This window comes from Leptospira brenneri, assembly GCF_002812125.1.
Taxonomy (GTDB): Bacteria; Spirochaetota; Leptospiria; order Leptospirales; family Leptospiraceae; genus Leptospira_A; species Leptospira_A brenneri.
Genome location: NZ_NPDQ01000002.1, coordinates 1 through 57,671, shown reverse-complemented (window position 1 = coordinate 57,671; position 57,671 = coordinate 1). Strand labels below are relative to the sequence as shown.

Annotated in this window: 56 protein-coding genes and 1 pseudogene (1 of these 57 running past the window's edge); 38 read left to right on the top strand and 19 right to left on the bottom strand. The window is 38.1% G+C overall.

What is annotated here, in order from left to right:
- On the top strand, positions 1 to 121 hold the end of the coding sequence (locus tag CH361_RS03660; RefSeq protein WP_100789497.1) for a hypothetical protein. Its footprint begins 389 nt before the window's first position; 121 of the gene's 510 nt are visible here — the last part of the coding sequence; its start codon lies beyond the left edge, outside the window; its stop codon occupies positions 119 to 121.
- Between the two features lie 3 nt (positions 122 to 124).
- On the opposite strand, the gene CH361_RS03655 is transcribed toward CH361_RS03660, so the two are convergent.
- Positions 125 to 1,060: an acyl-CoA desaturase gene (locus CH361_RS03655; RefSeq protein WP_100789496.1), complete on the bottom strand. Its 936-nt coding sequence runs from the start codon at positions 1,058 to 1,060 to the stop codon at positions 125 to 127.
- A 101-nt stretch (positions 1,061 to 1,161) separates the two neighbouring features.
- On the opposite strand from CH361_RS03655, the gene CH361_RS03650 reads away from it, so the two are divergent.
- Genes CH361_RS03650 through CH361_RS03630 form a run of 5 tightly spaced genes read left to right on the top strand, consistent with a single transcriptional unit; the run spans position 1,162 to position 7,579 of the window.
- Complete coding sequence (locus CH361_RS03650; protein WP_100789495.1) at positions 1,162 to 2,376, top strand: aspartate kinase; 1,215 nt, start codon at positions 1,162 to 1,164, stop codon at positions 2,374 to 2,376.
- A gap of 30 nt (positions 2,377 to 2,406) precedes the next feature.
- Entirely contained in the window at positions 2,407 to 3,441 is a 1,035-nt protein-coding gene (locus CH361_RS03645) for a putative peptidyl-prolyl cis-trans isomerase (RefSeq protein ID WP_244279546.1), read from the top strand.
- On the top strand, positions 3,441 to 4,991 hold the full coding sequence (locus CH361_RS03640) for a spiro-SPASM protein (RefSeq protein WP_100789493.1): 1,551 nt from the start codon (positions 3,441 to 3,443) through the stop codon (positions 4,989 to 4,991). The genes CH361_RS03645 and CH361_RS03640 overlap by 1 nt, the downstream gene beginning before the upstream one ends.
- Complete coding sequence (locus tag CH361_RS03635; RefSeq protein WP_100789492.1) at positions 4,966 to 6,576, top strand: cytidylyltransferase domain-containing protein; 1,611 nt, start codon at positions 4,966 to 4,968, stop codon at positions 6,574 to 6,576. Before CH361_RS03640 ends, CH361_RS03635 begins: the two co-directional genes overlap by 26 nt.
- The gene (locus CH361_RS03630; protein WP_100789491.1) at positions 6,566 to 7,579 is read left to right on the top strand and encodes a tetratricopeptide repeat protein; all 1,014 of its coding nucleotides are present in this window, start codon (positions 6,566 to 6,568) and stop codon (positions 7,577 to 7,579) included. Before CH361_RS03635 ends, CH361_RS03630 begins: the two co-directional genes overlap by 11 nt.
- Before the next feature lie 75 nt (positions 7,580 to 7,654).
- Here the strand turns inward: CH361_RS03630 and CH361_RS03625 are convergent, their stop codons facing one another.
- The 3 genes from CH361_RS03625 to CH361_RS03615 are packed head-to-tail and all read right to left on the bottom strand — an operon-like array spanning position 7,655 to position 10,025.
- Complete coding sequence (locus CH361_RS03625; protein ID WP_100789490.1) at positions 7,655 to 8,326, bottom strand: response regulator transcription factor; 672 nt, start codon at positions 8,324 to 8,326, stop codon at positions 7,655 to 7,657.
- Positions 8,327 to 8,337: 11 nt separating this feature from the next.
- Positions 8,338 to 9,735, bottom strand: coding sequence for an NAD(P)(+) transhydrogenase (Re/Si-specific) subunit beta (locus CH361_RS03620; RefSeq protein ID WP_100789489.1), 1,398 nt, complete (start codon positions 9,733 to 9,735; stop codon positions 8,338 to 8,340).
- A complete protein-coding gene (locus tag CH361_RS03615; protein WP_039937055.1) occupies positions 9,735 to 10,025 on the bottom strand; it encodes an NAD(P) transhydrogenase subunit alpha part 2 in 291 nt (96 codons plus the stop codon). Before CH361_RS03615 ends, CH361_RS03620 begins: the two co-directional genes overlap by 1 nt.
- Positions 10,026 to 10,475: 450 nt before the next feature.
- Between CH361_RS03615 and CH361_RS03610 the strand changes: the two genes are divergently transcribed.
- From CH361_RS03610 to CH361_RS03600, 3 genes are all read left to right on the top strand, one after another.
- Positions 10,476 to 12,188, top strand: coding sequence for a hypothetical protein (locus tag CH361_RS03610; RefSeq protein WP_100789488.1), 1,713 nt, complete (start codon positions 10,476 to 10,478; stop codon positions 12,186 to 12,188).
- A gap of 55 nt (positions 12,189 to 12,243) precedes the next feature.
- On the top strand, positions 12,244 to 12,693 hold the full coding sequence (locus CH361_RS03605; RefSeq protein ID WP_100789487.1) for an Rrf2 family transcriptional regulator: 450 nt from the start codon (positions 12,244 to 12,246) through the stop codon (positions 12,691 to 12,693).
- 67 nt (positions 12,694 to 12,760) lie between these two features.
- Positions 12,761 to 13,408, top strand: a complete 648-nt coding sequence (locus CH361_RS03600) for an NAD(P)-dependent oxidoreductase (protein WP_100789486.1) — start codon at positions 12,761 to 12,763, stop codon at positions 13,406 to 13,408.
- An 80-nt stretch (positions 13,409 to 13,488) separates the two neighbouring features.
- Here CH361_RS03600 and CH361_RS03595 read toward each other — a convergent pair whose 3' ends face one another.
- The 5 genes from CH361_RS03595 to purF all read right to left on the bottom strand — a co-directional run bounded on the left by CH361_RS03595 (position 13,489) and on the right by purF (position 19,072).
- Positions 13,489 to 14,892, bottom strand: a complete 1,404-nt coding sequence (locus CH361_RS03595; protein WP_100789485.1) for an SBBP repeat-containing protein — start codon at positions 14,890 to 14,892, stop codon at positions 13,489 to 13,491.
- A 192-nt stretch (positions 14,893 to 15,084) separates the two neighbouring features.
- Positions 15,085 to 16,389 (bottom strand): SBBP repeat-containing protein, encoded by a 1,305-nt coding sequence (locus CH361_RS03590; protein WP_244279544.1) that lies wholly within the window; start codon positions 16,387 to 16,389, stop codon positions 15,085 to 15,087.
- Positions 16,390 to 16,529: 140 nt separating this feature from the next.
- The gene (gene queC, locus CH361_RS03585) at positions 16,530 to 17,270 is read right to left on the bottom strand and encodes a 7-cyano-7-deazaguanine synthase QueC (RefSeq protein ID WP_100789483.1); all 741 of its coding nucleotides are present in this window, start codon (positions 17,268 to 17,270) and stop codon (positions 16,530 to 16,532) included.
- On the bottom strand, positions 17,271 to 17,645 hold the full coding sequence (queD, locus tag CH361_RS03580) for a 6-carboxytetrahydropterin synthase QueD (protein ID WP_100789482.1): 375 nt from the start codon (positions 17,643 to 17,645) through the stop codon (positions 17,271 to 17,273). It abuts the gene before it with no gap.
- Positions 17,645 to 19,072: an amidophosphoribosyltransferase gene (purF, locus tag CH361_RS03575; protein ID WP_100789481.1), complete on the bottom strand. Its 1,428-nt coding sequence runs from the start codon at positions 19,070 to 19,072 to the stop codon at positions 17,645 to 17,647. The genes queD and purF overlap by 1 nt, the downstream gene beginning before the upstream one ends.
- A gap of 41 nt (positions 19,073 to 19,113) precedes the next feature.
- Between purF and CH361_RS03570 the strand changes: the two genes are divergently transcribed.
- The 7 genes and pseudogenes from CH361_RS03570 to CH361_RS03540 all read left to right on the top strand — a co-directional run.
- The gene (locus CH361_RS03570) at positions 19,114 to 20,334 is read left to right on the top strand and encodes a ribonuclease D (protein WP_100789480.1); all 1,221 of its coding nucleotides are present in this window, start codon (positions 19,114 to 19,116) and stop codon (positions 20,332 to 20,334) included.
- The gene (locus CH361_RS03565) at positions 20,334 to 20,954 is read left to right on the top strand and encodes an NUDIX hydrolase (protein ID WP_100789479.1); all 621 of its coding nucleotides are present in this window, start codon (positions 20,334 to 20,336) and stop codon (positions 20,952 to 20,954) included. The genes CH361_RS03570 and CH361_RS03565 overlap by 1 nt, the downstream gene beginning before the upstream one ends.
- 32 nt (positions 20,955 to 20,986) lie before the next feature.
- Positions 20,987 to 22,075, top strand: coding sequence for a vWA domain-containing protein (locus CH361_RS03560; RefSeq protein ID WP_100789478.1), 1,089 nt, complete (start codon positions 20,987 to 20,989; stop codon positions 22,073 to 22,075).
- 5 nt (positions 22,076 to 22,080) lie between these two features.
- Positions 22,081 to 22,611: a tetratricopeptide repeat protein gene (locus tag CH361_RS03555; protein WP_165782223.1), complete on the top strand. Its 531-nt coding sequence runs from the start codon at positions 22,081 to 22,083 to the stop codon at positions 22,609 to 22,611.
- A gap of 78 nt (positions 22,612 to 22,689) precedes the next feature.
- On the top strand, positions 22,690 to 23,901 hold the full coding sequence (locus CH361_RS03550; protein WP_100789477.1) for a Crp/Fnr family transcriptional regulator: 1,212 nt from the start codon (positions 22,690 to 22,692) through the stop codon (positions 23,899 to 23,901).
- 47 nt (positions 23,902 to 23,948) lie between these two features.
- Positions 23,949 to 24,254, top strand: coding sequence for an STAS domain-containing protein (locus CH361_RS03545; RefSeq protein WP_004785107.1), 306 nt, complete (start codon positions 23,949 to 23,951; stop codon positions 24,252 to 24,254).
- A gap of 157 nt (positions 24,255 to 24,411) precedes the next feature.
- Positions 24,412 to 24,675 (top strand): annotated as a pseudogene (locus CH361_RS03540) (adenylate/guanylate cyclase domain-containing protein); the annotation flags it as partial.
- Between the two features lie 30 nt (positions 24,676 to 24,705).
- Here CH361_RS03540 and gmd read toward each other — a convergent pair.
- On the bottom strand, positions 24,706 to 25,722 hold the full coding sequence (gmd, locus tag CH361_RS03535; protein ID WP_100789476.1) for a GDP-mannose 4,6-dehydratase: 1,017 nt from the start codon (positions 25,720 to 25,722) through the stop codon (positions 24,706 to 24,708).
- A gap of 147 nt (positions 25,723 to 25,869) precedes the next feature.
- Here gmd and CH361_RS03530 point away from each other — a divergent pair, with 147 nt between their 5' ends.
- Positions 25,870 to 27,168, top strand: coding sequence for a porin (locus tag CH361_RS03530; protein WP_100789475.1), 1,299 nt, complete (start codon positions 25,870 to 25,872; stop codon positions 27,166 to 27,168).
- A 1-nt stretch (position 27,169) separates the two neighbouring features.
- Positions 27,170 to 27,700, top strand: coding sequence for a hypothetical protein (locus CH361_RS03525; protein ID WP_244279542.1), 531 nt, complete (start codon positions 27,170 to 27,172; stop codon positions 27,698 to 27,700).
- Here the strand turns inward: CH361_RS03525 and CH361_RS03520 are convergent.
- Both CH361_RS03520 and CH361_RS03515 read right to left on the bottom strand, forming a co-directional pair.
- A complete protein-coding gene (locus CH361_RS03520; protein WP_100789474.1) occupies positions 27,697 to 28,983 on the bottom strand; it encodes a DUF1501 domain-containing protein in 1,287 nt (428 codons plus the stop codon). The genes CH361_RS03525 and CH361_RS03520 overlap by 4 nt on opposite strands.
- A 9-nt stretch (positions 28,984 to 28,992) precedes the next feature.
- Positions 28,993 to 30,831, bottom strand: a complete 1,839-nt coding sequence (locus tag CH361_RS03515; RefSeq protein ID WP_100789473.1) for a DUF1553 domain-containing protein — start codon at positions 30,829 to 30,831, stop codon at positions 28,993 to 28,995.
- A gap of 76 nt (positions 30,832 to 30,907) precedes the next feature.
- Here CH361_RS03515 and CH361_RS03510 point away from each other — a divergent pair, with 76 nt between their 5' ends.
- Genes CH361_RS03510 through CH361_RS03500 form a run of 3 tightly spaced genes read left to right on the top strand, consistent with a single transcriptional unit; the run spans position 30,908 to position 33,523 of the window.
- Positions 30,908 to 31,978 carry a zinc ribbon domain-containing protein gene (locus tag CH361_RS03510; protein ID WP_100789472.1) on the top strand — a complete coding sequence of 357 codons (1,071 nt, stop codon included), beginning with the start codon at positions 30,908 to 30,910 and terminating at the stop codon, positions 31,976 to 31,978.
- Position 31,979: 1 nt separating this feature from the next.
- The gene (locus CH361_RS03505) at positions 31,980 to 32,507 is read left to right on the top strand and encodes an LIMLP_15305 family protein (RefSeq protein WP_100789471.1); all 528 of its coding nucleotides are present in this window, start codon (positions 31,980 to 31,982) and stop codon (positions 32,505 to 32,507) included.
- Between the two features lie 20 nt (positions 32,508 to 32,527).
- Positions 32,528 to 33,523, top strand: coding sequence for an SPFH domain-containing protein (locus CH361_RS03500; RefSeq protein ID WP_100789470.1), 996 nt, complete (start codon positions 32,528 to 32,530; stop codon positions 33,521 to 33,523).
- Between the two features lie 198 nt (positions 33,524 to 33,721).
- On the opposite strand, the gene CH361_RS03495 is transcribed toward CH361_RS03500, so the two are convergent.
- The gene (locus CH361_RS03495; protein WP_100789469.1) at positions 33,722 to 35,479 is read right to left on the bottom strand and encodes a patatin-like phospholipase family protein; all 1,758 of its coding nucleotides are present in this window, start codon (positions 35,477 to 35,479) and stop codon (positions 33,722 to 33,724) included.
- A 15-nt stretch (positions 35,480 to 35,494) separates the two neighbouring features.
- Positions 35,495 to 36,811, bottom strand: coding sequence for an MATE family efflux transporter (locus CH361_RS03490; RefSeq protein WP_244279538.1), 1,317 nt, complete (start codon positions 36,809 to 36,811; stop codon positions 35,495 to 35,497).
- 56 nt (positions 36,812 to 36,867) lie between these two features.
- Here CH361_RS03490 and CH361_RS03485 point away from each other — a divergent pair, with 56 nt between their 5' ends.
- The 9 genes from CH361_RS03485 to CH361_RS03445 all read left to right on the top strand — a co-directional run bounded on the left by CH361_RS03485 (position 36,868) and on the right by CH361_RS03445 (position 44,579).
- Positions 36,868 to 38,178, top strand: a complete 1,311-nt coding sequence (locus CH361_RS03485) for an amidohydrolase family protein (RefSeq protein ID WP_100789467.1) — start codon at positions 36,868 to 36,870, stop codon at positions 38,176 to 38,178.
- A 30-nt stretch (positions 38,179 to 38,208) separates the two neighbouring features.
- The gene (locus CH361_RS03480) at positions 38,209 to 38,895 is read left to right on the top strand and encodes a hypothetical protein (RefSeq protein ID WP_100789466.1); all 687 of its coding nucleotides are present in this window, start codon (positions 38,209 to 38,211) and stop codon (positions 38,893 to 38,895) included.
- On the top strand, positions 38,892 to 40,709 hold the full coding sequence (locus CH361_RS03475; protein WP_100789465.1) for a TrkH family potassium uptake protein: 1,818 nt from the start codon (positions 38,892 to 38,894) through the stop codon (positions 40,707 to 40,709). Before CH361_RS03480 ends, CH361_RS03475 begins: the two co-directional genes overlap by 4 nt.
- 8 nt (positions 40,710 to 40,717) lie before the next feature.
- A complete protein-coding gene (locus CH361_RS03470) occupies positions 40,718 to 41,413 on the top strand; it encodes a potassium channel family protein (RefSeq protein WP_100789464.1) in 696 nt (231 codons plus the stop codon).
- Entirely contained in the window at positions 41,413 to 42,192 is a 780-nt protein-coding gene (locus tag CH361_RS03465) for a cobalamin-binding protein (RefSeq protein WP_208861392.1), read from the top strand. The genes CH361_RS03470 and CH361_RS03465 overlap by 1 nt, the downstream gene beginning before the upstream one ends.
- 85 nt (positions 42,193 to 42,277) lie before the next feature.
- A complete protein-coding gene (locus CH361_RS03460) occupies positions 42,278 to 43,117 on the top strand; it encodes a MotA/TolQ/ExbB proton channel family protein (protein ID WP_100789462.1) in 840 nt (279 codons plus the stop codon).
- Positions 43,118 to 43,137: 20 nt separating this feature from the next.
- On the top strand, positions 43,138 to 43,557 hold the full coding sequence (locus tag CH361_RS03455; RefSeq protein ID WP_100743556.1) for an ExbD/TolR family protein: 420 nt from the start codon (positions 43,138 to 43,140) through the stop codon (positions 43,555 to 43,557).
- Position 43,558: 1 nt separating this feature from the next.
- Positions 43,559 to 43,981, top strand: coding sequence for an ExbD/TolR family protein (locus tag CH361_RS03450; RefSeq protein WP_002972391.1), 423 nt, complete (start codon positions 43,559 to 43,561; stop codon positions 43,979 to 43,981).
- Position 43,982: 1 nt separating this feature from the next.
- Entirely contained in the window at positions 43,983 to 44,579 is a 597-nt protein-coding gene (locus CH361_RS03445; RefSeq protein ID WP_100789461.1) for an energy transducer TonB, read from the top strand.
- Between the two features lie 218 nt (positions 44,580 to 44,797).
- On the opposite strand, the gene CH361_RS03440 is transcribed toward CH361_RS03445, so the two are convergent.
- The 4 genes from CH361_RS03440 to CH361_RS03425 form a co-directional block, all read right to left on the bottom strand.
- Positions 44,798 to 45,190, bottom strand: coding sequence for a type II toxin-antitoxin system death-on-curing family toxin (locus tag CH361_RS03440; RefSeq protein ID WP_100789460.1), 393 nt, complete (start codon positions 45,188 to 45,190; stop codon positions 44,798 to 44,800).
- Complete coding sequence (locus CH361_RS03435) at positions 45,187 to 45,426, bottom strand: AbrB/MazE/SpoVT family DNA-binding domain-containing protein (RefSeq protein WP_100790002.1); 240 nt, start codon at positions 45,424 to 45,426, stop codon at positions 45,187 to 45,189. Before CH361_RS03435 ends, CH361_RS03440 begins: the two co-directional genes overlap by 4 nt.
- Positions 45,427 to 45,550: 124 nt before the next feature.
- On the bottom strand, positions 45,551 to 46,387 hold the full coding sequence (locus CH361_RS03430; RefSeq protein ID WP_100789459.1) for an LBF_0142 family lipoprotein: 837 nt from the start codon (positions 46,385 to 46,387) through the stop codon (positions 45,551 to 45,553).
- A 175-nt stretch (positions 46,388 to 46,562) separates the two neighbouring features.
- Positions 46,563 to 46,934 carry a phasin-related domain-containing protein gene (locus CH361_RS03425; RefSeq protein WP_100789458.1) on the bottom strand — a complete coding sequence of 124 codons (372 nt, stop codon included), beginning with the start codon at positions 46,932 to 46,934 and terminating at the stop codon, positions 46,563 to 46,565.
- 266 nt (positions 46,935 to 47,200) lie between these two features.
- Here CH361_RS03425 and CH361_RS03420 point away from each other — a divergent pair, with 266 nt between their 5' ends.
- Both CH361_RS03420 and CH361_RS03415 read left to right on the top strand, forming a co-directional pair.
- A complete protein-coding gene (locus CH361_RS03420) occupies positions 47,201 to 48,076 on the top strand; it encodes an AraC family transcriptional regulator (protein WP_244279536.1) in 876 nt (291 codons plus the stop codon).
- Positions 48,077 to 48,147: 71 nt separating this feature from the next.
- Positions 48,148 to 48,597 (top strand): DoxX family protein, encoded by a 450-nt coding sequence (locus tag CH361_RS03415; protein WP_100789456.1) that lies wholly within the window; start codon positions 48,148 to 48,150, stop codon positions 48,595 to 48,597.
- Positions 48,598 to 48,779: 182 nt separating this feature from the next.
- On the opposite strand, the gene CH361_RS03410 is transcribed toward CH361_RS03415, so the two are convergent.
- Positions 48,780 to 50,081 carry a malic enzyme-like NAD(P)-binding protein gene (locus CH361_RS03410; RefSeq protein ID WP_100789455.1) on the bottom strand — a complete coding sequence of 434 codons (1,302 nt, stop codon included), beginning with the start codon at positions 50,079 to 50,081 and terminating at the stop codon, positions 48,780 to 48,782.
- A 134-nt stretch (positions 50,082 to 50,215) separates the two neighbouring features.
- Here CH361_RS03410 and CH361_RS03405 point away from each other — a divergent pair, with 134 nt between their 5' ends.
- The 6 genes from CH361_RS03405 (at position 50,216) to CH361_RS03380 (ending at position 57,616) form a co-directional block, all read left to right on the top strand.
- Entirely contained in the window at positions 50,216 to 50,932 is a 717-nt protein-coding gene (locus CH361_RS03405; RefSeq protein ID WP_100790001.1) for an MIP/aquaporin family protein, read from the top strand.
- A 142-nt stretch (positions 50,933 to 51,074) separates the two neighbouring features.
- Positions 51,075 to 52,502 (top strand): hypothetical protein, encoded by a 1,428-nt coding sequence (locus CH361_RS03400; RefSeq protein WP_100789454.1) that lies wholly within the window; start codon positions 51,075 to 51,077, stop codon positions 52,500 to 52,502.
- A 9-nt stretch (positions 52,503 to 52,511) separates the two neighbouring features.
- Positions 52,512 to 54,845 (top strand): Eco57I restriction-modification methylase domain-containing protein, encoded by a 2,334-nt coding sequence (locus tag CH361_RS03395; protein WP_100789453.1) that lies wholly within the window; start codon positions 52,512 to 52,514, stop codon positions 54,843 to 54,845.
- Positions 54,845 to 55,186 (top strand): hypothetical protein, encoded by a 342-nt coding sequence (locus tag CH361_RS03390; protein ID WP_100789452.1) that lies wholly within the window; start codon positions 54,845 to 54,847, stop codon positions 55,184 to 55,186. The genes CH361_RS03395 and CH361_RS03390 overlap by 1 nt, the downstream gene beginning before the upstream one ends.
- A gap of 106 nt (positions 55,187 to 55,292) precedes the next feature.
- Complete coding sequence (locus CH361_RS03385; RefSeq protein WP_100789451.1) at positions 55,293 to 56,279, top strand: AAA family ATPase; 987 nt, start codon at positions 55,293 to 55,295, stop codon at positions 56,277 to 56,279.
- A gap of 11 nt (positions 56,280 to 56,290) precedes the next feature.
- Positions 56,291 to 57,616, top strand: coding sequence for a S8 family peptidase (locus CH361_RS03380; RefSeq protein ID WP_100789450.1), 1,326 nt, complete (start codon positions 56,291 to 56,293; stop codon positions 57,614 to 57,616).
- Positions 57,617 to 57,671: the final 55 nt, after the last annotated feature.

Genomic DNA, 57,671 nt, shown 5'->3' with positions numbered 1-57,671 from the left:
AGATTATTTTTTAGAAATGATCAATGGATTCTATTATGTGTCACTACCGGGTGGAAAGAAAAAAAAATACGATTCCATCCAAAGTATCCCGGCTGACATTCGAAAACGATTAGGTGTTTGAGTTTTAAGTAGAAAGAATCTCTACTTTGTTTTTTACCTTCACTTTAGGTTTGTTTTGTTCTAAATTACGTTTTCTTTCTTTTTCTTCCCGATCACGAAGAAGACCTTCCTCCAAAACTTTTTTAGGAGGTTTTTTTAGATCCCAAACAATCCCAAACCAACTCAGAACTTTCAAAATATAGTAAGATATATCAACCTCATACCAATAGAAACCTTGGTTTGCCGATGAGCAGTAATAATGGTGATTGTTATGCCAACCTTCTCCCATAGTAAGAAGGGCAAGCCATAAATTGTTTTTACTTGTATCGCGTGAATCAAACCGGACAGACCCATAAACATGGGAAAGAGAATTGATCGTCCAAGTAGCATGCCCTAAAAAGAAAGTGGAAACAGCATAACCATACACAAGCCAACCCCAACCGCCAATGGCATAAAGTAAAACCGCATAACTCAAAGGAGCAATCCAATGGTAACGATCGAGGATACGTAGCTCTGGATATTTATAAAAATCAGGGATTAGTTTGGATTCATAATCATTGTAATCGTTTCGTAAAAACCAAAACATATGGGAATACCAAAACCCTTTTCGGCTAGGGGAATGAATGTCCTTTTCTGTATCAGAATACTTGTGGTGGTTTCTATGATGAGCCGCCCACCAAAGAGGTCCTTTTTGCATAGCCATCGCACCAATCCATGCCAAAACAAATTGAAAAACCCGTGAAGTTTTGAATGAGGCATGAGAAAAGTAACGGTGGTAAGCAGCCGTAATTCCAAACATACGAAGGAAATAGGAACCGACAGCCACCCAAACCAAAGATAAGGAAAATGGAACCGTAAAGACAGTAAGAACCGTGGCTTGGACTAAAAAGAACAAAATCAGGAAAAGAAATGGTGCTTGTTCTTTGACAACAGGTGTGACAGTAGAGGGAGAAGAATTCATCAGATAAACCTACTTGTTTGTGTCCCCCAAAGCTCTTTGGTTGCAAAAAAATTCATTCTACTTGATTCCCGATTTGCCTGTAGCACCCTGTCCATATACCCATGTCATCGAAAATCGTTGTCCAAAAATACGGTGGAACCTCCGTGGGAGACACCACTAAAATCCAAAATGTGGCCAAACGTATCAAACGTTACCACGACGAAGGCCAGAAAGTTGCCGTTGTTGTTTCTGCAATGGGACATACTACTGACGAACTTGTCGATTTGGCTGACCAGATTTCTAAGAACCCTCCCAAACGAGAAATGGATATGTTGCTTTCGACGGGTGAACAAGTGTCGATTGCTCTTCTCGCCATCGCTCTCAATGAACTGGGAGTTCCTGCTCAATCCTTTACTGGTTCTCAATTAAAAATATTAACCGATGGAAATTTCTCCAACGGGAAAATCGAAATGATTGATCGCTCTAGGATCGATGAAGCATTTAACAAAGGGAAGGTGGTAATTGTTGCCGGTTTCCAAGGAATCGATAAAGACGAAAACATTGTGACCCTTGGTCGCGGAGGAAGTGATACTTCTGCAGTGGCTCTTGCCGCCGCTCTCGGTGCTGATGAATGTGAAATTTATACAGATGTTGATGGTGTTTACACTGCCGACCCAAGAAAAATCGCAACAGCAAAGATGCACAAACAAATCACTTATGAAGAAATGTTGGAACTCGCAAGCCTCGGTGCAGGAGTACTTCATTCTAGAAGTGTTGAGTTAGGTATGAATTATAACGTGGTCATTCACGTTCGATCCAGTTTCCACGACAAACCGGGAACTTTAGTGATGAGTGAGGATAAAATTATGGAAAAGATGAAAGTGAGTGGAGTTACCGCAAAAGGTGACCAAGCCCGAGTGACCATTGCTGACGTAAAAGACAAACCGGGAATTGCAGCAGAATTATTTACTCAATTAGCAAATAAAGATGTGATTGTTGACGTGATTGTTCAGTCATCACCAAGAGATGGAATCAATACCATTTCCTTCACGATTGCCAGAAAAGACATTGCTGCCGCAAAACCGATCATTGATGCCTATGCAAAAGATCATGGAAACGGTAAAGCCGAGATCGATGAAAATATCTCTATTGTTTCAGCAGTTGGTGTGGGAATGAAATCCCATGTGGGTGTTGCTGCAAAGATGTTCCAATCACTTGCAGAAAAAAACATCAATATTGAAATGATTTCCACATCCGAGATCAAAATTTCCTGCGTCATCAAACAAAACCAAGCAGAAGATGCAGTAAAGGCTTTACATACAACCTTCATCGGGTAAATTTACGACCGTATGCAAAAAGGATCACGAATGTCTCGATTTTTCGTTTTGTTTTTTGCATCGGTTCTTGCCGTTAGCTTTCTTTTTTTCCCTCTCGTAAGTTTAAATTCTTACGAATCTTTAAATGCGGTTCTTGCCATCGTTGGACCCAAATCCATTTCCACTTTGGACTATGAAGAAGGAATTGAACGTTATAAAAACCTTTCTCGTTTTTTCCCCAGCTACCGTAAAAAAGGATCTCTCCATTCCCAGGTCATCGACTTTTTAATCGATAGGGCTGTGGTCGACAATGCCGCCGATGAAGAATCCATCCAGGTGAATGAAAAACGAATCGAAGCTGAAATCCAAAAGAGGATGGAAGCCCAAGGGATCACCGATCTAGAACAATTTAAAAAATCGGTTCAAAGCCAATTCAATTTACCTTATGATGTCTGGTTAGAGGATTTACCTTACCAAATCAAAAAAGGCCAACTCCTTCAAATTAAGGTGAGTCCACCACTACCTTCCGAACAAGAAGTCCAAGCATGGTATAACAAAAACAAGGCGAAAGTAGGATCAGAGTTTAAATTTCGAGAAATTACACTTTCTCCTACCAATGCCTCCATTGACGAAGAAACAAGGGTTTTCAACGAACTCACTGAAATTAGAAATAAATCGCTAAAAGATCCTTCTTTCTTTAAACTAGTGGCCTCAGGCCCAAGAAATGAATCTCGTTATCGTCTGAATGGAGGTTTGGTTAATTGGGTTCCAACCTTTGAATTGTACAAAACCCAACCCATCACAGCATCTGTATTAACACAAGTTGGTGGGCCAGGAAAAATTTCAGAAGTTTTTAGAGATGATCGCAAACGTTATTGTATTGTTTTGATTGAAGGGATGAGACCCACTCCACTAGATGCGGTCAGAAAAGGAATTCAAGGATTTCTATTTCGAGAAAAAGAACAAACTTCATTCGAAGATTGGGTTTCTACAACTCGTAAAAATACGACCATTTCTATCTTTGATCCTATTTATATCAAAGAACATAACATAAGTAATCCTGAAGAAAAATACAATACAGACTAATGATGAGCCGGAAAGACTATAACCCAAGTTTTGCGGTAGTTTATTTAGACTCCCTTTCCATTCAATTTCTAAATCAAAACTTTAAAGTTGAGTTATGGGAAGAATTTATCAATCGTTTGATCAAAGTTTTTCCAGGAATCCAGATCCATATCAATTCTGACTCCTCTCTTTCTGAAAAACTAAACTCATCTGCTCTTAAAAACCAGTTTCAAATACATACGAATGTTTCCAAAGAATATGAGTTTTTACTCAAACTTGGTTCTTTGTTGCCAGAATCAAAATTCAAAGATCCAGAATGGGATGAAGTCTGTTTCCTATACTTTACTGGAATCTCTCCACTGCTTGACCTTGAACTCACAGAAAAAGCTTGGGTTCGACACAAAAACTTTTTTAGCCAATATTCTTATTCGGAAAATTTACCACCGGGACTTTCTCCCACAATCATCACACGGGAATTTTTAACCTCTTTACCCGATACATTAACAACAGATATCCATTCCTTTTTTTTAAAAAACATCAACCAATATGATGTAGATATATTTTACCAAGCACCGGACCTCCGCCAATTACGTTTGGACTTTCGTTTGGCATCTTATCGTTCCTTAACTCTGATCCAAGGTTTGTTATCTCTCGGAAACGAGTTAACTTACGAAAACTTACTTCCGAAATTAAAAGAAAATCCAGAGTTATTTCGCAGTGCCCCTTCCTACTTTGAATGGGAAATTTATAAGGGATGTGAACTTAAGTGTACATTTTGTCCGCGCGAGTTTGCAGACTTAACCAATGATGGAAGTTTTGTTTCTTTAGAAGATGTAAAAAAAACAATTTCCAAACTCAATGCAGAACTCACTTCTCCAATTACCATCAGTCTTACAGGGAATGGAGAACCTCTCCTCCATCCAGAATTTCAGTCGATTGTCATTGAAATTTTAAAATTAAACTCTTTAACAGAACTCATTATTGAAACAGCACTCTACACAAATGTAGAATCATTACGCTCACTCATTGATCATTTAGATTCCTCACAAAAGGAGAAACTTTGTATCATTGTTAATGTAACCACTTTAAAACCAGAAGTTTACAGATATTTATATGGAAAACAAGAACTAGATAAAGTTCTCACCACAATTGATGTACTTTCAGAAAAACTTCCGAAACAATCCTTACATGTTCAAATGATCAAAATGAAAGAAGTAGAAGAGGAAATAGATCCATACTTCACTTTCTTTGAGAAAAAAGGAATTAACATCATTTTACAAAAGTACAATACCTTTGCAAAAAAACTCCCAGAACGAAGGGTGAGTGATCTCACTCCTATTCACAGAGATTTTTGTTGGCATTTAGTTCGAGATTTATCTATTTCTGTAGATGGCAGCGTATCTATTTGTAAACAAAACCAAACAGAAGTGATTGGAAATTTATATTCAGAATCTTTAAAGGAAGTTTGGCGAAAGGGACTCGACTTTTTTAAATTCAGTTTTGATGGAAACCATGAAAAAATCCCTGCTCCTTGTTTGAACTGCGATGAATGGTATACTTTCAACGCGTGATTGTTTTGCCTTCATCCAGGCAAGACTCGGATCCACAAGATTTCCCCAAAAAATCCTAAAATCAATACCAGAAACTTCTAATACTTCTGTTTTGGATCATATTCACAACAGGCTCTCTACTATTTTTCCAAAAGAACAAATCGTATTTTTAATTCCAGAATCTGATTTTGATCTCATTACTTTTTTAAACAAAAGAAATTATCAATATTTTGCAGGATCCGAATCCGATGTAAGAGATCGCTATCGAAAGGCTAGCATTCATTATAAAGCCAAACATATCTTTCGCTTAACGGGCGATAACCCTTTCATTGATCTCGAATCGATTCGATATTTGTTGGAAGCAATGACAATAATCCCTGATACTTATTACAGTCTTTCAATGGTTGGACTGCCTTTGGGTATGGGGGTAGAGTGTTTTTCGACAGAATCTCTTCTTTATGAAACAGGGGAACCCATTCCAGAAAGATATACAGAACATGTTTCTTTACATATCAAAGAGTTTCCAGACATTCACAAACAATATAGACTTCATCCTCCCCACCTATCTCCATTCACTGAAGTAGATCTTGGACCTCTTCGCATCACGGTAGATGACCCTAAAGATTATGAGATGATTTGTAAACTATGGGCGGAGTTAGGAGAGAAAGACCCTTTTTTTAGTGCAAAGGATGTGATTCTTTTCGCAAAAAAAAATCCTAAAATTTTTGCGATCAATGCATCTGTAGAACAAGTCACCTTCCAACTACCGAAAGTGAATCGAGAATCAAAAAAAGTGAGGATCGTCTATGCAGATCCTAGTATATTTGGAACAGGACATTGGGAACGTTGTAAATCTTTATCTGTATTTTTGGAAATCAATGGATACGATGTTGCACTTTCTTTAGAACCCGATTCTCTTTCTCCAAATCTTCCCCACATCTTAGATCTCAGGGAAAATGAATTCCCGTTAACAAATCAGTTTTATATTGATAATACAAACCATTTACCTACAGAACCCAATTCCAGTTTCTTTTTACCGAACCCTGTTGCACCAATGTTTGAAACTGATTCGATATCTTATTTTAGTTCCCCACTTTCTACCATGGATTGGAACCAAGTTACCCTTCCGGGAAAAGTCCTTGTTTATGCTGGTAATCTAAATTCGGAAGACTCAAAACAAATTGATAACTTTTTATTACAATTTTTGAATCAAAAATCGAAAAATGATTCGCATAACATAAACTCAGTGACACGTATCGGAGGAAGTCCACCACTTGATGCAAAAATTGAATATCTTTCTCGGGTTTCTTATACCCAGTTTCTAAGAGAAATTCAATCAGCAGAATTTGTTCTGACTTATTTTGGTCAAACCATGATGGAATCCGCTGCCAAAGGAAAAAATGTTTGTTTAGTCGGAATTACACCCATACACGAATCTCTCGGAAAATTTGCAGAACAAAAGATGGGAATTCCTTACTTAGGATCTTTAACTTCTTTAAATCAAATCACAAAATTTCCTGACGTTTTTCCAAGTCCAAATATAAAATTAGTTCGCGATGCTCACTTAAAAATTTTGAAATGGTTAGAAACAATTTATGAAAGCTAAAATTCAAATTTTAATAATCTGTTTTCTTCTCTTTGGTTCTTTACACTCTATCTTTTCACAAACAGAGGATAAAGAAACGATCGAAATCAATACAAAGATTGAATTAGAAAAAGTAAGCCGTAACATTATCAACGCACTTCGTTATGGAAGATTTGTTTTAGCTGATACTGAATGGAAAAAAATCCAATCTGATTTATACAAATCCTATCCTGAATATGACTACTTAAACGGCAGTCTTTTATACTCTCGGATGGAATGGCAAGAAGCAAAGGAAAGTTTAAACAAAGCTCTAAAAAAAGAACCCAACCATGAAGCAGCCAGTTTCCTACTAGGAATGATTTATGCACAAGAAGACAGTTGGTCCGAGGCAAAAGATACATGGATGGAAACCAATCAAATTTCACCTTATAATCCTTTTTATCATTATAATTTAGGCCTTGCCTATTTTATATTAAAAGATTATAACAACGCAATTTTATCTTTAAACAAGTCTTTAGAATATAAAGCAAACTATAACGAAGCTAAACTCATTTTGGCAAAAACTTATTTAGAACTCAATGAAACAGAAAAAGCTAAAATAGAACTCACTACTATTTTAGAACAAGATCCAAAACATATACAGGCTTCTCATTTAATGGGTCGTGTGGTTTATTCTACAGAAAAAGATCCTAAAAAATCCCTAACCTATTTAAAAAACCCAAGGTTTCTTGGATGGAGAGAAAAAAAAGTATTCGCAAGATGTTATTTTGAAATTCGCAAATGGAGAGATGCCGAAAACTTACTTAGGCCAATCGCCTACTCTCCGTTTGCTGATGAATACGACCAAAGTTTTTATTTGAATTTACTTTTGAATTTAGGCTACGATGAAAGAGCAAACGACTTCTTTCATTTCATTCAAAAACAATCACAAAACGAATCCAAAATAGCAGAAGCATATAGAATGTTACTCTCTTCCCGTGAAGGAAAAGATTTACTCTATCATTATTTCAAACTTCGATACTAGTTTGTTTAAATACGATTTAGTCACAAATGAGAATCTAAATGATAGATTCTCATTCTTAACACTAATTTATTTAACTTAAGAAACGACGATATCGGTTTTGGCTTGGGTGTATTTCCACTCTACAGCCACACGAATGAGTTTTTCGTTTTCCGTAATGCTGAGTTTGGATTTGATCCGTGATCGCAAGGTCTCAATGGTAGAAGGTGCAAGCCCCATATTGGCTGCAATTTCTTTTACCGGCATACCTTCTCCAATCATTAGAAACACTTCTAATTCACGATTAGACAATCTGTCGATAGGATCTTTTTCGTCTTTTTGAGAAGCTCTGTACAAATGCCCCAATAGACGGGTAGCTTGTGAAGAACTTACAAAATAATCACCTTTGAGAACTGTATGAATGGCTTCAACGATTTGAGTGGTTGTGTCTTCTTTGAAAACATACCCCATCGCACCTAATTTAAAAGCACGATCAACAAAAGTATCATCCGTCAACATACTAATGATGATGACGGCGATATTAGGAAAAGTTGTTCTAAGGCGTTTGAGTAACTGCAAGCCGTTTTGATTTTGTTTGAGTTGGATATCAATCAATACCAAAGTTGGTTGCAGTTGTTCTATATCGTTAAATGCTTTTTCAATATTATCCGCGCTCCCAATGCACTCTAAATCTTCCGACTTAGCAATTAAGTTTTGTAGTGCATCTACTACAAGAGGGTGGTCATCAACGATATAGACTTGTTTCTTCATATTTTCCGGCTCTAAGATTCTTTTAAAGCTGTGATCATCTCTTGAGTTGCTTTTTTACCATCGCCAAACAACATCAAACAGTTGTCAGCAATGAAGAGTGGGTTAGGCACTCCAGCAAATCCTGGACTGAGGGAACGTTTGATGACAACTACCGTTTTTGCATTTCCTACATCCAAAATCGGCATACCAGCAATTGGTGATTTTGGATCTGTTTTTGCAAGTGGGTTCGTTACGTCATTTGCACCATTAACGATCACAACATCAACATTTTCGAAAGTACTATTGATCTCGTCCATCTCTTTCAATCGATCATAAGGAATATCTGCTTCAGCAAGTAATACGTTCATGTGACCAGGCATACGACCTGCAACAGGATGAATTGCAAATGTTACATCAATACCACGAGCTGTTAACAATTGGTATAAATCTCTTACAGTATGTTGGGCTTGTGCTACAGCCATACCATAACCAGGGACAATCACTACACTTCTTGCTACATCTAATAGCATCGCCACTTCTTCTGCACTGGTTGATTTGACTTTACCTGAGTAAAAATCGCCATCATCTTTCATTTCTGTAGCGACAGCCCCGAATCCACCGAATAAAACATTCGTCAAACTACGATTCATCGCTTTACACATGATTTGTGTTAGAATGATTCCAGAAGCACCTACAAGGGAACCTGCGATAATTAGAACATTATTATTAAGAACAAATCCTGTTGCCGATGCTGCAATCCCTGAATAGGAGTTAAGAAGTGAAATCACAACCGGCATATCTGCCCCACCGATCGGGATCACAAGGAAAACCCCAAGAAGTAAACTCACACCACTTAAAATCCAATAGATTGATTCATCTGTTGGTTCTAAACATCCATAAACAGCAAGTCCAACGGAAGTAAGACCAACCAAAATTTTTACAAGTTGATCACCTGGATAACGAACTGCTTTTTCTGTAATGAAACCTTGTAACTTACCAAAAGCAATAAAACTTCCTGAGAAAGTAATCCCACCAACAATCGCTGAGAAAACTATGGAAACAATTTCTTGGTAATTCACGGAAGTTGCGTAAGCAGGAATGGCAAGTTGTAAGGCAGCACCTGCTACAAAAACAGAAGCAATCCCACCAAATCCATTGAGGACAGCAACAAGCTGTGGCATGGCAGTCATTTGGATTTTGATCGCAAGGATCACACCAATAAGAGAGCCAACGAGAACTCCTACGAGGATCCAATCATAAGTTAAGATGGCTTGGTCAAATAAAGTGGCAACTACTGCAATGAGCATACCCAAAGCACCGAGTAAATTTCCTCTGGTTGCCGTTTTTGGGTGTGCGAGTTGTTTGATTCCAACAATAAAAAGTATGGAAGCTACAAGATAAGATAGGTTAAGAATACTGAGTAAATCCATTATTTCGGTGTATCCTTCTTCTTAAACATTCCGAGCATTCTATGAGTGACGAGAAACCCACCCACTACGTTGATTGTAGCGAAAATAACAGAGAGGAGACCCAAAATTTTGGTGATGTTACTCTCTTGGATTCCGGCCGCATAGAGGGCACCGATTAAGGTAATGCCGGAAATGGCGTTCGAACCCGACATAAGTGGGGTGTGGAGGATGGGAGGGATTTTTGTGATGATTTCAAATCCCACGAAGATCGCTAGAACGAAAATCGTGACGGCTGTAACAAATATTTCCATAAACTAGTAGTAGTTATGGAAAAAATGGCCATTTTGGAAACAATATTTTCAGGAAATTTACCCAAACTGAGGCCCTATCTCAATACAGACAGGTTCCTTAAGGGCCAATTTCGCTAAAATTCTTAAAGAAATTGAGGGGGTTACAATCAGAAAAGATCCGCAATCGGTAACTTTTCTTTTTGAACCAACAAATGTTGGCCTTGGCTGATTTGGATCATTCATTGCAGTCCTCTACCTTAGGGCGTGGAGATCTGAAACTTCCTATAACATTAGTTTGATGAATTTGTCACAAATTTACATCAAATAGAAACCAATCATCAAAAAACTAATGAACGTTTACGAATATCGCTTTTTTTCTGGAAATGATTACTCCCTAAACACCAAGGATTTGTTAGCTTTTTGTTTTGACAAATTATCCAGAACTAATACAAATTTTTATTGGTTCTGGTTATGCGATTTTATTTATTTCTCATTGTTTTTCTCTGCAATTGCCAAGTGAGTTGGTATCACACTCGTGTTTCGCCTGGTTCTGATACGGAACTTCCCATTTCTCAAGGACCGAATCTTCTAAACGAACCCGGAACCTCTTGTTTTTTTTCCATAATGAAGTTTCAAGAATCAGGTTCCATAAATGAATCTGGACAAGGAAATGTATCCTTTATCGATTCTCAGTTTATAGAAAATATCCGAACCAATTTAAAACTTAAAAATACGAATGTAAGGCATATCAAACAAATCCATAACATTCCCAAATCTTGGCCCTACATCAAAGAATTAGAATCCTTCCGGACAAATAAATCCTTCGAAAGATTTAAAGAAATTCAAAACATGAATGCAGACCCCCAAGATAAAAAAACCTTACTTAAGTATGCGGAAATTATAGATGCAGATACTTTTTTATATACCGATGATCTTTCACTTTTATTTCATCAAATAGAAAACTGTGACACATATTATAACTTATATTATACAAAAAGAGAAAAAGACCATCATAACCTTGTTTTGTTTTTAGTATCTCTCGGAATCATTCCGACTGTGAATTATGAAAACCATTATTTCGCTGTATTTAAAAGAAAGTCCCTCGAAATAAAACCAACAATCACTACATATAAATTTGGATATAGAAGGCTTCTTTCCTGGCTTCTTCTACCAACATTTAATTTTTTCAATGAAGTCGAAAATTACAACAAGGATTACCGATTTGTTGATCATACAAAAGATCAATTTTTAGCAGCACTGGAAAACAAAAATAGCCAACCTTTGCCGATCAAACGATTGAATCCAGTGTATGGTGATGTTTTGGGAGGATCTTATACATCAGATTCCGACTTATTCAAAACACAAATCCCTGTGGATAAACGTTATGCGGTAATTCGTGACGGGAAAAAAAATGTAAGTTTCTTTGATCCCATCCATGGACTTTTTAAAATCCAAGCCATCAATGTGAATGAAAAAATACATTCAGACATCATCACCGATGGGATTGAAAAAACTCTAAGAACTTTTATCACAACCAATCTCATTGATAAAATCAAAAAAACCTATCCTAGGTCCGGAATCATCCATGAAATTTACACACCCGAGTATCGGGATGGAACTTATACCTTTACTTTGGAAATTGCAAAACCGGAACCAGGAAAAGACGAGTTCAAAAAAGAATACTTTGTGTTCTCTTGTTTTAAATCTCAAAGCCAGATTTATATTCTATCGAGAAGTTTGCCAAATGAAACAGGTTTGGACGTATTACCAAAGTTAGCAGAAACGAGTATTTTAGATTTTTACCCCCAAGTTCAGTTCCAATCCAAATACATAGAACCAAAACCACTCGATTTAGATGTCGCGACAAACGACGGAAAGAAAAGAAATACAAACGACAATGACGATGAGGATGAGGATGATGACGACGAAGAAGAGGAAGGAGAAGAACTTGCCGGAGGCGGTGGTGGTGGAGGGGGGGCCGGTGCAGAAATTGACCTCGGCGGACTATTTTCCCTCTTAAAAGAAAGGGCCTACATCCCTAGAGGGAAAATGGATATCAAACCAGGACGGTTTAAGTTTAATAATGCCCGTTTCAATGCACCAAAGTTCAATACAGGATCTAAGTTTCATATCAAACCAGGAAGAACCAAAAACTTTTCGAGCCCCGCCAAGTGGCGAAAATAAAATGATTACTGGTTGCCAGAAAACCTACTTGTAATATTAATGGTTACAAGTAGCCATGGCCATTCCCAGTCGGTATTCTGTTGCGATTCACATTCTGACCATTTTAGAAATGGATGGAGAGGCATCTTCAGAAGAAATTGCAGGTTCTGTTGGAACCAATCCAGCCATCATACGGCTACTCATTGGAAAGTTAAAAAAGGCTGGGATCATCAACGTACGCCAAGGGGTAAAAGGATCCTCTTTATCTAAGCCAGCAAAAGAAATCAATTTACTCAGTGTTTACAGAGCGATCGAAAATGAAAATGCTTTGTTTCTTTTACACGAATACCCCAATCCCCAATGCCCTATCGGGAAAAACATCCAGGCCTCCCTTTCTGGAATTTTAGAAGAAGCACAAAAGTCGATGGAAAACAAATTATCTGAATACAACCTAACGGATGTAAGTTCAGAAATTCGACATCGGATGGAATCAGACAAAAGGCAATTGAAGAAAAAAAATGCATAAACTTTTAAAATTTACCCAAGATGTAATCATGTAAGTTACAACAAAACAATTAATAGGAGATAAAAAAATGAAAATTACATTAATCGGAGCCACAGGTTTTATTGGAAGTAAAACCTTAGAAGACAGTTTGAATAGAGGACATCAAGTAACAGCAGTTTTACGTGACCCTAACAAACTAAAATTAGAACATCCAAACTTAAAAAAAGTGCAAGGTGATATCTTTGATACAGATGGTTTGTCTAAAATCATAGCAGGTTCAGATGCTGTTTTAGATTCTTACAATCCAGGTTGGACCGATCCAAAAATTCGAGAAAACATGATCAATGGATCTTTATCCATTCTCAATGCAACAAAAAAGGCCGGAGTGAAACGAGTGATTGTTATGGGTGGGGCTGGATCTTTGGAAGTAGAACCCGGCGTTCAACTCATTGACACACCTCATTTTCCAAAAGAATACTTTGAAGGAGCTGATGGTGCTAGACAGATACTAAACCACCTTCGATCTGAAAAAGATTTGGATTGGACCTTTCTTTCTCCTTCTGCCATCATCGAACCAGAAGGCGCAAAAACGGGAAACTACCGTGTATCGAAAGAATCGCTTCTTGTGGATACAAATGGACAAAGCCATATCTCACTCGCTGATTTGGTAAAAGCTTTTGTGGATGAACTAGAAGATAACAAACATATCAAAGGTAGATTTACTGTAGGTTATTAAATCGATTGATTTGAAATGCATTCCTGATATTGAGCATAAGGTTTTTGCGAATGCATTTCAAATTTAATTTGTCAGATCCCTTACTTATACTTCATGAGGAAAGCATCGGTAGTTCCTTGTTTAATTTGGTTATCAATATTTCCATCGGTGAAACCAGAAAAATATAAAGTTCCATATCGATCGGCAGATATCCCTCTACCGTATAGTGTGGAACCACTACTACCTGAATTACGAGTCCAAATTAAATTTCCATCTCCATCATATTTAGATAAGTAAGTATCTTGAACACCGATCCGAGAGACACCATTGAGATTTCCTGTTGTGTACCCAGTCGTGTAAATATGAAACGCGTTGTCTGCGAAAACTTGACTGCCACTTGTCATCGAAGTTCCTCCCCCACCCAAAAGACGAGTCCAAAGTTTATCGCCCGTTATACTATATTTAACAAGAACTTGCACAGTAGTTCCTTCTTTAGTTTGACCATCTAAATTACCGTTGGTTTCTCCCGTGACATAAACCGATCCTTTTTTATCAACAGACAGTGCGCTGATGTTTGTAGAGGCTGCTCCACCGGGCACTCCGAGTAGACGAACCCATTGACTGGCACCACTGGTATTAAAAGCAATTAGATAGGAATCAGTAAGGCCACCCGGTAATCCATTTCCGAAAAAAGTTCCCGCTCCATAAATTTGCCCAACAAGAAGAATCTGCCTAGAATAAGAATCATACTGAACTTGTAATCCATTTGAACTTGGACCACCATTATCGACTAGTCTCGTCCAAACATAGTCCCCATTACGATTGTACTTGAATAAGAATGTATTTCTTCCACCAGTAGCCGTTTCACCGTTAATCACTTGTTCTTCGGTATTTCCGGTGATATAGACGTTTCCTTCTGGATCAGTGGTAATGCCAGATCCTAAGGTTTCACTTCCAGTCGGAAAGATTCTCGTCCATAAGACAGCTCCAGAAGGGTTGAGCTTGATGAGTAAACTTCCCGCACCGATAGCTGGAAGTTCGTTGAAAGGACCTCCTGAGGAACCTATAATATAGAGATCACCAAAAACATCTATATGGACAAGTTCCGCATAGGTTGTTGCTGCTCCCAGACTTCCCATCTGCTTGAGCCAAACCACATTTCCCGCACGATCATATTTTGCTATAAAGAGATCAGTAGAAGAGGATATTTTAGTTTGCCCTAACAAAGAAGCACCGGTAGTACCTACGGAGTAAATATAACCATTTCTTTCGGTGATGGTTGATTGTGAATAGGTTTGGGTACCACCGGTTTGTCCGAGTAATCTTGTCCATTCTTTAATACCTTGGTTGTCTTGTGGGATTTCAATGCATTCCTTATCTTCTAAAAAACAACGAAGGATTTGCATTTCCCAAAAGTCTTTCGAACGAAAATCGGAAGGGTTATTAAATGGTAAGGCTTTACATTGCCAGAAAAAAAAAAGAAGTAAAATGATAACAGATCGCATTCGTTTACAGAATCCTATTATCTTAGGATTCAAATTTTGATTCTATACACAGAAAAACATCATCTATCAAGATCTGTCATTCTTAATTCAAGATCCTTGGTTTTGAAAAGATGAGTATACATGTGATTGAAAGCTGTGTATAGAATCGAAATATAGGGATTTATCTAATTTAAGAGAATTCATTTATAAGGTTTATTTGTATTTAATGACAAAAGCATCTTTGATGCCTGTTTTTGTTTGTGCATCTAGATTTCCGGTGGTTCCACCAGTCAGGTAAAGGACTCCATAACGATCTGACGACAAGGCAGTGCCATCTAACGTTACCAAGGTGCTGCCAGACAACCTAGTCCATTCCAGATTTCCATTAAAATGATACTTAGATAAATACATATCTTGCGTTCCGCTCAAACTCAAACCAGATAGATTACCTGTTGTCCATCCCATTGTATATACATTACCTGCATTGTCTGCGTAAACTCCGCGAGAAGTAGTGGTTGTTCCGACACCAGCACCTCGAAGGCGAACCCATTCCCGATTTCCACTTTTGTCAAATTTTACCAGTAATTCACCCGAAGTCCCTGAAAAATTTTCTCCACCGAAACTAGCAGTCACATCACCTGAAATATAAAAATTTCCCCTTTTATCTGCGGAAACCCCTCGAATCCAAACACTGGTTCCCGTTTGACCCAAATTTTTTGCCCAGGTATAATAACCATCGGGATGAAAGGCTAAAATAAAACTTTCTTGGTTGATACCAAGGGTCAGACCAACAAAATTACCCGGTCCTAAAGCATGCCCAACAATGTAGATTTGATTGGAAGACGAATCATATGTCGCCCGTAATCCATAAACTAAAGTCCCCGAAGGTCCACCCAACAATCGTGTCCATATCGGCGTACCATCACGATCATATTTGAAAACAAATACATTGTAATCACCAGAAACAATTTCTCCATTAATGTTTGTTAGTTCCGTATGCCCAGTGATATAAATATTCCCCTGCAAGTCGGTGGTGACTCCAATTCCAGCTATGTCTAAACTACTATTTGCATAAAATATCCTTGTCCAAAGTCTATCTCCGTCTTTAGAAAATTTAATCAAAGTCGAGCCAAACTGTGCGGTTGTAAATCCATCAAAAAAACCAAAGGTAGCTCCGGTTAGAATGATATCGCCAAAGGAATCTACGTGGATCGATTGTATATCGGAAGGGTAACTACTGGTAGATCCCATTTGCCGAACCCATAGGCGAACACCGGTAGAATCGTATTTAGCGAGAAAAATATCTGTATTGGTACCGCCAGATACTTTTGTTTGGCCAGCAAGAGATCCATCCACTTTACCAGCAATGTAAGTATTCCCTTCAAAATCCGTCGCCGATGCTAAAGAAGTAGTTGTGACTGCGGTAGTCCCACCTAACAACCTCGTCCATTGTTTGTTTCCTTTATTTTGTTGGGTAATTTCATAACAGGGAACAGATTGGATTAAACAATTCCACAAAGCAGTTTCAAAATAAGCTTTAGAATGGGAGTCTGAAGGATTATTGAGATTACTTTGCGTGCATTGAAAGAGGAAGGGAAGACTAAGGCAAAACGCGGATAGCCAAATTCTAAAAGAAAAATTTCTAAAATTTATCGAGTCTAGGTGGCCGGATCTAAAAGTCCTGCTTCTAAAAATCCTTTGGCTCTTAAGATACAAGAATCGCATTTTCCGCATGGTTTTCCTTTGATAGGATCGTAACAAGAATGAGTTAGGTGAAGTGGTGCGTCTACTTGTATTCCTAGTTCAATAATTTCTTTTTTGCCCAAATGCAGAAGTGGAGTTTTGATTTGGATGGAATCACCCTTTCCACTCACACCTTTTTTGGTTCCAAGGTTTGCCATTTTTTGGAATGATTCGATAAACTCTGGCCGGCAATCCGGGTATCCGGAATAGTCCAGTGCATTGACTCCAATATAGATAGAGTCGTACCCATGCCCTTCCGCTAACGACAAAGCAAAAGATAAAAATAAAATATTCCTTCCTGGAACGTAAGTATTCGGAATTTCCTCTTCTTTACCACTGAGCAAAAACTTAGCATTCTTTCTCACTTTGATTTTTTTTTCGGTAAGAGAACTTCCCAGAAAAAAACCAGGATCTAATTTTTGAGTCACATGTTTGATTCCGAGAAGTTTTGCAATTTTTTTACTTTTGATCAGTTCTATTTTATGTTTTTGGGAATAATCAAATGAGAGGGCAAGTAGTGGTAACTTTTTATTTTTGGGATAACCATAATCCCTAGCAGCAATGTACAAACAAGTAGTGGAATCAAGACCACCTGACAGAAGTACCACGGCTCCCTTCGAATTAGACTTCGGGGAGGAATCCATAACGGATACCATTTACTTTTTCGGGCCTCTGTACACACAAGAACTGGTACAAGTTTCGTGCAGAGTGATTTTATCAAGTAAAGGAAGTTTCGGTTTCAATTGGTTCCAAAGCCAAACAGCGATGTTTTCGCTCGTTGGATTTTCAAGCCCCGGAACATCATTTAAAACAAAGTGATCCAAATGTTCGTCTAAGATTGGTTTTACGATGGATTTTAGTTCCCCAAAGTCCATAATCCAACCCGTATGAGGATCAATTTCGCCCTTGAGATAAACGGCAAAACGAAAACTATGTCCATGCATTCTTTTACATTTATGTCCTTCCGGAACATTAGGTAAAAAATGGGCGGCTTCAAAACCAAAGGTTTTGGAAAGTTCAAGCTCTTCCATTACTCTTCCGTTGCATATTCCGTAAACAGTGACTTTTGATTTCCCGCATGGTCTTGGAATTCCACAGGGTAGTTGGATGTGAAACAAGCATCACAAAATCCACCACCTTTATGTCCTTCCACTGCTTTGTGCATTGTATCCAATGTTAAATAAGCTAAGGAATCCACACGAAGATACTTTTGGATTTCTTCAATGCTATGAGTCGAAGCAATGAGTTCCTTATGTGTCGGAATATCAATTCCATAATAACAAGGAGAAACCGTTGGTGGCGCCGAAACTCTAAAATGGATTTCTTTGGCACCAGCATTACGAATCATTTTGATGATTTTACGGCTTGTGGTTCCACGCATCACCGAGTCATCAATGATCACTACGCGTTTTCCATTCACTACTTCTTTCACAACATTGTATTTGATTTTGGCTCCAAAGTCCCGAATCTTTTGGTCCGGTTCAATGAAGGTTCTACCAATATAATGAGAACGCACAAGTCCACTTTGGTAAGGAATCCCCGACTCTTCACTGTATCCAAGAGCAGCAATATTTGCTGAATCAGGAACAGGAATGATAACATCGGCTTCTACCGGCATCACACGTGCTAGTTGGCGACCGAGAGACTTTCTTACTTTGTAAACCGATTCTTCAAAAATATAGGAATCGGGTCTTGCAAAGTAGATGTATTCAAAAATACAAAGACTTGGTTTTGCTTTTGGGAACGGATAAAGGGAACGCATTCCCGTATGATCGATGACAATCATCTCTCCTGGTTCCACATCACGAACGTATTCTGTTTCCGTAATGTCAAAAGCGCAAGTTTCGGAAGCGAACACAATGGCCCCGTCCGAACGTTTTCCCATCACCAGTGGTCGGAAACCATTAGGATCCCGAACGGCAATGAGATATCTAGGAGTTAAAACTAACAAAGAGTAGGCACCACGAACTTGGGCGAGAGACTCACAAAGTGCCTCAAGCAAATCCGTTTTATGGCTTTTGGCCATCAGGTGGACAATGACTTCCGAATCGATGGTGGTTTGGAAAATAGATCCGTCTCTTTCGAGGCGATTTCTGATATCCCAAGAGTTCACCAGGTTTCCGTTATGGGCTAGAGCCACAGGACCTAAGTGAGATTCCACGCGGATGGGCTGAGCATTCCGAAGAAAACTGGCTCCCGTTGTGGAATACCGGTTGTGACCAATGGCCGCATCCCCTATGAGCTCTTTGATCTTCGGTTGGGTGAAGATATTTGCCACAAGACCCATATTGGCATACCGGTATAAGTGAGATCCATCGGTAGTGACGATCCCACTGGACTCCTGACCTCGGTGTTGCATCGAGTACAAACCTAGGTAGGTAAAATTAGCAGCTTCCTTGCTATTGTAGATGCCGAAAATGGCACATTCTTCTTTTGGTTTGTCAGATTGGAGAATCATTGTTAGAATGACAATTGCAGTATTTCCAAAATCCCAATTAGATGCAAATCAATTCCAACTATATTCTCGTTGATACAGCAAAAGCTTTGGATTTAGCTCTGATCAATCTCAGACAGTCCAAAATCATGTCGATCGACACCGAGTCCTCCGGTTATTACACGTACTATCCCAAAGTTTGCCTCATTCAGATCAATTCCAATGGCAAAAATTACCTGATTGACCCCTTAAAAATCACAAATTTGTCAGCTTTGGGTCCTTTGTTTGCAGATGAGAACATTCTCAAAATCTTCCACTCTGCACAAGATGACATCAAAGCCTTAAAAAGAGATTTTGGGTTCAAATTTGTGAACACGGCAGATACGATGATCAGTTCTCGTTTGTTGTCATTAGAACAAAGTTCTTTATCACATGTTGTAGAACATTACCATAAAGTTACGCTTTCTAAAGTAGAACAGAAGTCTAACTGGGAAATTCGTCCTCTCCAAAAACAACAACTGAAGTATGCTGCATTAGATACTGCTTATTTAGAATCCATTTGGTTAAAGATGGAAGAAGAACTCAAACGCAGAACACTATTTGATGAAGCAAAATCTGAGTTTGAATTCATTGCATCCGAAGAGTATGTAGCCAAAGAAGGAGAAGGATTCTCTCTTGGAAAATTTCCTGACATTCTCAATTTCACTCCACTCGAAAGAAGAAAGATTTTAGAACTACTTCGTTACCGTGACGAAAAAGCAAAACGAATCAACAAAGCAAGTTTTCGCGTTTTTAATAACGATAGATTGTCACAAGCAGTCAAAGGTCATCCGAACGAAGAAAAATGTGTGGAATGGTTTGGTAAAAAAGACGGAACTGAAATTTTCAAACTTTTGACTGCGGAATACAATGATCCGATTGATACTTCTGAACTTTCAAAACGTCACGGGGAAGATTTAAACGAAGACGAAAATCATAAATTCGAAAACGCTAAAAAATGGCGCCTTCGTATTATGCGCGCTAGACGAATGGAGCATTCCCTTCTTCCTTCCAACAAACAACTGATTGTTATATTGCGAGCGGCACCAAAAACTTTAGAAGAACTAAAAGCCTTACATGTATTTTCCGATTGGAAGGTACAAAACTATGGTCCCAGTTTACTTGCCGCCATCCAAGGACTTCCTTTTGACTCGATGATCAACCGTTTGGTGGCCATACGATCCAAAGAAGCATTTGTTGCCAAACGAAGGAAAAAACAAAACCAAAACGCGAAAGACGAGGGTTGATGTTACCTTACCGGTCTTTTGTCGAAAAACTTTCACGGGACTTCGACGAAATTCCGGACACAACTGAAATTAAGTCCGGTGTCATCTTTCCTCTATTTGGATCCAAAGAAGTAGCCGAAGGGATCATCCTCACCGAACGTTCCAAACATCTAAAATCCCATCCGGGCCAAATTTCCTTTCCTGGTGGAGTGAAAGAAGAAGAAGATCCCAATTTACTTTTTACGGCTCTACGGGAATGGGAAGAAGAGATGGGAGTCAAACGTTCCACACTGAATGTTCTGGGAAAACTCGAAGGTCTACATACAAGGACTGGTTTTCATATCACCCCGTTTTTAGCCACTTACGAAGGTGACTTTTCCTTTCATCCCAATCACGATGAAGTCGATCGGATCCTCCTTGTCCCTTTTTCCGATCTTTGGACGAGTCCATTCTATTCCATCCCAATCCCGGGCAGAGATCATTTTGCTTATTATTTTGATTTGCCAGACGGCCTACTTTGGGGAGCCACTTGCGAAATGGTTTTGCGATTTTTAAAAGAACATTCTTCTTTTGACAGGATTCCTCTCCTCGTAAAACCAAACCTTCTCAAACCACCTTTTTTAGATCCCAAATCCCTCTAAGGTCAAATTCAGATTTCGCCGATGTTGTACAGGTGCGGGAAAAAAATAAAAATCTGGGACTACGATTCGCAAAATTATATGTCATCGTAAGTTGTATTTTATTTTTACCTTCCTACTTTCCGCTTTCCACACAAGCACAACCTAACAAAAGATATGTGTTTATTCTTGATGCCAGTGGTTCCATGTCAGAAAAATGGGATGGTAAAACTCGGATGGCCGTTGCCAAAGAAAAACTATTACAAGTACTTGGTGGACTACCAAAGGATGTCAGTGTCGGTCTTGTTGCTTACGGAAACCGAATCGCCGGTTGTAACTCGGCAAGGTTATACCATCCCATCCAACGAGGTGCTGCCTCCATCGTGAGCCAAAAGATTTCCAATATTGTTCCTGCCGGATCCACACCCATTGCACAAACCTTAACTGTGGTTGGTGAATTTCTTTTGAATGAAATTCAAGAAACAGAAATCATTTTTATCTCTGACGGTGTGGAGAGTTGTGATGGAGATCCGAAAGCCGTCCTTTACCAACTGAAACAATCGGGAAAAAAATTCCGGATGCAGGTTCTTGGAATCGACATTGATCCCAAAGGCGAAGAAGATCTCAAACGCCTTTCCTTACTTGGGGATGGACAATATTATTCTTTAAAACGTCCGGAAGATTATGATTCTTCCTTCAAACGAATCTTTTTTACAACGGAATCAGAACCCAGTATCTCCGCAAATTCGGAAGTAAAACCCCCTCTTCCCACACAAAACCTCATCAAAATTGTAAACATTCTTCCCTATGAAGATGGATCAGAATCAGGTTACATTCTGAATTACGAATACACTGCCAAAACTAGTTCCTCCTATATGATCCAATTGTATCTTTATCCTGTAGAGGAAAAGTTACGTAGTTTTCCAATCCCTCCTCTCCGTGAAAGAAGGATGGGAGATCTGGTAAAACACCAAATAGAATTCAAGTTGGGTCCCGAAGGAAAGGGACGGTTTATCTTCCCTTTGGCTGGAGGGAAAAGAATGAAAGCCTCTGCGGAACTCTGGGACCTGACGGGAGTTCCGAAAATTCTTGCTCTTTCGGAAGAAAAACCCATTCACGAGAATCAGGGTTCTGACCGAAACTGATAGTAATGAGACAGAATTCTTTCATCTGGAAATTTTGGAATTTGGGCCTTTTTGCCTTTGGGATCTTGATCTCCATGGGACTCGTCCCTCTCTTTGCAGAACGTTCCATCAGCCAAATTTTTGCAGACGAACGAACCAAACAAGGAGACGTTCTCCACAAAAAGGCCAAAGAATTTTTGGAAGACCGAAACCATTGGCAATCGGTGGAATCCTGTAAAAGCTTTTTGATCCTGTATCCAGGCCATCCCAAAACACGAGAAGTGAGAAAAACCTTAAGTTCGAACTACCGAATGACGGGAGATATTTTAGCCCTTGCTGAAAATGAACTCAAAATTTATAAAGAATATCCCAATACAGAAGAAGGACTCGAATCCTACTTAATTTCTGGGAAAGCTTACGTACGTATGGGCCGGGAAGACAAAGCCTATCAGATTTTTCAGGACATTATCAAAAATACGTATTCTAGTAAAATTGCACAAGAAGCGGAATTAGAACTGACTCAGATGGAAATTTTAGGAGAGAGTAAAAATAAGTAATTTTTACGAAAATATTGCCCTAGGGATCTCCGATAATAAACTAGGCACGTTGAGCAAAAAGGGTTCAGAGATTTAAGAATGTCGTTTTTTCAAATGGTTACTTTCCCAGCGAACTCCTACATCATTGTAGAGGGGAAAAAGGATGCGAACAATTTCTATATCATCCGTGAGGGTAAAGTACGTGTCACTCGTGAGACTGCTGTTGTGGGAGAAGATCCAAACCAAGTTTTAGGACCTGGTGACTTTTTTGGTGTGGTTGCTGCTATGAGCCAACACCCTCAAATTGAATCTGCCACTTCTCTTACCAATGTTTCTTTAATTTCCGTCAGTTACGACCAATTTGGAACCTTAATCCAAAAGTCTACTGCTGTTGCGATGAATATCATTCGTTTCTTCTCTATGAAGTTACGCCAATTTGATACCACCATCACTCGACTTTCTTTTCGTAATGCCGTCGAAGAAGATCCAAACGAACTCTTTAAAATTGGTGAATATTACTTCCAACAGCAAAATACATCTCATGCTACCTTTGCTTACCAAAGTTATTTAAAACACCTTCCGAATGGACAGTTTGTACCGCAGGCAAAACTGCGTTTGCAGACCATCAACCAACCATTCCAAGCACCTCCTATCGATTACAATAAATTCAATCGTAACTATAAAGATAGTGAGATGATCTTTTGTGAACATGAACCAGGTAAGGAATTGTTCATCTTACAAAGTGGAAAAGTTAAAATTTCCAAAATCGTAAACCAAAACGAGGTCATGCTCGCGGTTCTCCAAGCCGGAGATATTTTTGGAGAGATGGCCATCCTAGACAATAAACCTCGTTCCGCTTCTGCAGTCGCTGCAGGTGATGTGGAACTTCTTGCCATCAACAAAGCCAACTTCGAAGGGATGGTAAAGGCCCAACCGCAACTAGCAACACGACTCATCACTCTCCTTTCTGAGAGGATTTGGATTGCCTATAAACAATTAGCGAACTTACTTTTAAAAGATCCACAAGGCCGCATAGTAGATACACTAATGACCTTGGCAGAAAAAAACCGAATCAAAGTAACTCCCAAACAAGCTTACAATTTTGAAATTGGAACCAAGGACCTCCTCAAAATGGTGGGTCTTACAGATCCAAAAGATGAACTCATTGTCTCTGATATCATGAAGAACAATAAATTTATTCGTATGGATCTTGGAAAAATTGTTTGTACCGACATGGCAGAACTAGAAAAACTCGTCCAATTCTATCATAAAAAGGCTAACATGGAGAATAAGCTCAAGAAGCTGAAATAACTTCTTGCCAACTTTCCCTCCTGACTTACGTTAGAGGCCAACGAAATATGAGTGATAAGATACTAGTGGAAGAAAAGGGGAACACGATCCGTGTTCGTTTTATGGATCAGATTCTGGATGGAAATGCTCCAGAACTTCGAGAGATTCTGGCAGAAATTTTAGAAAAGAACGTTCAGGAAATCTTTCTGGATTTAGAAAAAGTGGTGATTGTTAGTTCTCTCGGAATCTCCCGTTTGCTTTCTTTCAAAAACAAAGCTGATGAAAAGAAAATGACAGTGAAGATTGTCAATATCCAAGAAAAACTAAAGGAAACATTGAAGAAGTTGATGTTGGATCAGTTTTTCGGCCTGTAAAACAAACTAAATTTTCTTTCTTTTATCACTTGAGCCCAATCTGAAAATCCACTTCCGTTGGAGGGGTAATTCGGATTGGGTTTCTTATTGGTTCCCACAAAACTACACTTGAATCATAAACCGGTTACAACTTGTCCATCTTACAAAAGGACTGAATGATGTTTGGAGCGATACGGTGAACACTGCCGGTCGGTGTGAATCTTCTGGAATGACAGGAAAAATCAATATCTCGTCATCCACCTATGAACTGATCAAAGATTTTTTTCAATGTGAATACAGAGGTGAGGTTCCCGCAAAACACAAAGGAAATATTAAAATGTATTTTGTAGAAGGACTCCTTCCCGAATTACAAAGGGAAGGACATCCTCAAATTCCAAACCATGAGTTTGTGAATCGATACAAATCTCTTGGTAAAACTTAACTATAAAAGATTTTGTTAGTAAGTTGGTGATTAAAAACCTTGGTCTTTTAAGTCGGCTTCCATCATAATTTTCACCAACTCTTTAAACTTCACTTTTGGTTCCCAACCTAACTGACGTTTAGCTTTTTCTGGATTTCCAATGAGAAGTTCTACTTCTGTTGGTCTGTAGTATTTTGGATCAATTTTAACCAGAACTTGGCCAGTTTTTTTGTCCTTACCAACTTCCTTATCTTCTTTGCCTTCCCAAACGACTTCAAATCCCGCAATTTTATATGATTCTTCAATAAACTCACGAACTGTATGTGTTTCATTGGTTGCTACCACATAGTCATCTGCTTTGTCTTGTTGCAACATCATCCACATCATTTCTACATAGTCCGGTGCATAACCCCAGTCACGTTTAGAATCAATGTTTCCCATCGTAATAAAAGGAAGTTTCCCCGCTTTGACAGCAGACACACCCAGAGTGATTTTTCTAGTCACAAAGGTTTCACCACGTCTTGGAGATTCATGATTGAATAAAATTCCATTTGATGCGTGCAAATTGTACGCTTCTCTATAATTCACCACAGCCCAATATGCATAAAGTTTAGCCACTGCATAAGGGGAACGTGGATAAAACGGAGTTTTTTCTGTTTGTGGAACTTCTTGGACAAGGCCGTAAAGTTCCGATGTAGAGGCTTGGTAAAAACGAGTGTTGATCCCTGTTTGTTTGATCGCATCTAAAATTCGTAACGTTCCCACTGCATCTACTTCCGCAGTGTATTCAGGAACCTCGAAGGAAACTTGTACATGTGACTGAGCAGCTAGGTTATAGATTTCAACAGGTTGGATTTTTTCTAAAATACGGTTTAAGTTAGAGGAATCAGTCATATCTCCATAATGAAGGTGGAGACTAGAGTCCCCATGCAGATGTTCAATGCGATTGCGATTGAAAAGACTCGTTCTGCGAACAATTCCATGGACCTCGTACCCTTTTTTGAGGAGGAGTTCTGCCAGGTAGGAACCGTCTTGGCCCGTGATTCCGGTGATTAGCGCTTTTTTCATAGATCAGAGATCAGTTTTTTAAATTTCTTTCGTAAGAAAAGGAAAAATGAGCCAGAAAAGGTAAATATTCTCAAAAAGAGGCAAGGATTTCCTTTTGCCTTTTCCTTCTTTATTCTGACTGTGACAATTATTACAAATTTTACAGATATGTTGCGAGAAATTCCTCATTCATTCCAAGCAGTCCTCCTCCTTTGGAGTATTTATCTGCTCCCTCTCGTACTGAGAGCTGAAGAAAAACCAGAACCAAAAGTAGAATCCAATTCCAATCCGACAAGTCCACAATCGGCACCTGCCCAACAAACCACGGTGACTCCAGAAAATAAGTCCAATTGGGAAACAGGACTTGGGAAAGGAATTCGTGCCACCTCGACAGATGGAAAACACAATATCCAACTTAGATTCCGATCCCAAATCCAAGGAAACCAAAGTTTTCAGTTGGACCCATCGGAGGACACCACCAATTTCCTCGTCCGTCGCACAAGGTTACAACTCAAAGCTGGTCTCTTCAACGATACTTGGCTTGTGAATTTGCAAATGGGATTTGCAGAACGAGATATGGAAAGCCAAAGAAGGAACACTTTACGAGATGCAAATATAATCTATAACCAATATCGCGACGTGAAAGTTGCCTTTGGGCAAATGAAAGTTCCTTTTAGTAGACAACGGTGGAATTCTTCTAGTGCTCTACAAACTGTCGATCGCTCTTCTGTCACTGCCGAGTTTAATTTAGACAGGGATGTGGGAACCTATCTTTTTTCAGAAGATTTATTTGGCAACAAACGAATGTTTGCTTATTATGTTGGTGTTTTTGGGGGACAGGGAAGGAACAGAGTCGAAAGACAAACTCCTGGAGTGTTGACTGTTGCAAGATTTATATTCTCTCCTTTTGGAGGAATGTCAAAATCAGGGTCTGATAACGATTGGCTCTCTGAAGGTGACTTTGCACGTTACAAAGAACCAAAACTATCTTTGGGTGTTTCAGGAGCTTATAACAAAAACTCTGATCGCGCATTAAGCACTCACGGAACAGAATATACTTTTGCAAAATTCAATTATAGTCATGCCGCTGGGGATGTTTATTTTAAATGGATGGGTTTTTCTTTTCAATATGAATGGTTGTGGAGAAGAGCAAACACTGCTTATGTGGAAAAGACAGTGGGTACTGCACTATCAAGAGAGTATTCAAGAAGTGGGCAAGGTCATTTTGTCCAATTAGGGTATTTGTTTCCCAATAATTATGAACTTAGTTTTCGCTTTGGAGAATTCCGACCCTTGGGAGAAACCGATCCTAATTTGAAATATTCCCGAGAAGTAGGAGGAGCACTCTCCTACTACTTTGCAGAACATAATTTAAAATGGCAAACAGACTACTTTTATTATACAGGCACTCCCACAGCTGCAGAGGGAGACCATGTAGTTCGAACACAAATACAGGTATTCTATTAAGATGAAATCAAATATAAAAAATATTGCCACAATACTTTTATTAGTTGGTATTTTTCTTAGTTCCTGTAAAACCCAACGAGATGATAAAATTAAGGAAACACAAAATAAGTGTCTTCAAACGATGTACCTAGCTAGTTTAAATGCAGGAAAAACTGGGTTTAGTGGAACATTCCAGTTTTTAGGTTCCTGTTCTGGTACTTCCAACTACTCACCATCTTGTATCGAACAATATGCTGTTGCAAAAGAAGAAATCTCTTGTTCTCCAGGATATACTAAGTCTTCGGTCAAATGTTCTGTTCAAAACTTAGTCGGTGTCTGTCGTTACCAACCCAATGGAGATACAACCAAAGTAACTACAGTGGTATATGCTAAACCGAATGATTCAAATGAATCTGCTGTCGCCAACTGTCAAAGTTATGGAAGTGGTGCTATTTTTACCGAAACCTATTTAAACCCAGGTGATAGAACCACTTCCCTCGATACAATCCTTACCAATGCTTATGTTTGTATCGATAAAGCAGAAAAGAACTAGAATAAATCTTCATACACTTTGGCTTTCTTAGTCGTTAATAAAAAGGGACGACCAAAGGAATTTGTAAGTGAGGCATCTGGATCAACACCTGCTGCTTTGTAAATCGTGGCAACCAAATCACGAACATGAAGAGCTTCATTCGGTTTTACTGGTTTAGATCCTGTTTCATCTGTTTCTCCCAAAACATATCCTTTCGCAAAGGGTCCACCGCCAAGTAAGGTAGACCAAACTTTAGGATGGTGGTCACGACCATCTCTGGCTCCCACATCAGGTGTTCTGCCAAATTCGCTGGTTAATACAAATAACGTTTGTTTAATGAAACCAGTGTTGTTTAAATCTTCTAATAAAGCGGCAATCCCCATATCAGTTTCTTTCATAATTTTGGTAATCTGTGCTTTGTTTCCAGTATGAGTGTCCCAACCACCGATAGAGATATGAATGAAAGGAACTTCCTCGGCGGCGAGTCGTTTTGCAAGTAACATCGCTTTCCCTTGCCAAGTGGTTCCATACCGAGCCCTTGTTTTTTCATCTTCCAAACTGATTCGGAAGCTATCGATGTTTTTGGAATTTCGAAATTCTTCTGCTGCTATGAGCATATTTTTCCAATGTTTGGATTCTTTTGTGGGATAAGTTTTTGCAAACTCTTCGTTCATAAAAGAAACTAAATCTTTTCTTCGTAGGATACGATCTTCTGTAAACTTTCCATAAGAAGGATTTAAATGTTGGATGGGTTCATCCACATTCCCTACATGATACCCCGAATAATCAATTCCTAAAAACCCAGAGTTTCCGATTTTACTACCTCTACCACCAATTGTCACATAACTTGGGAAGTACGATGACTTTACTTTAGATTTTTTTGCATACGCAATGACCGCTCCAAAATGGGGTATGTCTGGAAATCCCATTGCCTCTGTCATTCGGTATCCCGTTCCCAGTAACATTTGGGCAAATCCATGATCCCCTTCTTCACTCCAAGTAGATCGAACGATACCAATCGAATGCAATTGTTTGGCGGTGAGAGAAAAAGGTTCCAAAACCGAAAGCCCAGAAATACTAGAATTTATCTTTCCAAAAGCACTATTGGGTTTGGGATCCAAAGTATCCACATGACTCATCCCACCCATCATTTCGATAAAGATAACTGATTTTACTTTAGAAGGAAGAGTGATGGACTCCTCTTCTTCTTCCGCATGTAATTTACTAAAAGGATTTGAGGAAAATAAAAATGGACTAAGTCCTAAACTGAAAATTGATTTTTTTAAAAATTCTTTGCGATCCATGATGATTCCTTAATTGGTATGTTGGAATTCTTGGCTATTGATAAGAGCCCAGAAAATATCTTGTAGAAGGTCTTTGTCAAATACCGTATCTGCTTTGGTTTTCAGAGATTTGATTTTTTCCTTTTCACCTATAGAAGGAGAACGTCCGAGCAGTCGGTAGTAGAGATTACCAATCGTTAAATCCATTGATTTCAGTTGGTCAAACTCTTGTTTTACTAAAGAATCCTTGTTACCAAAATCCCAAACAAGTTTCCCTACTACACGTCCATTCATTAGTGTTAACATTTGTTCTATGGTAAGTTCATCCACATCATCAGAAATGTCCACTCTTGGGCCAGAACCAAATACTGATAGAATGCTGTGGTATGGTGCCGGTCTTTCGACTTCGACTGCATTCGAAAATTCCTTCAAATTATCCTCAGGATATCGAATGGTACCAGTCCCTGTCAGGTCATAGGGCTTTTGATCCATAAGCCCCGTAAACCAAGATAAATTTCTTTCTCGGATATTGCTGATCTTTTGCGAATCAGAAATTCGAATGAGAGAATTGAGAAGTTGGTCACTGTCCAATCGTTTGGGAGAAAAATAACGAATGGGATCTTGGTCGGAGCCATTACTAGTGAGGGAACGATGATATGCATTCGATGTCACAATGTACAAAATGAGTTCTTTTAGTTTGAGATTGTTTGCCAAAAAATAAGAATCCAAATGATTTAAGATCTCTTCCCCTGTCACCACAGTGTCTTCATTCCAATCATCGAGTGGAGTGAAAAAACTCCAACCCATGAGTTCTGTCCAAACACGATTGATGATGACTTTGCGAAACCGGTCATTGGATTTATTTGTCAACCAATCAGCAAAGGCTTTTCTTCTGTCTTCTCCTGGTTTTAGTTTAGCTTCTTTCCCATCTAAAAATTTAGGACGAACCAAGTCACCTCCTGGTGCATCATCAGTATGAGGAAAACGAAGTCCAAGTTTAGGTTGGTAGTAAAGAGTGGCATACTCAACTTCATGTTTCTTTTGGTAGTCCTTTCTTTGTTCATCCGTCCATTTGTTCCAATTGTCGCGATTCCATTCGTTATTTTTATCTTGGATGATTTTTTGATCTTCCATAGGAAGATGGATTTCTAATTCTCTCGGAACATAACTAAATGACTTTCCATATCGATCAGCCTCCCAAGTCCCATCTCGAAAGAATTGTTGGCTAAAAAAGGCAGCAAGGGCATAATAATCCCTTCTCGTAAAATCAGATATATACGGATGGTCATGGCACCTAGCACATGCTACGCGTTTTGCATAAAAAAGTCTTCCCACATATTCGGCTGTTTGTAAAGGATCGGCCCCATCCCGAATGTAAAATAAAGTAGCGGGAGATTCCTTCACTGTCCCAGTAGAGATTAACATTTCTTTCACAAATTGGTCATAAGGTTTGTTTTTATGAAGAGAACCAGCAACGTATTGAAAGAAGGCACCAGTTGGAATTTTACGTCCTTTGGATTTGTCGCGTAACATGGATGTGACCTTCGTTCCCCAGTATTCTGCAAATTCTGGTTGTTTTAAAAAACTGACTGCAAACGATTCTAAACTTTGGTCTTGTGGAAGAGTATCCAATTCTTTCCATTCAGTCACACTAGGAATCACACCCCGCAAATGAAGAGAAAGTCTTCGAAAAGAAATCCTTCTATCCGTCTTTGCTGTATTAGGTGATAATTTCAAATACAAAGAATCTAACGGATGAACTACATTCTGTTTTGGACGAGAGAAAACATAACCAACCGCAAAAATCAGAAAGACAATCGAAAGAAACAAATAACGAAAATCACGAACTAGATTTAGTACCAATCTCATATCCCTAAGATTCTAAGTTGGATTTTAAGATTTGAAAATATTTTTCTTGCAAAAGTCAATTTTTTGCAGATAAACCTTGGTTGCGATGGCAGAAGAAAAAATCTATGAAATGCTTTGGGACTGCGAATTTTGTGGTTCGAAAAAGTTACTTGGGAAAACACATCGACATTGTCCAAATTGTGGGGCCACTCAAGATCCTACACGCCGATACTTTCCCAATGATGCGGACAAAGTCGCAGTCCAAGACCATGTCTACTATGGGGTCGATAAGGTTTGCCCCTTTTGCCAAACTCCCAATGGTGCCAAAGCTACTTTTTGTGGAAACTGCGGTGGCTCACTCGACGGCGCACAAAACGTAAAACTCAGGTCCGACCAGGACGGACTCACCGAAGACTCAGTCCAAAAGGCAAAAGAAGATTTGGCTTTTGCCAATTCTGAATTCATTAAACCCCATCCCAAAACTCCTAAATGGGTGTTGTGGTTACTCGGTTCCATCCTCTTCGGTGGGATTGGATTTGTTTGCCTCGGAGTTTTATGGACAGAAAAAGTAGAATTACAAATCACACATCATGAATGGTCACGAACGATCGCCATAGACCAGTTCAAACCAGTTTCTGAATCAGAATGGTGTGATTCCATGCCTATGGGTGCATACAGTGTGTCGAGAAGTCAGCAAATCCGAAGTTATAATAGTATCGCTGATGGAGAGGATTGCCATACAGTTCGTTCGGATAGAGGAGATGGTACTTTTTCCGAAAGCGAAAGTTGTACAACAAGATACAGAAAAGAACCAGTTTATGATGATCATTGTAGTTATCGTATTGATAAATGGGCCTTTGATCGAAACGCAGTAGCAAAAGGATTTGGAACGACTCAAGAACCTTATTGGCCTAGTCCACAAATTCGTGAATGCACGAGCACTTCTATTGGTTGTGAACGATTAGGAAACAAAACAGAAAAGTATATGGTTTATTTTACAGAATCTAGCGGTGAAACCAAAGGAGAAAAACATGATTGTGAATTTGACCAAACAAAGTGGAAATCACTAGCTCCTAAAGCGATTTACCAATCAGAAAAAAGTGTCATATTTAATTACATTACTTGCGACACCATACAAACGTTAGAAGGAAGTTTAACAGAGGAATAAAATGGACCAAACCTGGTTAAAAACAACATTAGAAAGATTTAAGAACGAACAAGATCCCATTCGAAAGTTTTTAAAGGAAACCAAATTATTTGAAGAAGCTCTAGCGAACCAAGAATTTGAAAAAACTGACCTTCTCATTCGTAAGGAACTGGGAGGAATTCTTGACTCTTTTAAAGAAAGTTTTCGTAAACTGGAAGAAGGTTTTGTGGCAAAAGCACAAATCCAAAATATCGGAAAAACAAATCCGGCAACCACACTACTGGATCGTATCATTATGAAAGTTGGTTCAGCAGGTTATGGACTCAATGGACTTGGTACTGGCGTCAAAGCCACACCGGAGGAAATCGAAAAACTATTAAACCATGACTTTTCGATGTTAGAAAAAGTCGGAACCTTACAAAAAGAAATTTTGGAAACATTACCAACCTCTTTTGTTACAAACCCAGAAGCAGCGATCGAATCCATAAGCAAATTACTTTTAGATTTCGAAACAACGTTTGAATCAAGGAACTCAATCTTTTTAAAATAATAGGATAAGGAAACAATACAATGGCACTAATAGATAGAATTAAATTTGAAGGTAGTCCGAATGAAATCGTTTGGAAATATCCATCGGATGAAATTAGCACGGCAGGACAACTTGTCGTGGATGAAAACCAAGAAGCAATCTTTTTCAAAGAAGGTAAAGCTTTGGATACTTTTGGGCCAGGAACTCATACCTTAAAAACGGGAAACATTCCAATACTTGAAGCTCTCGTCAATCTTCCGTTTGGTGGTAAAACTCCCTTTACCGCAGAAGTATATTATGTAAACAAAGCCATCTTTGCTATGAAATGGGGAACAAATACCCCCATTCCTTTGGAAGATCCTAAATACAAAATTGTTTTAAACATTCGAGCATTTGGAGATTATAAATTTCGAATCAAAGATTCCAGATCTTTTTTACTAAATGTGGTTAAGGGTGGAAATCGAACTACAAACGAGTCCATTGATGAGTTTTTAAAACCAAATATTGTTCGTGGGATTGGAGATTTTATTTCGGAAGTCATTTTAAACAACAATACTTCCGTTGTAGAAATCAATAAATTCAGGGACGAAAGTTCGACTGCAGGCCGGGTCAAACTAGCTCCTGAATTTGAAAAATATGGCATCGACTTAACCGAGTTTAACGTCTCTTCGGTGAACTTTGATCAAAATGATCCCAACTACCAACGAATCCAAAAAATCATCACTGATAAATTTGAAATCGATATGCTCGGAGACAAATACCAACAAAAGAAAATGTTCGATATCGGACAAGCGGCCGCAGAGAATGAAGGTCAAGGTGGCGGAGCTATGGGTGCCGGAATGGGCATGGGAATGGGGATGAATATGGGCCAAATGATGGGTAATATGATGAACCAAGGGGGAGGCCAACAAGGAGCGGCGCCAGCTGCAAACGACCCAGCAGCAAGAATCGCCAAATTAAAGGGACTACTCGACCAGGGCCTTATCAACGCGGAAGAATTCGAAGCCAAAAAAAAGGAAATTCTATCTTCATTATGAAATGAATGAAAACTTTAAATCCGAATATCCATCTAACAAATAATATAAATTTTGTTAGGTGGTCTGGATGATGTAGGACTTTTTTAATCTGATTTTATTTCCTGGTTCAAGCGAGTAAAAGTCAGATTGAAATCACTTGGTCAATCACCCTTCCAAACAATCAAACCAGAGCCAGGCATCCGAATATGATGGTCTTAGTTACGAAAACAATTGTTTGATCTCTGCTAAATTAGCTTCTGCTTCCTTTTCACCTTTATCAATGATCTCTTGGTAACGAGCAAAATCAAATAACTGAAATTCTTCTAAATGGAAGTGAACAAACAAATCCATTTTAGGACGTTTGAGACGAGTGATCTCGCGTCCTTCCAAAGTAATGGTTCTTGTCATGATTTGTAAAATAGGAGGATATTTTAAAGTATCCCAAATATAACGAAAGAAACCTTTTTCAGTTGTATTACGGTCTTCAAAAAGTTTCACAGGAACCATTTCTTGCAAAGGAGAAACATTGATTCCCATCACCACATCAGCACCTTTCGTACGAATGAGATTTTCAGGAACATTATTGATCATTCCCCCATCGACTAACAACTTTTCACCGAGCCGATAAGGAGGAAAGGCTCCAGGCAAACTCATAGCACAAGTCAGTGCTTCGGTGATTGGGCCTTGGTCAAAAATATGTTCCTTACCAGTTTGTAAATCTACAGCGGAAGTTGCAAAAGGGAGTGGCAACTCTTCGATCCTTTGGTCACCAAATCCTTTCTTTAACATTCGTTTCATTCGTGTACCTTTAAAAAAAGCAACGATAGGAAGGGTGGGATCAAAAGCACTCTCCAATCCACCAAAGAATTTTTTAACCATTTCTTCAATTTCTTCTGGTGAATTTTTTCTAGCATATAAAGCAGCAATCACGGCTCCCATCGAAGCACCAGAAACAAAATCAAAATGAATTCCTTCTCTATGTAAAACCTTTAGTAAACCAACATGGGCAAGTGCTCTAGCACCTCCACCACCTAACGCTAAACCTCTGGTTTTGGCTACAAGATACCTTGCTAAGGTATCTTTTTGATAAAAAGTTTTGAGAGATTGGTCTTGAGGAAGGTAACTTTTACGCACGCCACTTTCCATCATACGGATGGCACGACCTTCAAAGTTACGAAGCCGACTCTTCCAAAAATTGATAATTTCTTCTTTTTCCTTATAGAATTTTTCAGGTTCATCTTCCCAAAAAATCAAAAAGTCAGATTGAACTACAAGATAATGTAAATCCATTCTGGATGTGGATTCATCAAAGTAAATATGAAGTAATGGAGTTTTGTTTCTAAGATTGGTTAGATATTCTGAAATTTGGGTAGGATCCATTCCTTTAAAGGTCGAAATCGGAATGGCCGTAGATAGTTTTTTGGTGGTCTCACCGTATTCATCAATGAAAGATTTTATCTTTTCACCAAAGTGATATTCTGGTTCTAAAGGAATATGAACACATAATCTTCGTAAGCCGGATAAATTATCTTTATGATGATGACTGGATCTATCTAAGTTCTCGCGCATGCGGGATCCCATCATTTGAATGATATTTTGTGCAAATACCTTTTCTTGTGAGGCTAATTGTAAAAATAATTTTCCATTCAAAACATAAACTAATGTATCAATGACGGCAATGGCGGAAGTAGAATGATTGGAACTAGAAATTAGCGAGTTCTCAGCCAAAACTTGACCGGAACCCACATATACATGACTTTGGCCAGAAACATTTTCGAGTAGGATTTCACCATAGCGGACAATGTAAATAGATTCCGAAGACTCTCCTTTGTAATAGAGAGCTTCGTGGCTTCGAACTAATTTTTCTTGAACATTATTGGCAAGTCGTAACAAAACCGCAGGGGAAAGTTTTTTGAACAACTCCACAGACTTTAAAAATTTCTGGATGGCCTGTCGTTCTAATTCTGTTCGTTTCATTTTCCCCTCGTTCTATTAAATTCGTATGTTCACCCACTCCTTCTTACGAAATTTTCTGACAAAAAGCACTGCCATGAGTAAAATCCAAATAAAAAATGCGGACCAAATTCCCGTTGCTCCCCATGCTAGGACTATCCCGAATAAATAAGCCAGAGGCAACATAATCACAAAGGATACGATGAGATAAACAAACATCACATAATACATCATCCCTGCGCTTCTCAGTGCAGAACCAATCACCATATGATAAGCATCTCCCACCTGAATGAGAGCCACAATACAAAGTGCTGGGTAAGCTGCTTTGGCAACTGCCGGAACATCAGTAAATAAACCAATGAGCCAAGGTCCTCCGATAATAAAAAAAAGACCCATACTTCCCATCACAATGGCCGAAAAGGTAGCAGAACGCATAGTTCCTTCATAAGCCAATCGTAGTTTTCCTTGCCCCATGGATTGACCTAAAATTGTTGTGGCTGCAATTCCAAAAGAGAAACCCGGCATAAAAGACAAACTAAGACATGTTAATACAACGCTGGCAGATGCCAAAGTAGTTGTACTAATCATCCCTGCGATTTTATAAAAACCAGAAAAAGCAAAGTTAACGAGTGTTCCTTCTACCGCAGGAGCAAAACCAACCATACAAAGTTCTTTGATGATTTCAAAACTTGGAGTAAAAATTTCATACTTAAAGAATTTGATAACATCTTTGCGGAATAGGTAAAAGAAAACAACGAGTAAGGCAGGAATCGAAGACAAACTGGAGGCAATGGCTGCACCCTTCACACCCCAAGCAGGGAATCCCCAATTTCCAAAGATGAGTAACCAGTTAAAAAAGATATTGGTTAGGGCCGCCAAAATAGAGGAAATCATACCTACTTGCACAATTCCAATTCCATCGAAAAAACCGCGTAAGGCGAACCCAACAAAGAACAAAACTGTTCCTATAAAACGATAAGATAAATACACACCTGCCACTTCAATGACTTGGGGATCATCACCAATCCAACCCATAAGTCCTGGAGAATAAACAAATCCATAATAGGACAATAATGCTCCAATCACCAAAGATAAATACACAGAGTTGACTAGAGTGACTCCGACTCCTCTGTCATTTTTTTCGCCAAATCGACGTGCTACGATGATTTGAACGGCCATGGAACCACCCATAAGGAAGGCAAATATAGAGAAATAAACCATTCCTCCAAATCCAACAGCGGCGAGAGGAACCTCTCCCAATTTTCCCACCATAGCAGTGTCTGCTACCATAATGGCTGTATAACTGATCATTCCAAAAAAAACTGGGATTGCTAATCCAAGAATTTTCTGATTCAATCGAGTTGGCTTCAAGATGCGTCTAATTTTGTGAAGCATAGTTTTGTCATTCTTTTATGTATTGCGATCTACACAACCACCTTTATGGATGTTTACCCCCCGAAACATTGTTTCGAATTGGAAAAAATAACCCCGAACCAAGATGGCATCTTTATTTAGATGCTTATGAAAAAGCTTATGGTGTAAAAATTCGACCTTCGAGCTTTTTTGAGGACTATGCAGATATCAAAGATTTTTCTAAACTCTATCATTTCAGAGAGAAGGCACCTTTTTTACATTTCCAAGCAAAATTCAATCTTATCATAGCACTTGTTAAGTTTGATGAAAAAGAAATTACAGAAGTATCTCAAGATGTAGTTTTTTCCAATAGTTTAGATGGTATTAGTTATGCAGAATATCGATTGATGTTTGGTAAAGAAGAACCTAAAGAAAGTTTTTATAGCAAACTAATGGCCTCATTGGAAGGACTGAAAAAAGGGGAAGAATTAGCTAAAAAAGAAGGTAAATCCATCCAAGCAAAACTTGTGATGTCCTTACATAGAGATGTCAATTATGAAAGACATTACGATTGGATGAAAAATTGGATGGAAAAAGAATCTGTTATTCGAGATGGACTTGTAGGAATTGATTTCTGCCATATTGAAGAAGGTCATCCCCCGAAAGATAAAAAAACTTTTTTCCAATCTCTGCTTAAAGACAACCAAGCAGAACCTAGCACTGCTTTATCGATCCTCTACCATGTTGGAGAAAGTTTTCGTGATAAAACACCTTTCTCTGCAACACGTTGGGTTTTGGAATCAGCAATGAATGGAGCACATAGACTAGGCCATGCCCTTGTTCTCGGAATTGATTCTGATTATTTTTTAGGTGATGAAAGAACAGAACTTGTTTCTGAAGCCAAAGACCAAGTGGAATGTGAATTGGAATCTTACGAAGAAATCACGAGCTTTGGTCCATTTTTTTCCAAAGAAGAACTGGAACTGAAACGTAAGGATCTAAAAACAAAACCTGATTCCGAACTTCTAAAAATTCCTTTTGATGAAACCCAGTCCCAATACTTACATACCTTCCAAAACTATGTTATGTCTAAAATCGCTGATACAGAAGCTGTGATTGAATGTTGTCCATCTTCTAATTTTTACATTGGAATGTTAGAATCACATATTGATCATCCCATCACAAGATTTCTCCAAAACGAAATCAAACTTAGTATAGGATCTGATGATCCTGGTTTATTTGGAACCACAATGTCTGAAGAGTATGGACATGCCCATACGGCAGGTGTTTCGGAAAAAGATTTAGAATCCATCCGAGAAAAGTCATTTTCTTACAGATCCACCAAACTTTCCGGTCGTGAATTGGATTGACCCTGATAGAGATTAAGTAAACTGGAATGTATGCGGATTTTTTCCCAATTATTTGTGCCAATGATAGTGGTTCCCTTAGTAATGGGGCCTCTCCTCGGACAAACCAAAGAGGGTTTTTACGACACAAATAATTACGACTTAAGAAACATTCCTAAGTCAGACCCAGAATCCAATGTTTTGCAGGATGTCACCCTTCCTCCAAAGTTTGAAACACCGGTTCTAGCAACCCCCAAAAATGCGAAAACCCAATACAGTGGGATCGATTCCATTCCTGGTGCTGGAGCTCTTCTCAATTCCAGAACTTCATCCAATTCTAGCCAAAATGCCACCAATCCTTATAGTTTGACGGGTGCTCAAAATTCTCCCATCAACCCACTGACAGGAGAAATCAACGAACAGGCGCTACAGAACCAGTTACAGAAAAGCAGAACCAAACAAGAACTAAAGAAAAAACAAAAAGAAGAATTTGATGAAGACTCTGTTTATGAAGAAACAAAGTTTCGAAGAGCCTATATCATTTTCTTTTTAACATTACCATTTGCTTTAGGTGCCTCTGCAGCTGTTGCCTCTGCATTTGCCATTGAAAAAACAATTGCAGGAAGTATCATCATGTTGGGTGGTTCAACGGGTCTTTCTGGAGCGAATGCGTATGTAGACAGGCAAAGATTAGAAGAACATCGCGAAAAGAAAAAACAAGTAGCCGAAGTTTACCCTTGAAGCTCAAACGATCCTTCGTTTTTCTGAATCGAATTTTCCAATATTTACAGGTTCAAAGATTTGAAATTCGAAAGTTTTATATAGAACACTTCCGTCCAATCGGGAGAACCATATACATTCTCTTTGGATTCTTATCCGTCACCATTTTGATTTTAGATTTTGGGTTTTACTATCCAGAAACTTGGAAAGAATATGTAACGTTATCCATTCGAACCTTGGTATCGTTCTTTATCTTTTATGAATCTATCCACATAATTTTCACAAACAAACGATGGAAAGAATATGTTTCTCTTCATAAAATAGAACTAATCATTTTACTTATGTTAGGATTGGAGTTTATTTATGAAAAGAATATAGTTTCTATTCTAAAATCTTATCATATTTCCGGTGATGATACCACTCTCATCTTTTTATCAGCCAACCAAGTTTTATTTCTATTTTCTAATTTAGCACATTTCTTTCGGCTCTCTCGAAAAAATGATTCTAAAAAATTAAACCCATCGATTGTATTTGTTTCTTCTTTTGCGTTGATTATTTTACTCGGAGTTTGTTTTTTACATTTCCCAAAATCTACCAACGGTGGGGTCCGCTCCATTGACCTTATATTTACAACGATCAGCGCTACTTGTGTGACAGGGCTTTCGACTGTAGATTTATCAAGTCAATTTACCTTAACTGGTCAATTGATAGTATTACTTCTCATCCAAGTGGGTGGGCTTGGCCTCATGACCTTAACTAGTTTTTTTTCCATCTTCCTTGCTGGTAAAGTATCTGTCAGTGACACGATGATGATCAAAGACCTTCTTTCAGAAGAAACCATGGGTCGGGCCAAAGAAATTTTAAAACAAATCACAGTTCAAACGGTAGTTATAGAATCCATTGGAGCTGTATTATTATTTTATAGTTTTCCAGAAAACTATTCTATTGCGGTCTCTGAAAAGATTTATTATTCAATTTTTCATTCTATTTCTGCGTTCTGTAATGCGGGTTTTAGTTTGGTACCAAATGGACTTATGTCAGAATCCTTCCAAAGGTCAGAAGGTTTTTTATCTGTAATTATGTTACTCATCATCATCGGTGGGCTTGGGTTTCCTGTATTATTTCAAATTCGTACAAGACTGTTAAATCCTTTTGATTTTAAATTCCGATGGTCTGTCACTTCTAAATTAGTTTTTTGGACTACTGGTTTTCTTTTGTCATTTGGTTGGATTTCCTATTATTTTTTAGAACAGAATTTTAGTCTGAGAGGCCTCACCACCTCAGAACAAATTTTTCATTCTTTATTTTATTCCGTAACCACAAGAACTGCTGGATTTAATACACTTGATCTCAATCAAATGGGACTACCAATTACCTTTATTTCTTTTTTTCTGATGTGGGTCGGAGCTTCTCCTGTTTCGACGGGTGGTGGAATCAAAACTACTACCTTTGCAATATCTCTTTTGAACATCACGAATCAAATTCGGGGGAAAGAAAAAATGGAAATCAGCCACCGAACGATTGCTAATTCTACGATTGCAAGGGCCAGTGCTACCATAGTATTATCGTTATTCGTAATATTCACTGCTATTTTTTGTTTATTACTGACCGAAAATGCCAATTTTATTGATTTGTGTTATGAAGTGGTTTCGGCATTTGGAACTGTTGGATTGACTCGAGGCCTCACCCCTCATTTGAGCGATTATGGTAAAATTAATATTTGTATTGTTATGTTTGTGGGAAGAGTAGGAATTTTAACTCTACTTGTTGCTCTTTCCAAAAAAGTAGATCATATCTCGTATGAATATCCGCAAGAATATGTGGTTGTAGGTTAAAGTTTGGTATGCAAAGAAAAAAAATAGCAGTCATCGGAATTGGCAGTTTTGGAAAGTTATTTGTTCGTTATCTGTTTGAAGACGGACATGAAATCATTGCGATTGACAAAGACCCTGTGATCATCGATTCCATCAAAGATAATGTTACCATTGCAGTTGCTTTAGATGCCACCGATGAACATGCATTACGATCGCAAGGAATTGCCGATGTCGATTACGCTGTGATTGCTCTTGCTGATGATTTTGAAACTTCCATCATTTGTGCAGATAGTTTAAAAAAATGTGGAGTCAAAAACATATACGCTCGTTACCAAACTCCATTACAAATGAAAGTTTTGGAACTACTCGGAATCAAAGATCTTTTTAATCCTGAAGAACGTGCAGCGAGGAGTATGGCCGAAACCTTATCCTTTTCGGGAATGAAATCTAGTTTTTTACTTTCAGACGAGTACAGTGTGGTGGAAGTCACAGTTCCCAAACGTTATATCAATCAAACCATAGCCGATGCTGATTTACGGCATAAATACAATATCAATGTCATTACCGTCAAACGTCCGTTCACTCAAAAAGACTCCAAAAGAGCTTCTGATTCTAAAAGCGAAAAAATTTTAGGAATTCCTCACGGAAATACTATCCTCAAAGAAGAGGATGTGATTGTACTTTTTGGATCACAAACAGATCTTGCTCGGTTTTTAGAATCTTAATTATGGGTCCAGAAAGAATTATTTGTCTCACCGAAGAACCAACAGAGATGTTATATCTCTTAGGGGAAGAGGAGAGGATCATAGGAATTTCTGTTTATACGGAACGACCTCCCAAAGCAAAGGAAGAAAAAACAAAAGTCTCTGCCTTTATCAGCGGTAATTTAAAAAAAATTACATCCTTAGAACCAGACCTTGTCATCGGTTTTTCTGATATCCAATCCCAACTTGCAAAAGACCTCATTGAACGTGGGTTAAATGTTATTATTTTTAATCAAAGATCCATATCTGAAATTCTTTCCAATATGCAAATACTCGGAAACCTTGTAGGCCAAACAGATAAAGCCAAAACACTGATTGATGGTTGGAAAAAAAACATAACCGAATGGAAAAAAGAAAACGAATCCAAAACAAAAAAACCCAAAGTTTTTTTCCAGGAATGGGACGAACCCATCATCACTGGGATCCAATGGGTAAGCGAAGCGATTGAACTTGCTGGTGGAGAAGACTGTTTTTCTCATCTCAAAGACAAAAAACTAGCCAAAGACCGAATCATTACCGCAGAAGCTGTCAAAGAAGCCAATCCAGACATCTACATGGGTTCTTGGTGTGGGAAGGCAATGGACTGGGACTGGGTACGAAACAAACCCGAATGGCAGTCCACGGGCTTTATTAAATCCAACCGAATTTTTGAACTGGACCCGAGCATAATATTACAACCAGGGCCTGCCCTATTTTTAGAAGGCATCCCTAAACTGCGAGAGATCTTACTCTCCTTCTAATTTCCCTCTTTGTCATTTCTCTGTAATCTATTTGTAACAAGGATATTCTAAATTTGAAACATATCAATTAGATATGGAGACATTCATGAACTTTTCATGTAACCAGACAAAAGCGAAACTCACTTTGTCTTTTGTGATCGCACTTATCACAATCTTTACTCTTGCAGGAAAAATCGAAGCACAATCAACACCTGCTGCACCAACTACTGAAACAACACAAACAACGGAAACTCCCGCTGAGACACCTGCACCTGTGGCAGAAGCTCCTGCAGAAACACCAAAACAAGAATCTGAAATTGGACTCGTGAGTTTATTTGTCACTGGTGGATGGTCTATGTGGCCACTCCTACTCTCTTCGATTGTTGGATTTGGTGTGATTCTTGAAAGAATCTACTTTTTCTTCACAGCTAAACTCGTAAGAAAAGGATACAACCAAGACTTACAAGATGCGATCGATGCATCCGGTATGAATGGGATTGAAGAATTTTTAAAAGCAAACGAAGGCCAAAGAATCACAGACGTATTAAAAAATGGAATGGAAGTTTCTCAAAACGATCCAGAGATTTTTGCTTCTGGGATTGAAAGAGAAGCCGGCGAGGTCATGACACTTCTAGAAAAAGGTCTCACGGTTCTTTCTGCTGTTTCTACTATCGCACCACTTGTGGGATTTCTTGGAACTGTATCTGGTATGATCAACGCATTCGATGCAATTGCAAATGCTGACCAAGTAAACGCGAAAGTGGTTGCTGGTGGTATTAAAGAAGCGTTAATCACAACGGCTGCTGGTCTTATCGTTGCGATTCCTGCAATGACTTTCTACCAATACTTACAAGGCCGTGTTGCTTTCTTTACTTCTGAAGTAGAAGAAGCTGCGAACAAAATTTACAAAGAATACTTAAAACTCAAAGCCGGCAAAAGAGCGTAAACTACGGAAAGTAACGAACCATGATTAAGTTAAAGAAAAAACAAGAACTAGAGGAGATATCGGCAGCATCCATGTCGGATATTGCCTTTCTACTCTTGGTATTTTTTATGGTAACTGCCGTATTCTTTGTAAAGGAAGGACTTAACATTTCCCTTCCACGCAAACAATCCGAACCTCAACCGTTTTTACGAAAGAATGTATATGAAATTTTGGTCACTCAAGACAGATACAAGATGCGTAATACAGCTTTCGGAACCAAAGAATATTCTAGTTTAAAAGAGTTTCGTGATGACCTAAACCAAATGGAAATCCCGGATCTCAAAAACAAACTAGCACTCATTGTTACAACCGGCGATACCAAATATGCAAAGATGTTGGATGCACTTTCAGCAGTCCAACTGCGTGGATTTGAAAAAATCTCAGTGAGAAAGAAGAAATAATATGTTACGAAGAAAGAGAGTCGCACCTTCAGTTCCCGTAAGTTCGATGGCAGACATTGCCTTCTTACTCCTCGTGTTCTTTATGGTAACCTCCGTATTGGATTCAGATCCAGACCTTCCCATCAATCTACCCGATGTTCCTGGTGGAGAACAGTTAAACAAAAAGATCGCAAACCTTTACTTAACTGCTGATGAAAAGAGGACTGTCTATTTTAACTCGGTGAAGATGGAATTAAACGAAGCCATGAGTGAAATCAGGGCTAAACTTTCCACTACACCTGATTTGAAAGTTCTCATCCATGCGGACCAAGATTTAACTTATGAAGAGTTGGATAGTGTATTCGAAACTCTCCGAGAGATAGGAGCCTTAAAGGTTTCCCTCGTTACCAAGACCACTCAAGGTGGCGGGTTAAAAGGAAAGTAACGTGAACGGAACAGTTGTTACACAAAGAAGATCCAAACGTGAGAGAATCCATCGGTTCATCGACAGGTACCGAATCGAAACTGGTCTTGCTATTTCTGCTTTTGTCCAAGCCATCATCATCCTCTTTTGGTTCACTCCTCATTTGGAAACGGATAGTTTAGATAGTCTCGTGGAAGAAGTTGCCTTCATTGACAATGTCCAAATCCAAGAACCATCCACTGATTCAAAACCAACCGATGGAGACTTTGATCTTACCGACAAAGAAAAAGAAGAGAAAAAAGAAGACCCACGTATCGCGGGAGCTTCTGACCCGATCGTATCTGGTGCTACTTCCCCAGTAGACTTATCTCCCAATATTCGTCCTGAATATACTTCCGATGCAAAAGCTCTTGGACTTACAGGAACTATGACTTTAGAAGTCATCATTGGAAACACAGGTGAAGTATTACGAGTTAGATCCGTAGGAAAGCAGTTAGGCGGTGGCCTCGAAGAAGAAGCCATCAAAGTTTACCGCAGAAAACGGTTTTCTCCTTCCATCTTAGAAGGAAAAGCCATCACTGTAAAAGTTCTTGTTCCGATTCGATTTACTTTGAATTAAAAAGTAACCACTACTATCCATCTTTAGTAGTGGTTACTTAAACCTTTCCTGTATCCAAATCCAACTTTCTCAATGTTTTTTGGGGCGAATCCACCACCAGAGTGGTGGTGGACCGGGCTCTTCGCTGCAATCTGCTTTGCAGGATTTCCGCTACGATCCCTTTCGCGGAAATTTACTAACAATCGTTAATCTTTAAAGAAAAATATTCTTTTATTATATTAATTAGGCTTTGATGATTTTTTTAACCAAATAGCTAACTCATCTTCTTTTATAGAACCATCTGCAACTTTTAAAATCACATTCACAACATCTTCTTCTAATGTATCAATAAGGAAACCATTCGAAGCAAGAAATACATACATCAAAAGAAACGATGTCCTTTTGTTTCCGTCCATAAATGGATGATTTTTAGCAATACCGATTCCCAGGGAAGCCGTGAGTTCAAAAATAGTAGACTCAGGTTGGTAATGCCATTGGTTCTTTGGTCGATCTAGCGCCGATTCGAGTAATCCTACATCACGAATCCCTAACGAACCACCGTGTTGTTTAATTTGATCTAAATGAATAGCCTCAGCGATTTTTCGATTTAACCACTTGGGTTCCTGTTTCATTTAGCTAATTCTTTAAGCGCATTTCGGTATTTCTTAGAAGCATCTTGATAGAATGCCATTGCTGATTCAAAATCAGGATCATAGGGAGATAAAAGAATACCGTTTTCAGTTTCTACAAGAAACACCGTGTCCCCTTCATGAAAATTATATTTTTCTAAAAGTGCCTTTGGAATCGTTGCACCTGATGAATTTCCAATTGCTCGAATCGTAGTTTTTTTGACTGATGAACTTTCCATGGTTATAACATAAGTAATAACCAAAATAATTCAATCGAATTTTGCAGATTTTTCTACATTTGGCATGAGTAAATTCATCAAACTGAATTTATATTAGTGATTCAATATTTTGATCGTTCATCCCCTACTCCGGTAACTCCAATACTTTATCTTCTTCTTCCATAGGTTGTTTCGGAATTTCCATTTTTTCGATACGGATTTCATGAACAAAATCAGGATCTTCAAAACTATTGAGAATGCTAATTCTTCTTGGGTATTGTTTGTCATTCCAAACTTCATAGTATCCAAATTTCAAAACACCTTTGTAGAAACTAAAAAGTTCACGGTAGGTAAACTCCATCCATTCAAGAGCCCCACTTGTTTTTTCAAAGTAACCAACATACTGGTCTGTGTCAGGAGTGGCATTGGTTTGAACAGAGGTAAAATAAACCACTTCATAGTCTTGGCCTAACTTTTGAACAGGACCTGCATATTGAACGATCGGGAATTCTGTCAGTCGCCAAGGAAGTGTTAAATACAACCGTAAAGATTCTAAATACACTCTTACTTCATCATCACCAGTAAAAACCTTTCCGGTATCCGCAGCAATTTGGTAAGGATCTTTTTTGACAAGGCCAAGGATAAAACCTTTTTTCTCTCCACCAAGAAATTCCACTTCCATGGCATCTTTTTCAAAATCCAAATACACTCGAAGCCTTTGTTCTGAATCTTTGATGGGAGTAAAAAATCGAAAAAACTTAGAATGCCAAACATCCTTTAATACAAATTGAATTTGTTTATAATCTTTCCAATTGCCTGGAGTCAGTTCTTTCACAGGAGGATTCGTGATCACCGACAGTCCTTTTTTCTTTAACTCAGGGTTAAAACCTTCTTTTTGTAAGGTGGGAGGACGTAGATCAGCCAAAGAACAAGAAATGGAAAATATAGAAATAAAAAGGAATACAACAGGGGAACGAAACATTGATTCCAGGATGAAACAAAAAAAACCGTCTGTCAATAGGGAAAGTGGATAGAAGTGGAGTGAGATGTGATTGTATTAGAAGTTCGGATGTTTAAATGATCATTCGTAAGAAAAGAATTTTGGCGAAAGAAAAGGGAAAAGGTCGGGAATCCGACCCCTTCTTCTTTAGAGAAACTTATGCTTTTGCAGCACCTGTTTTTTTGATAGATTCCGCAACTTCATTGATTTTTGCTTTTACGGATTCAATTTTTCCTTCAGGCATTTTTGCTTTGATTTCTTCAGCAATTTTGTTGTAGTTGTCTACGATTTTAGAACGAGTTTCATCGTAGTTTTTTCCAGCAACACTAGAGAATTCTTTAATGTCTGTTAGGATTTTGTCAACGGATTGGCGGATCTTTACAGAGTCTTCTGTATTGTCCAAAGCACCTTTGGATACGAGTTCATTGTAAGTAGTTTCCAACGAAGTTTTTGCTTTATCAAGACCTTCTTTTCCTGATTGGAAAAGTCCGATACCTGCGTTAAGAATGTCCATGATTTGTTTTTCCATAATTTAGCTCCTGGTTTTCACCTAATTGTGCAATGCACAACACAGTTATGTGCGTTGCACAAAATCTTACAAGAACTTTTTTATCCCATTTTGTAAAATTTTAGATTTTTTTTTCGTAATCCCGTTTACGATTCAATTCCAGAGAATCCTCCCCAAAGGGAAAAATACCGTTATCCGCATCTTTTCATATTCGAATCCTTTGGATTTAGGCGGGTCGTTTGTTACTTTAATGAAACTGAGAAATGAAAACTCTAAATGCACCATCTATGATACAATCTGAAATCAAAAACATTCCAATGATCCATTTAACGGACGTTCATAATGATGATACCAATCCTTATTTTTACGTGGGTCGTTTAGAGGAATTACCAAACGAATTTCAGGAATTTGATAGTTCGCACAGACATTCTTATTATGCTTTGTTTTATTTTACAGAAGGGACAGGAACTCACTCCATCGATTTTCAATCTCATACGATTGAAAAAAATTCCCTATTTTTCTTACGGCCGGGCCAAGTACATTCTTGGACTTTTTCCAAACCTGTTAAAGGTTTTGCTCTCAAAATTTATCCAGATTACCTCTCCGAACATGGTGGGCAAGTTACCAGTTTTCAAAACTATCCCTTTTTCCAACCGGGAAATGAAAATTCTAAACTAGCAATCCAAGATGCAGAACAATTAAAAAACGATTTTGAAAGACTACTTGGTGAAAAGAATACAAAACCAAACTCTTCTTTGACTTACCTTTTAATCCAATTGGTCTTGCAACAATCTCTAAAAGAATTCAATACATCATTCACAGACAAAATTACAATCGATTCTAAGTTATGGGATTTTTTTAAGTTATTAGAAACCAATTTCAAAGATCAAAAAACAACTTCTTATTATGCAAAAGAGATGGGGATCTCGAGTGGAAGTTTCAATCAACTTTGTCAAAAGGTTTATGGAAAATCGGCAAAGGCAATCATCCAAGAAAGATTAGTTTTAGAAATCAAACGGCTATTACTCCATTCTGATTTGAATATCAATCAAATTGCCTTAACTTTAGGATTTTCAGATAATTCTTATTTTAGTAAATTTTTCAAAGCCCATACAAATATCTCACCTGAAAACTTTCGGCTTTCGAAACGAAAACTACCATAAAAATCAAATTCTCTCCATTTACCAAACACGCATTTTTCCATAAGATAAACCTAAGACATTAGGAGAATGGAATGTTAGAAAAATTATTCTACACAGAGGCAAGTTTGCTTCTGACTTTATTACGATTGGTTTTGGGTTTAGTGATCCTTCCACACGGATTACAGAAGTTAGCTGGAATGTTTGGAGGGTATGGGTATTCGGCAACTCTCGATTTTTTTAAATCAGAAGGGATTCCTTATGCCGTTGGCTTCTTGGTCATTGTAGCCGAATCTTTTGGAGCACTTGGGCTTATTTTGGGACTCTTCACTAGAATTTCCTCGTTTGGAATTGGACTCACCATGATAGGAGCCGCCATTTATGTAAGGAAAAATGGATTTTTTATGAACTGGTTCAACCAACAAGCTGGGGAAGGTTTTGAATACCATATCCTCGCCATAGGAATCGCAGTAATTTTGATGGTTGCTGGTGGCGGTTCGTTTGCCGCCGATAGTTGGATCGCAAATAAAATTCAATCTAACTGAATTCACTAAATATCCGCTGATTCACCAGGTAACCGGTGAATTAGTCAGATTCGGATGTTACTACGAAAATAGACTGAGTGAAAACAAAATGAAAAAGAAACCACAAGCGAAACTAGTTTGAATACAAAATCAAAATACAACCGTCCCCTTGTTAGAAAACGGATTGTTGTATTTTGATGGGTTTAGTCGGTATAGATCTCTAAAGCACTGATGGATTCTTGTTGTTGTGCCATAACCGATTCCAAAAATTTCACATAAGCCTCACGACCAGGATATTCTACTTGGTTGACTCCTGTTTTGACAGCAGCTTCTGCCACGGCAGGTGCGACATGGTAAAGCACACGTGAATCTAAAGGTTTTGGAATGATATAGTCTGCACCAAATCGAATTTCTTTTTCGTTATAAGCTTCCGAAACTTCAACAGGAACTGGAAGTTTTGTGAGTTCGCTTAAGGCATAAGCCGCTGCCAACTTCATCTCCATATTGACTACCTTTGCACGAACATCGAGTGCCCCACGAAAGATAAATGGAAATCCAAGTACGTTATTGACTTGGTTAGGATAATCACTGCGGCCTGTGGCCATAATGAGATCTGGTCTTGCATGTTTGGCATCGGGATAAGGAATTTCTGGATCCGGATTGGCAAGAGCAAACATAATCGGTTTCTCAGCCATTGATTTTACCATGGCTTCCGTCACCACATTGGCCACAGAAACACCGATAAACACATCAGTTCCAGGAAAAATATCTTCTAGAGTTTCTGCATCGGTGTTGCGAACAAAAGGTAACTTAGATTCATGTAAATTAGTACGTTTGTGATTGATGACACCACGTGAATCCAACATATAAATGGACTCGTGTTTCACTCCAATATGAGTTAACATCTCTGCAATGGAAATGGCAGCAGCTCCGGCTCCATTGATGACCACTTTTAAGTTACCCGCTTTTTTACCGGTAAGCTCTAGAGAGTTTAATAAGGCTGCTGTAGAGATGATTGCGGTCCCATGTTGGTCATCATGGAAAACAGGAATCTTCATACTTTGGTCTAAAGTTTTTTCAATATGAAAACATTCTGGAGCACGGATGTCTTCCAAGTTGATTCCACCAAACGTTGGTTCAAGGGCTTTTACGATCGTGATAAATTTTTCAGGATCGGTTTCATTAATTTCGATATCAAACACATCGATACCGGCAAATTTTTTGAATAAAACTGCTTTTCCTTCCATCACTGGTTTTCCAGCGGAAGCTCCAATATTGCCAAGACCTAAAATAGCAGTTCCATTGGTGATGATTCCGACTAAGTTTCCTCGGTTTGTGTATTCATAAACAAGCTCAGGTTGTTTTTCGATTTCGAGGCAAGGATAAGCGACGCCAGGAGAGTAGGCCAAAGAGAGATCGTAACTGTTCTCCGTTGGTTTTGTCGGAACTACTTTGGTTTTTCCTTTCGGAAACCTAGAGTGATACTCAAGCGCGCTATTTTTCATGGTCTATTTTCCCACGATTTATGATTCAACGGAAAATCCTAGAATAAATTGAAAGGAAGCCTCTCCAAAAAAGGTTGATGGAAGTTCTATGTCCCTTTAGATAAAGTCCTTATGAAATGCCAGAGGGGGCAAATTTGGAACTGATTGGTGAATTTTTTGGAACAGCTGTTCTTATTCTTCTAGGTGATGGTGTTGTTGCAGGTGTTTTATTAGAAAAGTCAAAGGCAAAAGACGCAGGTTGGATCACAATCACCACTGCTTGGGCACTCGCCGTTTGTTTTGGCGTTCTCGTTGCTAAGACCTTAGGAAGTCCAGGAGCCCATCTCAATCCTGCGGTCACACTCTCCGTTTGTATCCAATCGGGAGATTTTTCCATTTTTCTCCCCTACAGCCTCGCACAAATTGCGGGAGCAGCCCTCGGAGCTACACTGGTTTATTTGTATTACCTTCCCCATTGGAAAGAAACCAAAGATTCTGGAATCATTCTAGCAGTCTTCTCCACATCACCTGCCATCAAACATACAACTTCAAATATCATCAGTGAAGGGCTCGGAACATTTATTTTAATTTTCGGAATCCATGCCATCTTCTCTCCGCAAAACGGAGGAGCACCTGGTGTTATGGGAACTGCTTTTGTTGGACTTCTTGTTTGGGCCATTGGGCTTTCCCTGGGAGGAACAACTGGTTACGCGATCAATCCTGCTAGAGATCTCGGTCCAAGGATTGCCCATTGGCTTTTACCAATTCCCAATAAAGGAAAATCCAACTGGACTTATGCCTGGCTTCCCGTAGTGATTCCGTTAGCGGGTGGGGGAATTGCAGCCCTTGTGATTCGGTGGGGGATAGGGTAACTGGTGGAGAGGGAATAAAATAAAGTGAAGTATAATACTACCTAAGTAAAGGATTTAGTAAAATCTCATTTGATTTAATTTTGACAGGATTTCCTAATAAATTAAGATTTCACTACGTTTGCAATAGATAAAGTCGCTAAACATGTTAAAATTAAAAGATACAAGTATTACAAGGTTCTTACGTTCAAACCTTTTCTCTATGGATTTCTTAGAAAATCACTTAGAAGATCTGCAAGATTACAAAAATATTGATAAAGGTATTTTGAATGAAAAATTTCAAGAAATATGCAAATATTATTATAAAGAAAATCTAAAAGACCTCTCAGAGGCTCAGCTTGAGGAAAATTTTCTAAGGCCAGTATTTAAAGAACTTGGTCATATTTATGAAGTCCAAACCTCGAAAAAAAGCGAAGATGTGGAAGAAGGCACAAAACTCATTGACTACGCTTTTTTCTATACTGAAGAGGATAAAGGGATATTTCATAAGAACAAAAACGAGAAGAATGCGATTAGATATTCCTCTTGTTCAACTATTTGTGAAGCTAAAGCATGGGGGAAATTGGAGGGGTATTATAATGTTATAAAAAACGATAATTCCGATCCTATATGGCAAATCAAAAAATCTTATTTAGATAATATAAATCCTAAAGAACAAAAAGCCAAAGTTCCTTTCGGAATTCTCACTGATGGAAAATACTGGAGAATCTATTCTTACAGATCAGAAATTGATAAATTCTTCGAGATCAATTTGGAAGAGATTATTAAAAGTAAAGACTTAGACCAATTTAAAACATTCTGGTTTTTCTTTTCTAAAGAAGCGTTTAAAGGCAAATCTTACTTAACTTCTGTTGAATCTGGTTCCAAAAAATTACAATCCGAAGTTTCTGATGATCTACGAAAACAAGTCTACCTCAGTTTGGAACTGATAGCTACGGGACTTTTTAGAATCTATAATTCTGGTAAAAGAGAATGGGATGAATTCAAAAAATATTCTGAAATGCAGGGACATTTAGAAGAAAACTCTATTATTGAAATTGATATCAACCATCCCGGAACTGAAAAGGTCATTTTAGATATAATCTATACCGAGTCCTTAGTTTATTTATTTCGAATATTGTTTTTACTCTATGCTGACCATCGAAATCTTTTCAAACATCGCAAAGTGGATACCGTTTTTTACCAATTGTTGGATAAAATTGATTCTTACAATCAAATAGGAAACATACCGGAGGGTGCAGACAATATCTCCGATAAAAATGATGACTACGATATCAATGGAGTATTTGAAGAAATCGATCGCGAGTTCAACGGAGGATTGTTTTCTACGGTGAAACATACCATTTTAAATAGATTTGATATTGATAATATCCTCTATGCCAATGCTATTGACTACCTTACCAGAACCATTGATAAAAAAACGCAAAAACCACTTCGTGTAGATTTTTCCGTACTTGAAGTACGTCATCTCGGAACTATTTATGAAGGGCTACTGGAATACAAACTCGCGAAAGCAAACGAAGACATTACGATTTCTTTATTAAGTGATAAAAAGAAAATTAGGAATCTCTGAAAGGGAGATTTGTATCTAGTTAACGACAAAGGAGAAAGGAAAGCTTCCGGAAGTTATTATACTCCCGACTACATTGTGGAAACTATCGTTAAGTTTACTCTTGGCCCATTGATTGATGATATCGAGAAAGAAGATCTTTCCATAAAGGAAAAAATAGCAAAAACCCTTACCTTACGCATATTAGATCCTGCTATGGGAAGTGGTCACTTTCTTGTGGAAGTAATCAGCTATGTCAACGATCGAATTGAAGCTTTGATACAAAATGAATTAGAGGAGTATACCAACAAACCAGGTAGAAAAAGTAAAGCACAGGCAGATTTGGAAGCATTGCTTAAAGAAGCAGAGAATGGGCTCTATAAGCGTATTTTAGCAAAGAAATGTATTTATGGTGTAGATAAAAACCCTATGGCAGTGGAACTTGCTAAACTTTCTATCTGGATCTACACCCTCCAAAGAAATAGAAAGTTGGAATTTTTTGATTATAACCTCCGTTGCGGTGACTCTCTTATTGGTAGCCAAGAAAAAACTTTCTCATCTCAATTGGATTCCAAATCCAAAGAAAGGATGCTCTTTGGGGACAATGACGAGTTGTATAAAAACGTCGTCGAAGATTTCAAAGAAGAATTTAAAAAATACTTTGATTTGGAAAGTGTTGAAGAACGGATGAAATACTATGAATCCGTTATTAAACCCAACCAACAAAAATTAAAGTACCTAGCTAACATTGAACTTGCCATCGCCTTCGCTGAGAAAACGGATGAAATCCATTCTATTTACGATGCGCACAAGAACAAACTTCTACAAAAGATCCGCATCGAGAAATCCAACGAATATCTAAAAAAACTTGCGACAGGAAATGATCTCGAAGCTTGGGAAATCAAATTATTCCAAGTAGCAAAGAAAGTTCACAAAGATTACAACCCCATCCATTGGGAACTTGACTTTCCGAATGTCTTTATCGATAAAGGCGGGTTTGATGGTGTGGTGGGGAATCCGCCGTATGTCTTTTCTAGAGAAAATATTGAACAAAAAGAAAAGATATATTTCACAAAAAAATATTCTACTTACGAATATCAGTCTGACTTATATATTTTATTTGTTGAGAAATCACTTTATTGTAAGCATGAAAAAGGTAGAGTTGGAATGATTATTCCGAATTCTTGGTTAGGGAATGTAAAGGCTACAAAAATAAGAAAAATGATTCTAAATGAATCTTCCATCTCCTACCTTGTTTATTGCTTAAAGGAAACTTTTGACGTAAATGTTGAAACCGTTGTAATTTCTATGCATTATTTTAAGGCTAATAATAAGATCAAAGTATTAGAATTTAAAAATCCATCTAAGATGACAGAAATAGGAACTTACAATCAGAATCTATTTGATCTTTCAGGTAATCAAAGACTGAATTTGAGACATTTTAGTTCAAATGCTATAATAAAAAAAATGGAAAATGTTTCCGTATCTTTAGAAACCTTTTTTGATATAACAAGAGGAGTTAATGCCTACGATAAATATCGAGGACAAAGCGATGATATTATCAAAAACAGGGCGTATCATTCTGAAAAAAATACTGATAATAGTTTTTCTCCAGAACTCAAAGGAAAACATGTTGGACGTTATTTTTATAATTGGGATGGGGATACATGGATAAAATATGGAGATTGGTTAGCTGCCCCTAGAGAACCTAAATATTTTACTGGAGTAAGGATAGTATTAAGACAAATTCCAGGCGAAAGATTACTCTCAACTCTCATTACCGAGAAATTCATAATAGACCAAACAGTATTCATTGCAAAGCCAAAAGAAGATTGTAAACTAAACTTAAGTTTTATAGTTAGTTTGATAAACTCTACGTTGATGTCATTTTACTTTAAATCTAAGAATGATGAAACTGATGAAATTTTCCCTAAAGTAAAAATAGAAAACTTAAAAAGTTTTCCAATCCCAGTATTAGAAATATCAAATGTTATTCAGAAATTCGAGTATGATAAACTTATCCAACTAGCCGATATTATGCTTTCTCAACACAAAGAGATCCAAGAGATTCAAAAGAAATTCACCAAAATACTCCAATCGGATTTAAAAATAGCAAAACTATCTGATAAATTGGAAGATTGGTATAAACTTACCTTTGAGGAATTCATTGGCGAATTGAAAAAGAAAAAGATTGAATTGAAATTAGATCAAAAAGCTGAGTGGATGGATTATTTTGAGAAGGAGAAATCTAAAGCAAATGCAATTCAGGAAATTATTTCTAAGACGGATTCTGACATTGATTTGATGGTCTACAAGTTGTATGGACTAACCGAAGAAGAGATAAGGATTGTAGAGGGAGCGTTTTAATGTCTAATCTACAGTATCCTACTGATGACCAAATCAAGGTAGAATGGAATAAATTTCATACCATCATTATATGTATCAGCACAATTTGTTCATTTGTTGGCATTTTTCATGTATATGCAAATCAGTACTGTTCGTTTTCAAAGCTACTTTCTATTATAGGATTGTATATTGATATCATTGGAGTTTTGATTGCTTCTTTAAAAACCCCTCACTTTGGTTCTTTTATGGATGCAGGAGAGCTGGAAAAGAAACGCGAAAGAGAAGAAAAAAAATGGTTTGTGAGGGGGATGTATACTATCTCAGTTGGTATGACTCTTCAGGTCATTGGTAACGCAATATAGTCCATGAATTACTCAGTGAATTGTATTCAATGGTTCAGTGCAAATAAAACAAACATTCTGAAAATAAGATTCTCATTTTGTCCGACAATGATGGTATAATCAAATTATGGCAACTTCTGACCAAATAAAAGCCCTGTTTAAAAGCCATTTGGACGGCGATGAAGACCGATTCTATTCGATTGCTATGCAAATTGCAGCAACAGAGGCAAGGAGTGGTCACGGAAAATTAGCTGGCGAGTTAAAGTCAATGATCGATGAAGCTAAGTCATTGTCTCTTCTGTCAAAAAAGAAAGAATTTCCTGTTCCTATTATCAAACCAAAAGGGGAATTGTCTGAGATCTTAGCAGTTTCTTATCCCAAAATTCGATTTGCTGATATGGTGCTTAAGAAAGAAATTTTTTCAAGAATCGAAAGGATATTGGAAGAGCAAAGACATTATTCCAAGTTACAGTCTCATGATTTACATCCGCGTAGAAAGATTCTATTTGTAGGCCCTCCTGGTTGTGGTAAAACAATGACAGCCTCTGCTTTGGCAGGAGAACTCGGATTGCCCTTGTTTGCAGTTCGATTGGATGGTCTAATGAGTAAGTATCTGGGAGAAACTATTGCCAAACTTCGTTTGATTTTTGATTCAATGATGGCTACCAGAGGAGTTTATCTATTTGATGAGTTTGATTCTATCGGTACCACAAGAAATTTTACGAATGATGTGGGCGAAATTCGACGGGTACTCAACAGCTTTCTTGTTTTTATGGAACAGGACACTTCTAACAGTTTAATCTGTGCTGCTACAAATAATCAACATAGCTTAGACCATGCCCTGTACCGCCGTTTTGATGATATACTGGAATATGATCTACCGGATGAGAAACTGATCGAACAAATCATTAAAAATAGAATTCGTCTTTATAAATTAGTTGGATCGATCAAGAAAGTTGCAAAGTCTGCCAATCATTTGAGTTTCGCAGATATAATTAAATCCTGCGATGATGCGATTAAGAAAACTGTAATTCGAGATAAAAAAACTATATTGGAAGAAGATTTAATACAATGTTTGGAAGAACGAAAAGGATTTAAAAACCTTAAAGGTTAATCCTAGTTATAATGGCTGATGAAAAATACAGACATCTTTTATTGAGACTTCGAGCGGAAACAAATAAGTTTACAAACCCAAGTACATTCATTCCGTCAGAAGATTATTTACGAACTAGGACTAAGGCAATTTCTAATCGTGAGGAACATGGTCAGAGCTTATTATCTGATGTACAAAAAGCAAAAATAGATTTTGTTAGCCAACTTGATCAGGAAAGAAAAGAATCATTTGATTTTCAACCTGGTATTAGAATTACCTTTGAAAGCTGGGAAGGCTTTGAATTGAAATTTAAGAGCTTGGAAGATGTAAAATCAAAAATTGAAATTCTTTCAATAAAAGAAATCAATAATAAATTTTTTACTACGGTGAGGATTCCTGAAGGTAAACTTGATGTCTTTATAAAAAAGATAAAAAATTACCTAGATTCTAATAAGGATAGAAGAAGGGGTATTCCAAGTAACAATGAATTAATCGCCAATATTGAAAAAATAAAACTGTCAGCTTTGGAAAATTTTTGGTCTGATAGTAAGCCATTCCCAGAAGACCTCGAACAAAAAATTTTCTTGGAAGCTTGGCTTAGAGTTGGAGATAATAGAAATTCAATCATCAATCGATTTAGGGAACAGGCGGAGAAACCTGGAATCTTTGTTTCTGAAAAACCATTGAAGTTTCCTGAAACGACAGTTTTTCTGATTCGTTCTTCGATGAATCAATTAAAGCATTCTATTCTATTACTCGATTGTATTTCTGAAATCCGAATTTTCAAAGACACACCTGCCTCTTTTTTAGAAATGGATTCAATAGAAGAAGAGGAATGGGGAAAAAATTTCATAGAAAGAGTTTCCCGAGATGATAATCACAAAGATTTTGCAGTTTGTGTATTGGACACGGGTATTAATTATTCTCATCCCTTACTTGATCAAAGTATTTCTCAAAGTGATACGGATACTTACAATCCCAACTGGGGAAAATCCGATCATGCCGGACACGGGACGGAAATGGCAGGGCTTGCCCTTTATGGAGATTTATATCCATTACTTATCAGTAACGATCCAATAGAATTAAACCATAGTCTTGAGTCTGTTAAAGTGTTACCGCCAAACGGTAATAACCCAGAAAATTTATATGGATTCATAACTCAAGAATGTGTTGCGAGAGCCGAACTTTTGGCAATCGAAAGAAAAAGAGTTTTTAATTTAGCAGTAACTTCCAGGGAATCTACAAATCAAAAAGGAGAACCAACCTCTTGGTCGGCTACCATTGATAATTTAGCATTTGGTAATGTAGAAGAAAAAGCCCCCAAAAGATTATTTTTGATGGTAGGTTCAAGAATTTAACGCACAAGAGTCCGTATTTCATCTTCAGGTGTATTCCAATTCAAGGTTTTTCTAG

What these genes read in the sequence shown, in the direction of transcription:
- CH361_RS03655 (WP_100789496.1), bottom strand. Translation starts at nt 1,060, where the DNA reads ATGAATTCTTCTCCCTCTACTGTCACACCTGTTGTCAAAGAACAAGCA.
- CH361_RS03650 (WP_100789495.1), top strand. Translation starts at nt 1,162, where the DNA reads ATGTCATCGAAAATCGTTGTCCAAAAATACGGTGGAACCTCCGTGGGA.
- CH361_RS03645 (WP_244279546.1), top strand. Translation starts at nt 2,407, where the DNA reads ATGTCTCGATTTTTCGTTTTGTTTTTTGCATCGGTTCTTGCCGTTAGC.
- CH361_RS03640 (WP_100789493.1), top strand. Translation starts at nt 3,441, where the DNA reads ATGATGAGCCGGAAAGACTATAACCCAAGTTTTGCGGTAGTTTATTTA.
- CH361_RS03635 (WP_100789492.1), top strand. Translation starts at nt 4,966, where the DNA reads ATGAATGGTATACTTTCAACGCGTGATTGTTTTGCCTTCATCCAGGCA.
- CH361_RS03630 (WP_100789491.1), top strand. Translation starts at nt 6,566, where the DNA reads ATGAAAGCTAAAATTCAAATTTTAATAATCTGTTTTCTTCTCTTTGGT.
- CH361_RS03625 (WP_100789490.1), bottom strand. Translation starts at nt 8,326, where the DNA reads ATGAAGAAACAAGTCTATATCGTTGATGACCACCCTCTTGTAGTAGAT.
- CH361_RS03620 (WP_100789489.1), bottom strand. Translation starts at nt 9,735, where the DNA reads ATGGATTTACTCAGTATTCTTAACCTATCTTATCTTGTAGCTTCCATA.
- CH361_RS03615 (WP_039937055.1), bottom strand. Translation starts at nt 10,025, where the DNA reads ATGGAAATATTTGTTACAGCCGTCACGATTTTCGTTCTAGCGATCTTC.
- CH361_RS03610 (WP_100789488.1), top strand. Translation starts at nt 10,476, where the DNA reads ATGCGATTTTATTTATTTCTCATTGTTTTTCTCTGCAATTGCCAAGTG.
- CH361_RS03605 (WP_100789487.1), top strand. Translation starts at nt 12,244, where the DNA reads ATGGCCATTCCCAGTCGGTATTCTGTTGCGATTCACATTCTGACCATT.
- CH361_RS03600 (WP_100789486.1), top strand. Translation starts at nt 12,761, where the DNA reads ATGAAAATTACATTAATCGGAGCCACAGGTTTTATTGGAAGTAAAACC.
- CH361_RS03595 (WP_100789485.1), bottom strand. Translation starts at nt 14,892, where the DNA reads ATGCGATCTGTTATCATTTTACTTCTTTTTTTTTTCTGGCAATGTAAA.
- queC (WP_100789483.1), bottom strand. Translation starts at nt 17,270, where the DNA reads ATGGTATCCGTTATGGATTCCTCCCCGAAGTCTAATTCGAAGGGAGCC.
- queD (WP_100789482.1), bottom strand. Translation starts at nt 17,645, where the DNA reads ATGGAAGAGCTTGAACTTTCCAAAACCTTTGGTTTTGAAGCCGCCCAT.
- purF (WP_100789481.1), bottom strand. Translation starts at nt 19,072, where the DNA reads ATGATTCTCCAATCTGACAAACCAAAAGAAGAATGTGCCATTTTCGGC.
- CH361_RS03570 (WP_100789480.1), top strand. Translation starts at nt 19,114, where the DNA reads ATGCAAATCAATTCCAACTATATTCTCGTTGATACAGCAAAAGCTTTG.
- CH361_RS03565 (WP_100789479.1), top strand. Translation starts at nt 20,334, where the DNA reads ATGTTACCTTACCGGTCTTTTGTCGAAAAACTTTCACGGGACTTCGAC.
- CH361_RS03555 (WP_165782223.1), top strand. Translation starts at nt 22,081, where the DNA reads ATGAGACAGAATTCTTTCATCTGGAAATTTTGGAATTTGGGCCTTTTT.
- CH361_RS03550 (WP_100789477.1), top strand. Translation starts at nt 22,690, where the DNA reads ATGTCGTTTTTTCAAATGGTTACTTTCCCAGCGAACTCCTACATCATT.
- CH361_RS03545 (WP_004785107.1), top strand. Translation starts at nt 23,949, where the DNA reads ATGAGTGATAAGATACTAGTGGAAGAAAAGGGGAACACGATCCGTGTT.
- gmd (WP_100789476.1), bottom strand. Translation starts at nt 25,722, where the DNA reads ATGAAAAAAGCGCTAATCACCGGAATCACGGGCCAAGACGGTTCCTAC.
- CH361_RS03530 (WP_100789475.1), top strand. Translation starts at nt 25,870, where the DNA reads ATGTTGCGAGAAATTCCTCATTCATTCCAAGCAGTCCTCCTCCTTTGG.
- CH361_RS03525 (WP_244279542.1), top strand. Translation starts at nt 27,170, where the DNA reads ATGAAATCAAATATAAAAAATATTGCCACAATACTTTTATTAGTTGGT.
- CH361_RS03520 (WP_100789474.1), bottom strand. Translation starts at nt 28,983, where the DNA reads ATGGATCGCAAAGAATTTTTAAAAAAATCAATTTTCAGTTTAGGACTT.
- CH361_RS03515 (WP_100789473.1), bottom strand. Translation starts at nt 30,831, where the DNA reads ATGAGATTGGTACTAAATCTAGTTCGTGATTTTCGTTATTTGTTTCTT.
- CH361_RS03505 (WP_100789471.1), top strand. Translation starts at nt 31,980, where the DNA reads ATGGACCAAACCTGGTTAAAAACAACATTAGAAAGATTTAAGAACGAA.
- CH361_RS03500 (WP_100789470.1), top strand. Translation starts at nt 32,528, where the DNA reads ATGGCACTAATAGATAGAATTAAATTTGAAGGTAGTCCGAATGAAATC.
- CH361_RS03495 (WP_100789469.1), bottom strand. Translation starts at nt 35,479, where the DNA reads ATGAAACGAACAGAATTAGAACGACAGGCCATCCAGAAATTTTTAAAG.
- CH361_RS03485 (WP_100789467.1), top strand. Translation starts at nt 36,868, where the DNA reads ATGTATTGCGATCTACACAACCACCTTTATGGATGTTTACCCCCCGAA.
- CH361_RS03480 (WP_100789466.1), top strand. Translation starts at nt 38,209, where the DNA reads ATGCGGATTTTTTCCCAATTATTTGTGCCAATGATAGTGGTTCCCTTA.
- CH361_RS03470 (WP_100789464.1), top strand. Translation starts at nt 40,718, where the DNA reads ATGCAAAGAAAAAAAATAGCAGTCATCGGAATTGGCAGTTTTGGAAAG.
- CH361_RS03460 (WP_100789462.1), top strand. Translation starts at nt 42,278, where the DNA reads ATGAACTTTTCATGTAACCAGACAAAAGCGAAACTCACTTTGTCTTTT.
- CH361_RS03455 (WP_100743556.1), top strand. Translation starts at nt 43,138, where the DNA reads ATGATTAAGTTAAAGAAAAAACAAGAACTAGAGGAGATATCGGCAGCA.
- CH361_RS03450 (WP_002972391.1), top strand. Translation starts at nt 43,559, where the DNA reads ATGTTACGAAGAAAGAGAGTCGCACCTTCAGTTCCCGTAAGTTCGATG.
- CH361_RS03440 (WP_100789460.1), bottom strand. Translation starts at nt 45,190, where the DNA reads ATGAAACAGGAACCCAAGTGGTTAAATCGAAAAATCGCTGAGGCTATT.
- CH361_RS03435 (WP_100790002.1), bottom strand. Translation starts at nt 45,426, where the DNA reads ATGGAAAGTTCATCAGTCAAAAAAACTACGATTCGAGCAATTGGAAAT.
- CH361_RS03430 (WP_100789459.1), bottom strand. Translation starts at nt 46,387, where the DNA reads ATGTTTCGTTCCCCTGTTGTATTCCTTTTTATTTCTATATTTTCCATT.
- CH361_RS03425 (WP_100789458.1), bottom strand. Translation starts at nt 46,934, where the DNA reads ATGGAAAAACAAATCATGGACATTCTTAACGCAGGTATCGGACTTTTC.
- CH361_RS03420 (WP_244279536.1), top strand. Translation starts at nt 47,201, where the DNA reads ATGATACAATCTGAAATCAAAAACATTCCAATGATCCATTTAACGGAC.
- CH361_RS03415 (WP_100789456.1), top strand. Translation starts at nt 48,148, where the DNA reads ATGTTAGAAAAATTATTCTACACAGAGGCAAGTTTGCTTCTGACTTTA.
- CH361_RS03410 (WP_100789455.1), bottom strand. Translation starts at nt 50,081, where the DNA reads ATGAAAAATAGCGCGCTTGAGTATCACTCTAGGTTTCCGAAAGGAAAA.
- CH361_RS03400 (WP_100789454.1), top strand. Translation starts at nt 51,075, where the DNA reads ATGTTAAAATTAAAAGATACAAGTATTACAAGGTTCTTACGTTCAAAC.
- CH361_RS03390 (WP_100789452.1), top strand. Translation starts at nt 54,845, where the DNA reads ATGTCTAATCTACAGTATCCTACTGATGACCAAATCAAGGTAGAATGG.
- CH361_RS03385 (WP_100789451.1), top strand. Translation starts at nt 55,293, where the DNA reads ATGGCAACTTCTGACCAAATAAAAGCCCTGTTTAAAAGCCATTTGGAC.
- CH361_RS03380 (WP_100789450.1), top strand. Translation starts at nt 56,291, where the DNA reads ATGGCTGATGAAAAATACAGACATCTTTTATTGAGACTTCGAGCGGAA.